At 37.2% G+C, this 50,760-nt stretch carries 40 protein-coding genes and 3 riboswitches (1 of these 43 running past the window's edge); of the genes, 32 read left to right on the forward strand and 8 right to left on the reverse strand.

The features are described 5' to 3' along the window. The 9 genes from ACIQ38_RS18120 to metH all read left to right on the forward strand — a co-directional run. A protein-coding gene (locus ACIQ38_RS18120; protein WP_402826272.1) for a substrate-binding domain-containing protein crosses the window boundary here: on the forward strand, positions 1-782 show its 3' portion. It extends 208 nt beyond the left edge of the window; the window shows 782 of its 990 coding nt (coding positions 209-990); the start codon falls outside the window, past its left edge; its stop codon occupies positions 780-782. A gap of 14 nt (positions 783-796) precedes the next feature. Further along, positions 797-1,468, forward strand: coding sequence for a deoxyribose-phosphate aldolase (deoC, locus tag ACIQ38_RS18125; protein ID WP_402826275.1), 672 nt, complete (start codon positions 797-799; stop codon positions 1,466-1,468). A gap of 124 nt (positions 1,469-1,592) precedes the next feature. After that, positions 1,593-1,736, forward strand: coding sequence for a hypothetical protein (locus tag ACIQ38_RS18130; RefSeq protein ID WP_402826278.1), 144 nt, complete (start codon positions 1,593-1,595; stop codon positions 1,734-1,736). A 258-nt stretch (positions 1,737-1,994) separates the two neighbouring features. After that, positions 1,995-3,272: a kynureninase gene (gene kynU / locus ACIQ38_RS18135; protein ID WP_402826400.1), complete on the forward strand. Its 1,278-nt coding sequence runs from the start codon at positions 1,995-1,997 to the stop codon at positions 3,270-3,272. A gap of 14 nt (positions 3,273-3,286) precedes the next feature. Continuing rightward, on the forward strand, positions 3,287-4,105 hold the full coding sequence (gene kynA, locus ACIQ38_RS18140; RefSeq protein WP_402826281.1) for a tryptophan 2,3-dioxygenase: 819 nt from the start codon (positions 3,287-3,289) through the stop codon (positions 4,103-4,105). A 12-nt stretch (positions 4,106-4,117) separates the two neighbouring features. Beyond that, a complete protein-coding gene (gene kynB, locus ACIQ38_RS18145) occupies positions 4,118-4,744 on the forward strand; it encodes an arylformamidase (protein WP_402826284.1) in 627 nt (208 codons plus the stop codon). Positions 4,745-4,930: 186 nt separating this feature from the next. Continuing rightward, complete coding sequence (locus tag ACIQ38_RS18150) at positions 4,931-6,316, forward strand: protoporphyrinogen oxidase (protein ID WP_402826287.1); 1,386 nt, start codon at positions 4,931-4,933, stop codon at positions 6,314-6,316. Positions 6,317-6,490: 174 nt separating this feature from the next. Continuing rightward, a riboswitch (SAM riboswitch) is annotated at positions 6,491-6,596 on the forward strand. Between the two features lie 92 nt (positions 6,597-6,688). After that, on the forward strand, positions 6,689-8,548 hold the full coding sequence (locus tag ACIQ38_RS18155) for a bifunctional homocysteine S-methyltransferase/methylenetetrahydrofolate reductase (RefSeq protein WP_402826290.1): 1,860 nt from the start codon (positions 6,689-6,691) through the stop codon (positions 8,546-8,548). Continuing rightward, positions 8,529-11,966 carry a methionine synthase gene (gene metH, locus ACIQ38_RS18160; RefSeq protein ID WP_402826293.1) on the forward strand — a complete coding sequence of 1,146 codons (3,438 nt, stop codon included), beginning with the start codon at positions 8,529-8,531 and terminating at the stop codon, positions 11,964-11,966. The genes ACIQ38_RS18155 and metH overlap by 20 nt, the downstream gene beginning before the upstream one ends. A gap of 23 nt (positions 11,967-11,989) precedes the next feature. Here the strand turns inward: metH and ACIQ38_RS18165 are convergent, their stop codons facing one another. Continuing rightward, positions 11,990-12,772: a DUF817 domain-containing protein gene (locus ACIQ38_RS18165; protein ID WP_402826403.1), complete on the reverse strand. Its 783-nt coding sequence runs from the start codon at positions 12,770-12,772 to the stop codon at positions 11,990-11,992. A 513-nt stretch (positions 12,773-13,285) separates the two neighbouring features. Here ACIQ38_RS18165 and ACIQ38_RS18170 point away from each other — a divergent pair. From ACIQ38_RS18170 to ACIQ38_RS18180, 3 genes are all read left to right on the forward strand, one after another. After that, the gene (locus ACIQ38_RS18170; RefSeq protein ID WP_402826296.1) at positions 13,286-15,304 is read left to right on the forward strand and encodes a PAS domain S-box protein; all 2,019 of its coding nucleotides are present in this window, start codon (positions 13,286-13,288) and stop codon (positions 15,302-15,304) included. Between the two features lie 182 nt (positions 15,305-15,486). Beyond that, entirely contained in the window at positions 15,487-17,595 is a 2,109-nt protein-coding gene (locus tag ACIQ38_RS18175; RefSeq protein ID WP_402826299.1) for a flagellar assembly protein A, read from the forward strand. Positions 17,596-17,639: 44 nt separating this feature from the next. Further along, positions 17,640-19,646 (forward strand): EAL domain-containing protein, encoded by a 2,007-nt coding sequence (locus ACIQ38_RS18180; RefSeq protein WP_402826302.1) that lies wholly within the window; start codon positions 17,640-17,642, stop codon positions 19,644-19,646. Between the two features lie 75 nt (positions 19,647-19,721). On the opposite strand, the gene ACIQ38_RS18185 is transcribed toward ACIQ38_RS18180, so the two are convergent. Further along, entirely contained in the window at positions 19,722-19,925 is a 204-nt protein-coding gene (locus ACIQ38_RS18185; protein ID WP_402826305.1) for a twin-arginine translocase TatA/TatE family subunit, read from the reverse strand. Positions 19,926-20,146: 221 nt separating this feature from the next. Here ACIQ38_RS18185 and ACIQ38_RS18190 point away from each other — a divergent pair, with 221 nt between their 5' ends. After that, the gene (locus ACIQ38_RS18190) at positions 20,147-20,743 is read left to right on the forward strand and encodes a TetR/AcrR family transcriptional regulator (RefSeq protein ID WP_402826308.1); all 597 of its coding nucleotides are present in this window, start codon (positions 20,147-20,149) and stop codon (positions 20,741-20,743) included. A gap of 43 nt (positions 20,744-20,786) precedes the next feature. Here the strand turns inward: ACIQ38_RS18190 and ACIQ38_RS18195 are convergent, their stop codons facing one another. The 3 genes from ACIQ38_RS18195 to ACIQ38_RS18205 form a co-directional block, all read right to left on the reverse strand. Then, positions 20,787-20,990, reverse strand: a complete 204-nt coding sequence (locus tag ACIQ38_RS18195) for a twin-arginine translocase TatA/TatE family subunit (RefSeq protein WP_093274514.1) — start codon at positions 20,988-20,990, stop codon at positions 20,787-20,789. Between the two features lie 61 nt (positions 20,991-21,051). Continuing rightward, positions 21,052-22,776 (reverse strand): GMC family oxidoreductase, encoded by a 1,725-nt coding sequence (locus ACIQ38_RS18200; RefSeq protein ID WP_402826312.1) that lies wholly within the window; start codon positions 22,774-22,776, stop codon positions 21,052-21,054. Positions 22,777-22,807: 31 nt separating this feature from the next. Beyond that, complete coding sequence (locus ACIQ38_RS18205; protein WP_402826315.1) at positions 22,808-23,557, reverse strand: gluconate 2-dehydrogenase subunit 3 family protein; 750 nt, start codon at positions 23,555-23,557, stop codon at positions 22,808-22,810. A 306-nt stretch (positions 23,558-23,863) separates the two neighbouring features. On the opposite strand from ACIQ38_RS18205, the gene ACIQ38_RS18210 reads away from it, so the two are divergent. The 4 genes from ACIQ38_RS18210 (at position 23,864) to ACIQ38_RS18225 (ending at position 29,527) form a co-directional block, all read left to right on the forward strand. Further along, on the forward strand, positions 23,864-24,451 hold the full coding sequence (locus ACIQ38_RS18210; RefSeq protein WP_402826318.1) for a hypothetical protein: 588 nt from the start codon (positions 23,864-23,866) through the stop codon (positions 24,449-24,451). 96 nt (positions 24,452-24,547) lie between these two features. After that, positions 24,548-25,612, forward strand: a complete 1,065-nt coding sequence (locus tag ACIQ38_RS18215; RefSeq protein WP_402826321.1) for a M24 family metallopeptidase — start codon at positions 24,548-24,550, stop codon at positions 25,610-25,612. A gap of 865 nt (positions 25,613-26,477) precedes the next feature. Continuing rightward, positions 26,478-28,073: a catalase gene (locus ACIQ38_RS18220; protein WP_402826324.1), complete on the forward strand. Its 1,596-nt coding sequence runs from the start codon at positions 26,478-26,480 to the stop codon at positions 28,071-28,073. A 92-nt stretch (positions 28,074-28,165) separates the two neighbouring features. Beyond that, entirely contained in the window at positions 28,166-29,527 is a 1,362-nt protein-coding gene (locus ACIQ38_RS18225; RefSeq protein WP_402826327.1) for an FAD-containing oxidoreductase, read from the forward strand. Positions 29,528-29,762: 235 nt separating this feature from the next. Here the strand turns inward: ACIQ38_RS18225 and ACIQ38_RS18230 are convergent, their stop codons facing one another. Both ACIQ38_RS18230 and phaQ read right to left on the reverse strand, forming a co-directional pair. After that, complete coding sequence (locus ACIQ38_RS18230; protein WP_402826330.1) at positions 29,763-30,260, reverse strand: hypothetical protein; 498 nt, start codon at positions 30,258-30,260, stop codon at positions 29,763-29,765. Between the two features lie 77 nt (positions 30,261-30,337). Continuing rightward, on the reverse strand, positions 30,338-30,748 hold the full coding sequence (gene phaQ / locus ACIQ38_RS18235) for a poly-beta-hydroxybutyrate-responsive repressor (RefSeq protein WP_402826333.1): 411 nt from the start codon (positions 30,746-30,748) through the stop codon (positions 30,338-30,340). Positions 30,749-30,973: 225 nt separating this feature from the next. On the opposite strand from phaQ, the gene ACIQ38_RS18240 reads away from it, so the two are divergent. The 5 genes from ACIQ38_RS18240 (at position 30,974) to ACIQ38_RS18260 (ending at position 34,799) form a co-directional block, all read left to right on the forward strand. Then, positions 30,974-31,435, forward strand: a complete 462-nt coding sequence (locus ACIQ38_RS18240) for a polyhydroxyalkanoate biosynthesis repressor PhaR (RefSeq protein ID WP_402826336.1) — start codon at positions 30,974-30,976, stop codon at positions 31,433-31,435. Positions 31,436-31,490: 55 nt separating this feature from the next. Then, a complete protein-coding gene (gene fabG / locus ACIQ38_RS18245; RefSeq protein WP_402826339.1) occupies positions 31,491-32,273 on the forward strand; it encodes a 3-oxoacyl-[acyl-carrier-protein] reductase in 783 nt (260 codons plus the stop codon). A gap of 36 nt (positions 32,274-32,309) precedes the next feature. Then, positions 32,310-33,392, forward strand: a complete 1,083-nt coding sequence (gene phaC / locus ACIQ38_RS18250; RefSeq protein WP_402826342.1) for a class III poly(R)-hydroxyalkanoic acid synthase subunit PhaC — start codon at positions 32,310-32,312, stop codon at positions 33,390-33,392. 560 nt (positions 33,393-33,952) lie between these two features. Further along, positions 33,953-34,477 carry a Rossmann-fold NAD(P)-binding domain-containing protein gene (locus tag ACIQ38_RS18255; protein WP_402826345.1) on the forward strand — a complete coding sequence of 175 codons (525 nt, stop codon included), beginning with the start codon at positions 33,953-33,955 and terminating at the stop codon, positions 34,475-34,477. A gap of 109 nt (positions 34,478-34,586) precedes the next feature. Next, positions 34,587-34,799: a hypothetical protein gene (locus ACIQ38_RS18260; protein ID WP_402826348.1), complete on the forward strand. Its 213-nt coding sequence runs from the start codon at positions 34,587-34,589 to the stop codon at positions 34,797-34,799. 109 nt (positions 34,800-34,908) lie between these two features. On the opposite strand, the gene ACIQ38_RS18265 is transcribed toward ACIQ38_RS18260, so the two are convergent. Then, the gene (locus ACIQ38_RS18265) at positions 34,909-35,343 is read right to left on the reverse strand and encodes a GNAT family N-acetyltransferase (RefSeq protein ID WP_402826351.1); all 435 of its coding nucleotides are present in this window, start codon (positions 35,341-35,343) and stop codon (positions 34,909-34,911) included. 149 nt (positions 35,344-35,492) lie between these two features. Here ACIQ38_RS18265 and ACIQ38_RS18270 point away from each other — a divergent pair, with 149 nt between their 5' ends. The 10 genes from ACIQ38_RS18270 to ACIQ38_RS18315 all read left to right on the forward strand — a co-directional run bounded on the left by ACIQ38_RS18270 (position 35,493) and on the right by ACIQ38_RS18315 (position 50,312). Further along, positions 35,493-36,251, forward strand: coding sequence for an exodeoxyribonuclease III (locus tag ACIQ38_RS18270; RefSeq protein WP_402826354.1), 759 nt, complete (start codon positions 35,493-35,495; stop codon positions 36,249-36,251). A gap of 88 nt (positions 36,252-36,339) precedes the next feature. Beyond that, complete coding sequence (locus ACIQ38_RS18275) at positions 36,340-37,620, forward strand: aminotransferase class I/II-fold pyridoxal phosphate-dependent enzyme (RefSeq protein ID WP_402826358.1); 1,281 nt, start codon at positions 36,340-36,342, stop codon at positions 37,618-37,620. A 137-nt stretch (positions 37,621-37,757) separates the two neighbouring features. Then, entirely contained in the window at positions 37,758-39,950 is a 2,193-nt protein-coding gene (locus ACIQ38_RS18280; protein WP_402826361.1) for an outer membrane protein assembly factor BamB family protein, read from the forward strand. 138 nt (positions 39,951-40,088) lie between these two features. Next, the gene (locus tag ACIQ38_RS18285) at positions 40,089-41,570 is read left to right on the forward strand and encodes a nicotinate phosphoribosyltransferase (protein WP_402826364.1); all 1,482 of its coding nucleotides are present in this window, start codon (positions 40,089-40,091) and stop codon (positions 41,568-41,570) included. Positions 41,571-41,572: 2 nt separating this feature from the next. Beyond that, positions 41,573-42,400, forward strand: a complete 828-nt coding sequence (gene nadE, locus ACIQ38_RS18290; RefSeq protein WP_402826367.1) for an ammonia-dependent NAD(+) synthetase — start codon at positions 41,573-41,575, stop codon at positions 42,398-42,400. 138 nt (positions 42,401-42,538) lie between these two features. After that, complete coding sequence (locus ACIQ38_RS18295) at positions 42,539-43,489, forward strand: AAA family ATPase (protein WP_402826370.1); 951 nt, start codon at positions 42,539-42,541, stop codon at positions 43,487-43,489. Continuing rightward, a complete protein-coding gene (locus tag ACIQ38_RS18300; protein ID WP_402826373.1) occupies positions 43,486-44,691 on the forward strand; it encodes a DUF58 domain-containing protein in 1,206 nt (401 codons plus the stop codon). The genes ACIQ38_RS18295 and ACIQ38_RS18300 overlap by 4 nt, the downstream gene beginning before the upstream one ends. Continuing rightward, positions 44,688-46,877 carry a DUF4129 domain-containing transglutaminase family protein gene (locus ACIQ38_RS18305; RefSeq protein WP_402826376.1) on the forward strand — a complete coding sequence of 730 codons (2,190 nt, stop codon included), beginning with the start codon at positions 44,688-44,690 and terminating at the stop codon, positions 46,875-46,877. The genes ACIQ38_RS18300 and ACIQ38_RS18305 overlap by 4 nt, the downstream gene beginning before the upstream one ends. Before the next feature lie 34 nt (positions 46,878-46,911). Continuing rightward, positions 46,912-47,013: riboswitch (purine riboswitch) on the forward strand. 132 nt (positions 47,014-47,145) lie between these two features. Continuing rightward, the gene (guaA, locus tag ACIQ38_RS18310) at positions 47,146-48,699 is read left to right on the forward strand and encodes a glutamine-hydrolyzing GMP synthase (RefSeq protein ID WP_402826379.1); all 1,554 of its coding nucleotides are present in this window, start codon (positions 47,146-47,148) and stop codon (positions 48,697-48,699) included. A gap of 83 nt (positions 48,700-48,782) precedes the next feature. Further along, positions 48,783-48,884, forward strand: a riboswitch (purine riboswitch). A 96-nt stretch (positions 48,885-48,980) separates the two neighbouring features. Next, complete coding sequence (locus ACIQ38_RS18315) at positions 48,981-50,312, forward strand: NCS2 family permease (RefSeq protein ID WP_402826382.1); 1,332 nt, start codon at positions 48,981-48,983, stop codon at positions 50,310-50,312. The last annotated feature ends 448 nt before the right edge of the window (positions 50,313-50,760 follow it).

Genomic DNA, 50,760 nt, shown 5'->3' on the forward strand with positions numbered 1-50,760 from the left:
TGGAATTGATTGTTGTGGATGCTCAAAATAATATTGAAAAACAAAATACGGATGTACAATCACTTATTACAAAAGGGATAGATGTTCTTCTTATTAATCCCGTAAATCCATCAGCAGTTGCTCCAGCTTTAAAAGCTGCAGAAGCTGCGGGTATTCCAGTCATTACTGTTGACCGAGCTACAAAAGAAGAAGTGGTTTCTTATATTGGTCGTGATAATGAAGAAATGGGTCGTATTGCAGGAGAAAAAGCTATAGAACTTTTAGGTGGAGACTCTGCTTCCGGAAAAATTATTGAGTTACAAGGTGATGCAGGTGGAACAGTAACAAAGGCACGCCATGATGGTTTCCACGAAGCGGTAGGAAAAGTAGCTGGAATTAAAATTATTGAAGGACCATACAATGACTACATTCGTGCAAAAGCAGTTTCATCAATGCAGGATTTACTACAAGCACATCCAGATGTAAACCTTGTATATGCACATAATGATGATATGGCACTAGGTGCTGTTCAAGTATTAACTCAAATGGATAAAATAGATGAGGTCCAAGTAGTCGGAGTTGATGGATTAATGGAAGCTGTTAAAAAAATTGCGGATGGTTCATTCCAAGCAACTGTGATTAATGATCCTATTTCACTCGGATCTCTAGCAATTCAAACAGCAATTAAAGCAGGAAATGGCGAAGAAGTAGATAAAATTATGAATGCTGATACAGGATTAATCGATGAATCGAATGTTAATAATTATGTTGACGATTCGAAGAAATTTGCCGAAGTAAAATAATGGAGGGAGTAATTATGACAATTGCATCTATGATCGATCATACGCTATTAAAGGCAGATGCCACAAATGAACAGATTGAAAAGCTATGTCACGAGGCGGCACAATATGAATTTGCTACAGTTTGCGTAAATCCACATTACGTATCACGCTCGGCAGAATTGTTAGCTAATACAAAAGTAAAGGTTTGCACGGTGATTGGGTTCCCATTAGGTGCCAACAAAACAGCTGTTAAACTATTGGAAATGGAACTGGCCGTGCAGGATGGAGCAGAAGAAATCGATTATGTTATTAATATTAGTGATGTTAAAAATGGCGATTTCCAAAGCGTGAAAAACGAAATGAAGCAATTTCTAAAAATAAAAGAAAAATACCCAGATCTTACTATTAAGATTATTTTAGAAGTATGTTATTTAACAAATGATGAAATATCAAAAGTATCGTGGATTGCAAGAGAGTGTGGTATTGATTATGTGAAAACTTCAACAGGATTTGGAAGTGGTGGAGCAACGGAAGAATCTGTTCAAATTATGAATGAAGTATCTGGTGACCAAGTTAAGGTAAAAGCATCCGGAGGAATTCGAACAGCTGAGGACACTCAAAAATATCTATCTATGGGCGTATCAAGAATTGGGACAAGCAACGGAGTTTCTATCGTTAATGGTACTTTATCAACAAACGACTATTAATAATGATGGTATTAAAAACATTTTAAGATAAGAAACTGGGAAAAGCACTTACTATGCTTTTCCTTTTTTGTATAATCTCTTTTTTGATGACCAGACTAACTTAAAAGAAAGGATGAGTAATTAGATGAAAGAAAATAAATTCGCAGATCTTAATAGTGATCAGCTGCAAGAACTTAATGAATTGGAAGATAAACTGGGCGTTACGCTAGTTGCTTATGATAATTCAGTGACTTTTAATAGTACTTCAAGTGAACCTGCAAATTTATAGGACAAAAAGCATGTCTCCAAGTTCTTCGAGACATGTTTTTTTTATTACTGGAAGGTACTTTTCCAACTAAAGCATAAAAAATTCCAACTAACCCAAGGTGTACGTGATAATCACCAAGAAGCGAGAATGCACATTAAATATGGTCGTAAGTTTGCTATTGTCTATGCAACGTTTCATTGACACTATCTCTCTAAAAACATATCATTAATTTTAGAAGAAAGAATATTTGGAATATAAAAAAGGAGAGGTGGTAGGATGATGCAGAGAGATTCAACATTGGAATATGCCAAAAAACTAGATGAGCAAGATGCACTGAAAATTTATCGAGATGAGTTTTATTTGCAACCAAATGTTATTTATATGGACGGAAACTCTTTGGGATTGTTATCAAAGCGGGCGGAGCAGTCGTTGCTCTCATTACTAGATTCATGGAAGAAGTACGGAATCGATGGATGGACGCAAGGAGAGCATCCATGGTTTTATTTCTCTGAAACTTTAAGCGAAATGTGTGCTCCACTTGTTGGGGCTTCGAAGGAAGAAGTGATTATTACTGGTTCTACCACTTCTAATTTACATCAGTTAATCGCTAGTTTCTATCTTCCAAGAGGTACACGTACGAAAATTTTAGCAGATGAATTGAATTTCCCATCTGACTTATATGCTATTAATAGCCAGTTATCCCTTCATGGATTTAATCCCACGGAGCATATGAAGTTAGTAAAAAGTCGTGACGGGGACACGCTGAACGAAGAGGATATAGTAGAAGCGATGACGGAGGATGTAGCACTTATTGTATTGCCAAGTGTGTTGTACAGAAGTGGACAGATCTTGCAAATGAAAGAGTTGACGAAAGAAGCGCATAAACGAAATATTTTGATTGGCTTCGACTTATGTCATTCGGTTGGTTCCATCCCACATCAGTTAGATGACTGGGATGTGGACTTTGCATTTTGGTGTAATTACAAACATTTAAACGGGGGACCTGGAGCTGTTGGAGGCTTATATGTGAATCGCAAACATTTTGGACAAAAGCCTGGGCTTGCAGGATGGTTTGGTTCTGATAAGGAAAAGCAGTTTGACCTTTCGATTCAAATGACGCCAGCAACTGATGCAAGTGCTTACCAAATAGGAACGCCAAATATTTTAAGTGCTGCCCCATTATATGGATCACTAGAAATGTTCACAGAAGCTGGGATAGATGCCATTCGTGATAAATCATTGAAACTAACCGATTATATGACATTGCTAATAGAAGAAGAGTTAAGTGCGTATCAATTTAAGATTGCCAGTCCAAAAGAGCATAGCCGACGCGGTGGTCATAATTATTTGGTACATGAAGAAGCAGCGCGCATTTGCAAGGCGCTAAAGGAATATCAAGTTATTCCAGATTTTCGTTCTCCGAATGGGATTCGTTTAGCACCTGTCGCTCTTTATAATTCATTTGAAGATGTATGGCGAACTGTGCAAATTCTAAAGAAGATAATGAAAGAAGAATCCTATAAAAAATTCGAAAATAAGCGAGAGGTTATAGCATAAGAGGGAGGGACACGATGAGCGAAAAAGGAATACACACTGATTTTCGCGATGATATGACGTACAGTGATTATTTGCAGCTAGATAGCATTTTATCTAGTCAACAACGGTTATCAGATCATCACGATGAAATGTTATTTATCATTATTCATCAAGTGAGTGAGCTTTGGATGAAGCTAATATTGCATGAATTAACTAGTGCAATTCGAGCGATTCAAGAAGATAAAATGCAAGCAGCCTTCAAGATGCTTGCACGTGTGACAAAAATCCAAACACAGATCATTCAAGCTTGGGATGTACTTTCTACATTAACTCCTGCTGAGTATTTGGAGTTTCGCGATAAACTAGGAAAAGCATCTGGATTTCAATCTTATCAGTACCGACAAATTGAATTTGCATTAGGCTATAAAACGAAGCATATTCTTAAAATTTACGAGCAAGATACTGCGTTGTATGAGCAACTAGAAAAAACATTCCAAGCACCAAGCATTTATGATGTATCAGTTCAGGCATTAGCAAAAGCAGGATTTCATATAAACCCAGCAGTTGTGAATCGCGATTATTCGGTGACCTATAGTGGGGATGAGTCGGTTGCGGATGCGTGGAAAGAAGTATATCGAAATGTAGATAAATACTGGAACTTATATCAATTGGCTGAGAAACTCGTAGATGTGGAAGATTGGCTACAGCAGTGGAGATTCCGTCATATGAAAACAGTGGAACGCATTATTGGTTTTAAAACTGGAACAGGTGGTTCATCGGGTGTGAACTATTTACGGAAAGTACTAGACCATCGTTTCTTTCCGGAATTGTGGGATTTGAGAACAAGCTTATAATGGAGGCAAACAATGAACAAAAAGTGGATCGATATTTCACAACCTTTTTCCAATAAAATCGGTACTTGGCCTGGTGATACGCCTTTTCAATTTGAGTTAGCATATACAAAAGAAGAGACTGGCTCCGTTAATATCGGTCGATTTACTACAAGTGTGCATACTGGGACGCATGCAGATGCCCCTTTTCACTTTGATAATGACGCACCTACAATTGAACAGCTAGATGTTAATATTTACGTGGGGCGTGCAAGAGTGGTAGATGTCACAGGATTAGAGGGAATTGGAAGGGAAGAGCTAGAAGTATTAGAACTGGATGGAGTGGAACGATTACTATTGAAAACTGCTAAAACGGTAAATGAGGAACAATTTCCAACACAAATTCCAGTATTAAGAGAAAACATAGGCGCGTTTTTGCAGGAAAAAGGTATTTTTTTAATAGGAGTCGACCATCCATCCGTTGATGCATTGGATAGTAAAGATTTGCCTGCTCATCATGCACTTTATCGCCATGGCGTACACATTTTAGAAAATTTATTATTACAAGATATCACACCAGGTGATTATGAACTAATAGCCTTGCCCCTTAAGATTCAAGGAGCAGATGGTAGTCCAGTGCGTGCAGTAATGCGTGAATTATGAGAAAAGCCTTCTATTAGCGGAGCTAGCTGATAGAAGGCTTTTTGCAAATTTGACGAAATCGAAAACTAATGTGAATTTCCAACTGAATAAGGGCAGAATAGTGATGTAAATCATACCGGATATTTTTAAGAACGTTTATACTAGAAGGAGTGAATGACACCGGATTTAAGACAAGGAGTGAACGTTTTGAAAAAGATAGTTGTAATAGGCGGAGGAATTACAGGACTTTCAACCATGCATTATTTGCAAAAACTTAAAAAAGAAAAAGCACTAGATATAGAGTTAGTATTAGTGGAATCAAATGATTATTTAGGCGGGAAAATTCATTCTGTACGTAATGGCGAATTTATAATGGAAACGGGAGCAGACTCCATTGTTGCACGAAATGCAGGCGTTTTGCCTTTAGTAGAAGAGCTAAATTTACAAGAGGAGCTTGTCTACAATGCGACAGGTATTTCTTATATATATACGAATAACGAATTGCACGCCATTCCAGCAGATACAGTATTTGGTATACCGACAAGTGAGGAATCGTTAGAAAGTAGCACATTAGTTTCCGATGAAGGTAAAGAAGAAGCGTTGAAAGATTTTGAGTTGCCAAATGAAAGCTTTACAAAAGACAGTTCAATTGGATCTTTTTTAGAACATTTCTTAGGTAAAGAGTTAGTCGAGAAACAAATAGCACCTGTCTTATCAGGTGTATATTCTGGAGATTTAGATAAGCTAACAATGGCTTCAACTTTACCTTATTTAGTGGATTATAAAGACGAGTATGGCAGTATTATAAAAGGGTTGGAAGCAAACAGGGAACAATTCCTAGCGGCAGCAAATAAAAAATTTATCTCCTTTAAAAATGGACTTTCGGCGTTGATAGATCGAATGGAAGAAGAACTCCAGGACGCTACTATTTTAACAGGAGTGCGCACAACAAAGATTACCAAAAATGATGATAAGTATGAAATATTCTTTTCTAACAAAGAGCCAATCAAAGCAGATTATGTTGTCTTAACAACTCCTCATGATGTTGCCCAAAGTATATTGCAAAATGAAGAGTTGGACGCTGATTTTAATAGACTGAAAAATTCCTCGCTTATTAGTATTTATCTAGGCTTTGATATTCCGGATGAACAGCTTCCTGCTGAAGGTACGGGCTTTATCGTTTCTGAAAATAGCGATGTGAAATGCAATGCGTGCACATGGACAAGCCGTAAATGGAAACATACATCTGAAAAGAGCCATTTGCTTGTTCGCATGTTCTACAAAAGCACGAATCCTACATTTGAGGAAATGAAACATATGAGTGAAGACGAGTTGGTTCAAGTCGCTTTACAAGATATAGAAAAGAGCTTGAAATTAACTGGGAAGCCCCAAGTTGTAGAAGTGACAAAATGGAATGATTTCATGCCAAATTATCACTTAGAGCATGGGCAAGCGGTGACAGCGTTAAGTGAAAAATTGTCTGCTCAATACCCCCAAGTAGTGCTTGCTGGATGTTCTTATTACGGAGTAGGTATCGGTGCTTGTATTAAGAATGGTAAGGAAACTGCTGAGCTTATTGCTGAAAGTATTTAACTATTATGATGATGGTGCCTCAAAAGTCTTTTAATAAATGACTTTTGAGGCATCTTTTTTTCATGTATTTAATTCCATCTATTCAATCTTCAATAAAAAGAAAATTCCAAACTTTACTTGACGCCTTACTCTATTAAAGGTACGATATGTCTAATGAAAAAACTGAATATTAAATTCTTATCAAGAGAAGCTGAGGGACTGGCCCTGTGAAGCTTCAGCAACCTGCCGTTTAGGTTAGGTGCTAAATCCAGCAGACACCTAATAGTCTGAAAGATGAGAAGGAACGATTTTTGTAAACTCGTAAAGCCTTCTTTTAATTAGAGAAGGCTTTTTTTATTGTAAAGTTTTTGATCAGGGAGAGGATGAGTGCAAATGGGATTGTTAGAGAAACTACAAACAAATATGTTAACAGCAGATGGAGCGATGGGAACGCTACTCTATTCATATGGAATTGAATATTGCAATGAAGAGTTAAACATCGAAAGGCCAGAAATCATCGAGAAAATACATCAGGATTATATCGAAGCCGGTGCAGATATTATACAAACAAATACATACGGCGCGAATGCGATTAAATTGGCGAGGTATGGACTAGAAAACAATGTGAAAGAAATCAACGAAGCGGCGATTCAAATTGCGAAGCGTGCTGCTGCGCCTGGAGGCCAATTTGTGCTAGGTACAATCGGGGCAATACGAGGCATACGTAAGAGCGATGCAACACTTGAGGAAATTATTCAAATGGTTGACGGGCAAGCGAATCATTTGCTTACTGGCAATCCAGATGGACTATTACTTGAAACGTATTATGATTTTGAGGAATTATCTGCAACCGTTACACATTTACGAAAGTTAACTGATACGCCAATCATAGCGCAAGTATCGATGCATGAACCTGGTATCTTGCAAAATGGATTATCACTGAATGATGCATTGCAACAGCTGGATGCATTAGGAGCAGATGTCGTTGGAGTTAATTGTCGTCTAGGTCCGTTCCATACGATACAGGCATTGGAAGAGGTTTCCCTGCCCAAAAACGCATATCTTTCTGCTTTTCCGAATGCCAGCTTACTGGATATGGAAGATGGTCGAATCGTGTACGAATCAGAAGCGGATTATTTTGGTAAGGCTGCATTACTACTTCGGGAAGAAGGAGTTCGATTGATCGGTGGATGTTGTGGAACGACTCCTAAGCATATCGAAGCGGCCAAAAAAAGAATTGGTCATTTACCTCCTTTAACAACGAAAGTCGTGGCTCCTAAAAAGCCGATTATTATCCGAGATGCCGAGCCGAATATCAACGAACCCCTCCACATAAAAGTGCAAAAAGAACGGACTATTATTGTGGAACTGGACACTCCACGTCATTTAGACACGACAACTTTTATGGAAGGTGCTACAAAGCTCTATGATGCTGGTGTTGACGCTGTGACGATGGCGGATAATTCACTTGCTTCCCCGCGCATTAGTAATATGGCGATGGGATCGATGTTAAAGCTACAAAATAATATCCGTCCTCTTGCCCATATTACGTGCCGAGATCGCAATCTTATCGGTCTTCAATCGCATCTAATGGGGCTTGATGCGCTAGGTATTCATGACATATTAGCAGTAACAGGAGATCCGACAAAAATTGGGGACTTCCCAGGTGCTACAAGCGTTTATGACGTTTCAAGTTTGGAATTGATTCAATTAATTAAGCAGCTAAATGAAGGTATTTCATTCTCCGGGAAATCGCTCCGAAAGAAAGCGAAATTCTCTGTGGCAGCGGCTTTCAATCCAAACGTTCGAGTACTAGACCGAGCAGTAAAACGACTAGAAAAGAAAATCGAGTGTGGTGCCGATTACTTCATCACACAACCTGTTTATACGAAAGAAAAAATTCAAGAAATTTATGAAGCAACGAAACATTTAGCAACTCCTATTTTCATTGGCATTATGCCGCTAACCAATATACGAAATTCCGAGTTCTTGCATAATGAAGTGCCTGGCATCAAATTATCCGATGAAGTGTTAGAAAGAATGCGTGCATGTGGCGAGGATAGAGAACGTGCCACTGCGGAAGGAATACAAATTGCTAAAGAACTAATAGACACTGCAACAGAATTATTCAATGGTATTTATATAATTACACCGTTTTTCAGATACGATATGTCGCTTGAATTAATCAAACATATCAATGAAATTGATAGTGAGAAAGTGAGAGAGAGCAGCTATGTCCAAACATCTAATTGAGCAGCAACTTCAAAATAGAATCCTCATCATTGATGGTGCGATGGGGACAATGATTCAAAATGCAAATCTTGAACCAGAAGATTTTGGGGGAGAGCAATATGACGGGTGTAATGAATATTTGAATATCGTGAATCCAGGGGTCATTGAGCAAATTCACCGTGAATATCTTGAAGCTGGTGCAGACATCATTTGCACGAACACATTTGGTGGAACGCCGGTTGTATTGAATGAATATGATCTCGGTAGCAAAGCACATGATATAAACTTTCATGCAGCTCAATTTGCAAAGAAATGTGCAGAAGAATTTTCGACTTCCAAATGGCCACGTTTTGTAGCGGGAGCGATCGGGCCGACGACGAAAACATTGTCTGTCACTGGCGGGATTACTTTTGATGAACTAAAGCAAGACTTTTATGTGCAGGCAAAAGCATTAGTGGAAGGCGGCTCTGACTTGATTTTACTTGAAACAAGTCAAGATATGCTTAACGTAAAAGCTGCAACACTCGGGATTAAACAAGCATTCACAGAAACAGGAAAAGAGCTTCCTATAATGATTTCCGGCACGATTGAACCGATGGGAACAACTTTAGCAGGGCAAAGCATTGAGGCTTTTTATATTTCTATTGAACATATAAAACCGATTTCCGTCGGTCTTAACTGTGCAACTGGTCCTGAATTTATGACGGATCATATTCGCTCACTTTCTGAGTTATCGGATGGGTACGTAAGCTGTTATCCAAATGCTGGATTGCCAGATGAAGAAGGGCATTATCATGAATCACCAGACTCATTGTCCAAAAAGTTAAAAGGTTTTGCAGAGAAAGGATGGTTGAATTTAGTCGGTGGATGTTGCGGTACGACCCCTGCACATATTCGAGCCGTGCGAGAAGCTGTAGAAGGGATTGCACCTAGAAAACCTGCTGAAGCTAGTCATGGCCACGTAGTTTCTGGAATCGAACCACTCCTTTATGATGACACGATGCGCCCACTGTTAATCGGTGAGCGAACAAATGTAATCGGATCACGAAAGTTTAAACGTCTTATTATAGATGAAAAATTTGAAGAAGCCTCTGAAATTGCACGTGCCCAAGTAAAAGGTGGTGCCCATGTAATTGATATTTGTCTAGCAAATCCAGACCGCGACGAACTGTCGGATATGACGAAATTTATGAAAGAAGTAGTGAAAAAAGTAAAAGTGCCACTTGTTATCGATTCTACGGATGAAAAAGTTATAGAGGAAGCATTGAAATATTCTCAAGGGAAAACAATCATCAACTCCATTAATTTAGAAGATGGAGAAGAACGATTCGATGCTGTAATGCCGCTTGTAAAAAAATATGGTGCAGCAGTAGTTGTTGGAACAATAGATGAAGTAGGAATGGCGGTTACACGTGAACGAAAACTAGAAATTGCTGAGCGTTCGTATAAACTACTTGTGAATAAATGGGGACTTGCACCAGAAGATATTATTTTTGACCCACTTGTTTTCCCGGTTGGGACGGGAGATCAACAATATATTGGCTCTGCAGTCGAAACAATTGAAGGAATCCGTTTGATCAAAGAAAAAATGCCGCGCGCTTTAACTATTTTAGGTGTAAGTAATGTATCATTCGGACTGCCACCTGTTGGACGCGAAGTATTGAATGCAGTATATCTATACCATTGTACACAAGCTGGTCTTGATTATGCCATTGTGAACACAGAGAAGCTAGAGCGATATGCATCTATTCCAGAACAAGAAATTGAGATGGCCAATGAATTATTATTTACGACTACCGACAAAACACTTGCGGATTTCACCGATTTTTATCGGGACAAAAAGAAAGAAAAAACAGAAGCGGATATCCCTAAAACAGTACCTGAGCGCCTTGCTTATTACATTATTGAAGGAACAAAAGAAGGACTTATTCCAGATTTAGAACAGGCACTGAATATGTATGATTCACCTCTTGAAGTGATAAACGGACCTCTTATGGATGGCATGTCAGAAGTAGGGCGTCTTTTCAATGACAATCAATTAATCGTTGCGGAAGTACTTCAAAGTGCGGGCGTGATGAAAGCATCGGTATCTTATTTGGAACAATTCATGGAAAAAAATGAAGATGACTCTGGAAAAGGGAAAATCGTGCTTGCAACCGTAAAAGGGGATGTACATGATATCGGCAAAAACCTCGTCGATATAATCTTAAGTAACAATGGTTACAAAGTGTTAGATATAGGCATAAAAGTAACTCCAGCAGAATTAATAGAAGTGATTCGAAAAGAGAAACCAGATATTGTAGGACTTTCCGGATTACTCGTTAAATCAGCCCAACAAATGGTCATCACGGCACAGGATTTTAAAGAAGCGGGAATTGATATCCCAATGCTCGTAGGGGGAGCGGCACTTTCGAGACGCTTCACGGAAACAAAGATCTCTGCAGAGTATGAAGGACCAGTACTATACGCAAAAGATGCCATGCAAGGGCTGGAGCTGGCAAATCGCCTGCAAAATGAAGGAGATAAAATAACTCTTTTAGAAGAATTAACGATTCAACAAGAAAAACGAAAAGTGGCAGAAGCAAATCGAGCATCTAAACAAGCAGTTGCGGTATTAACAAAGCCTGTGAAAACAGTAAGGGAAGATGTGCAAGTATACCAACCGAAAGACTTACGTAGACATGTTTTAAAAGACTATTCCGTGTCACATCTATATCCATACGTCAATATGCGGACACTAATAGGTCACCATTTAGGCTTAAAAGGATATAGCGATAAGCTGCTTGAACAAAAAGATACACGTGCAGTGGAATTACATGAACTTGTAACAGAGTTTTTAGGAGCAGATATATTAAAACCATCGGGCATGTATCAGTTTTTCCCGGCACAATCGGATGGGGATGACGTCATTATCTATGATCCAAGTGATGCCAAAACGGAGATTGAGCGATTTACGTTCCCCCGTCAATCGGTAGACCCTTATCTTTGTCTTGCTGACTATTTGAAATCAGTCGACAGTGGGCAGATGGATTATGTCGCATTTATGCTCGTAACGGCAGGTCATGGAGTACGTGCTGCAGCAAATAAGTTAAAAGAACAAGGAAAGTTTCTAGAAAGCCATGCCTTGCAAGCAACTGCTCTTGAGCTAGCAGAAGGATTTGCAGAACGAATTCACCAAGAAATCCGAGATCAGTGGGGCTTCCCCGATGCAACGGACTTTACTATGCGTGAACGATTCGCAGCAAAGTACCAAGGACAACGTTTTTCGTTCGGCTACCCAGCTTGCCCTAATTTAGAAGACCAATCCAAATTATTCGGTCTTATCAAGCCGGGAGATATTGGTGTCGAGTTAACGGAAGAATTCATGATGGAGCCTGAAGCATCTGTATCGGCGATTGTATTTGCTCATCCAGATGCGAGATATTTTGTAGTGGATTAAACAATGCACAGCCAGCAGATTCGTTATCTGTTGGCTGTGTTTTTTGTAGTACCACTCTTCACCCTCTTCAACTGAGCCACAATAATCACACTGATGATAACAAGTAAAAACCACGAACTAATTTTCCCGATATGCACAATCGACCATGTCGCTTCCTGATTAGGATATTGCCAAGCACCTAAAAACGTAGTTATATTTTCTGCGATCCATATAAAGAAACCAATCAATAGAAAGGAGAGAATCATAGGCATTTTATAAATCTTCTCATTGACCCGAAAAGTTACAAATGTTCGGAAGAAAATAATGACCAATAAGGCTTTTAAAAACCATCTTACATCATAACTAAAATGATGCGTAAAAAAGTTCAGATAAATAAGAGCACTAATACTAACAGCGAAAAATGGCTTTGGCCAGTTATACATATGTAAGTCCATCCGTCTCCAACTTTGACAAATATAGCTCGCGACACTGGCATACATGAAACCGCTGTATAAAGGGACGCCGAAAAATTTACTATAGGCTTCTTCTGGATAAGCCCATGAACCCATATGCACTTTGAATATTTCAAGTGCCAAGCCGATTATATGAAATAAACAAATAACCTTTAACTCATCTAATGTTTCTAATTTGGATGCAAGCATAAAAATTTGTGCAGCTATACAAATGATTAATATAAAATCATAGCGTGGTAAATACGGAATGGCTATCAACTTCGACAATGCAAGCGCTGCAAAAATGATAACTGGAAAGATACAAGAGAGTGCTTGTAAATATCCAAATTTTAGAAAGTTCTTCATCGTAAGTATAACCCCGACTTTCTTCTAAATTAATATCTCTAGAATGTGGACGAAATAGTCTATTGCAAGTTGCTTCTTTAGTAGGAATTCAAAAGTCTACTACTCTCGAAAAATATGTGTAATGATAAAAACATTAAGTTTAGAGACCTATAATTTGGGATATTAAGAGTGTAAAAAACTAAAGTTTTTTAAGAGAATTATTATTAATTCACAAGTGAGTAAATTTAAGTTGGACAATATTAGAATTTAATGATTAAATATTTCGGCAGGATTATAACATTTTTAATTTATATAGAGAAATGTAAATACTACTAAGAGTGCTATTTCCCACCCCAAATAATTTATCCTTGCTTATCGGAAGATAAATCATGCAGGAAATCCTCTTCATGTAAACTACAGCTAAAAAGATTTATATATTTACTTTAATTAAGGTAAAACCTTCCTTTATAAAAACAGAATAAATCTAAGTCGGATGACAAATAATTAAGAGTTATCGATTACCAAATTGGAAAGGGAAAAAATATGAAAAGATTGTTTAATAGTATTTCTATTGAAGTGTATCGATCTCTAATCAGTAATAACCCTGATGCTATTTTCTTATTAGATGTAGATGGCAAAGTATTGGATGTCAATAATGCTGTGGTAAATATATTTGGTTATTCGGTTGAAGAAATTTTCGGTATATATTATCCAAATTTATTACTTCCAAGTACAGACCATCATGTGGAATCATTAATTGATAAATCATGTAAAGGCGAATCTTTGTCCTATGAAGCAAGTGCATATCATAAAAACGGAAGCATTCTTTACTTACGGGTTAAAAATGTGCCTATGCTGGAAGAGGGAAAGATTATTGGCGTTATGGTTGTAGCAAAAGATGAAACCGAACTTTTTCAAACGAAATTGACATTACAAGCGACAACCGAGAAATTTACTTCAATCTTCAACTCTTCAGCGGAGGCTATAGACATTATAGATATTAATGGAAATGTCATGATGGTCAATCCTGCATTTGAAGAAATGTATGGATGGAATAAAAAAGAGCTTCTCGGAAAAGAGTTACCAACGATTCCTAAGAGTCGCTTGGATGCGGTAAAAGAAAGACGAGAAAAAGCAATACTAGGAGAATATACTCGTGGTTTGGAGGTGGATTGTCTAAAAAAAGACGGTACTTCTATCCATGTTAGCATAACCGTATCACCTCTCTTAAATGGAGAAGAAAAAGTGGTTGGATTTTTAGGTATTTCTCGGGACATCACAGAAAGAAAAAAAATGGAGTCCGATCTTAGAGATAGTAAAAATCGTTATAAAACCTTATTAAATATATCCCCAGAAGCTATTTGTGTTCATAGTCAAGGCGTGATTCGTTATATTAACGAAGCTGGGGCTAAGTTGTTTGGGTACTCTCATCCTAGTGAGTTGCTGGATCGCCACATTCTGGATTTTACCGATATTAACTCTTGGGAAACAGTCAGTGAGAGTATTCGAATGTCTAAAGAGAATAAATACTTCTCCAAAAAAACGTTAGAACAGACAATGTTGAGGTCAGATCGCTCAAAAGTAGAAGTAGAAGCGACAATTCTAGGAATAGAATATGAAGATGAACCAGCAATACAAGTAATATACAGAGATATCACGGAAAGAAAAGTATTATTAGACTCTTTGATCCGCAGTGAAGAAAAATACAGATTAATAGCAGAGAATATGACCGATTTAGTTGCAATCATCGACGAAAGCGGCATGTTAAAGTATATATCCCCTTCTTTTCAACCTGTTTTAGGATTTCCATTGGAAGAGTTGCAAGGTAAAAAAGCACGTGATCAAATACATCTGAAAGACTATGACCAAATTATTCCTTATTTTAACAAACCAAAAAATACAATAGATTCGGTAAAAGTGGAGTTTAGGATAAAGCATACAACAAAAGGGTGGCTATGGGTCGAAGCGAAAGCTACCTATTTTATAGACGAAGAACATGGCAAACCCTTCCTACTTGTTGTTTCCCGTGATATTGAAGAAAGAAGAAGATTACAAGAAGAACTAAAATTCATGGCATTCTATGATAGTTTAACAGGTTTACCAAACCGTAGATTATTCGGACAAAAAATGCAGCAAGCTATTAAAAAAGCAGAAAGAAATAATGAGCAATTTGCATTATTGTACATGGACATAGATAAATTTAAAAATGTGAATGACAATCTTGGACATTCAATTGGTGATAAATTACTAAAGTTGTTTGGGGAGAGAGTGAGTGCCTGCTTACGGAATAGAGACATAATTGCTCGACGAGGAGGAGATGAATTTACTGCCCTATTACTCGATATTAAGGAGGAGAAAGACGCTCTAATTATTGCCAAAAGAGTATTGGCAAGTCTACAACAAGAATGGACAATTGACGGGTATGCCTTTAAAACGACTTCCAGTATAGGTATCTCCCTTTATCCCCGTGACGGAACAAATATGGAAACATTGATGGCGCATGCAGATAAAGCTTTATACGATGCGAAAGAAAATGGCCGAAATAATATTAAGTTTTTTTAATTTTTAGAATTATAAATATTTTCGGGTGAAAAATCATGAAAAATGTCGATATTAAAAGAACAATGTGCTAATCTGTAATTAAATAGTCTTTAGACTCACTTGTGAATTTATTGAATAGGTATATTGTTATTGTTCGGTCATTTTAATTCTAAATAGACTTAAGGGGAAGGGGGTTTATAAATATGGTACAAAATTCTATTACTATAAAAGCAGAAACAATTGAAGAAGCTGTACAAACGGCTCTTAATATTTTGCAATGTAGTACCGATGATATTAATGTTCAAGTCGTACAACCACCTTCAAGAAGCTTATTTGGTTTAAGAAAACGTTTAGCTGAAGTTAGTATAACAAAAGTAAATTCTTCTGCTGTCTTAATAGAAACAACAAGTGGGCAAGAAAAGTCAGCTATTGCTTTCCAGAACAGGGAATTAGATAAACTAATTGAGGAAGTTATGGATGATGATATTCCGAACTTGGAGCAAGAGAAAGTTATTACACAAATCCTTCTGAAAAAAGAGTTAATAGATAGTAGTGAGAATACTTTTGGTGCCTGGATACAAAATAATAAGGTGTATATACAAGAAAATGATCAAAGATTACCGATCATCGAAGCAGATGAAAAAGTAAAAGTTTTAGTAAATGGTGAAAGATTAATAAAACCTACACTTGTTACTAGTAATGATAAAGTGCAAGTTATGTTAGAGAATGAAGTAGTTCCCTGTAATTTTTGGATTGAAATAAAAGATAATAACATGATGGCTACTCTTACTCTCAAGCTCGGAAAGAATATCGTTCGGGAGCTAGAAAATACAGCTCCACAAGAACATCTAGTTATTCAGGCAAAGGAAATAGAATCTTCCTTCATAGATATAAAACTAGATGACATATTACAGAGACTGAAATCGCTCAATATTGACAAAGGTATAATATATCCAGCTATTCAAGATATGCTAAAGGATGGTACAGGGGAAGCAATTATAGCTAAAGGTATATCTCCGATAGAAGGGTTGGACGGAGATATCGAAGTTTTAATAGAAGGCTGGAATGACAATAGCCAACAAGAAGTGAATTTACATCATTTGGAGAAAGTTGACTATAGAAAAGGACAATCTATTTTAGCTGTTGAAATGGGACAAATTATTGCGAAAAAGATACTAGCTATTCCAGGAAAACATGGGACAGACTTATTTGGCGGTATAGTTCCGCCAAAACCAGTATATGAAGTAGTTTTAAAGTTAGGTAAAAATGTCGAAGAAAAAGATAGTCATATAATTTCCCTTTCGTCAGGCAGACCTTCTATTGAATCTAGGGGAAAATTAGTGAAAATCGATGTGATTAAAGAATATGTTCACACAGGAGATGTTAGCTTAGAAAGCGGAAACATCCGCTTCCAAGGAGATGTGCGTGTAAATGGTAATGTACTAGACTCTATGTTTGTGGAAGCAGAAGGAAGAGTTTGTATAAATGGTACGGTCAATAGAGCGATTGTACAAGCAAGTAATTCTGTGAGAGTAGAACAAAATGTATTCTCTTCTGAATTATCCGCTGGGAAAGTAAATCACGTAATAGCTTCGCTTATTCAAATCTTGTCTGAACTATTGACATACTTAGACCATATTCTTGGGGCAATTAATCAAATACTAATGATTCGTCGTCAAAAAAATCCTAAAGAGGAATTTATGAAAATTTCCTATTTAATCCGTTTATTGTTAGAAAAAAAATATGGTGATTTTCGAGACTTAGTAACGAAGTTTTGCGACATAATAGAGCAAAATGAACAGCAATTAGATGTAGAGTGGAAGTCGTTATCTTTAAAACTGAAAGAATATTTTATAAACGTAGCGAGAGATCAAAATATTCAATTGCAAGCTTTGGAGTCGCTTATAGCAAATGTAAGAGAAATGTATGAGATATACTATTTGCCTCCGGAACCTAAAGTGACAATAGAAATACCGTATGGAATAAATTCTATTTTATATTCAAGTGGCAATATTTTTGTATTTGACCAAGGGGTATATCATTGTTCAGTGCATGCAGACCATAATGTGACTATTAAAGGCGTATGTAGAGGTGGAATGATTTCAGCAGGTAATAACATTGTTCTTAATGAGGTGGGGTCTGAAAATGGAGGCAAAACAACTATTTCAGTCCCGCTGAATGGAAAAATATTTATTGATTATGCCCATGCTGAAACTGTAATTGAAATAGGTAGACGTATACATGTTTTTAGGCAAGGTGCAGCAAATATTGCTGCTTTTTTGGATACAGAAGGAAATCTACAATTAAAATAGTTCGCATTCATAGAGTAGTGCAAAAAAGAAATGAGGTGAGAAGAATGTATAAGAAAATAATTGATTCTTTGCAGGACTCTATAGCAGTTATAAATGTGGACGGCGACATTATTGTTACAAACAAGTCATGGCAAGATTTTTGCAAGGAGACTAAAGGGTGTCTTAAAGACGCAGGAAATGCTGGTATAAACTACTTGGATATTTTATCTAATTCAGATTATTTAGAAGAATATAATGGGATATTGGCAGTATTAAAAGGAGAAATTCCTGTCTTTCATACCACTTATCCATGTCTTTCTCGGAATTGGTATACGAAAATGGTAAGCCCTCTTACTGAGGAGGGGAAGATTACAGGTGCAACAATTACACGTAAAGATATAAGCGATTATGAAAGAGAACGAATAGAAATGTATGATGATCTAGAAAATATGACGGATGCATTTTTAACGATTGCTAATGACTGGACAATAACTTATATAAACAAAGAGGCGGAAAATCTATTATCTGCTTCTAAGGAAGAATTATTAGGTTTAGATATATGGGAAGTTTATCCCGATGCAATAGATTCCATATTTTATGCAAACTATTCCAAAACAATGAATGATCGTATCAAAACTCGTTTTGAAGCATATTATGATCCTTTAAAAACATGGTTTGAAATACATTCCTATCCGAAAGAAAACGGTGGGATTTCCATATACTTTAATAATATCAATGAAAAAAAGTTAAAAGAAGATAAACTTTGGAATACAGCTCATCATGATCATCTAACAGAAATGCCCAATCGTTTGCTATTATATAAAAAAGTAGATAAGAGAATAGCAGAACAGAAACCGTTTGTATTGTATTTTTTAGATTTAAACAATTTTAAACTTGTTAACGATGCATATGGTCATGAAACAGGAGATATTCTTTTATTAGAAATAGCTAATCGGTTAAAAAGAGATCTTCCGGAGAGGTTCTTTATTTCTCGATATGGAGGAGATGAGTTTGTCCTTTATACAGCATATATAGATGATTTTCAAGTTCAAAGTGACGCGTATCATATTCTATCTTCTATTGAAAAGCCGTTGAATAATCCGGCATTACCTCCTTTGAATATAACAGCGAGTATAGGAATTAGTTTGTTTCCTGAAAATGGGGATTCTGTAGACTCTTTAATAACAGCTGCAGATATTGCCATGTATGAGGCAAAAAAAGCAAAGGGTGATCAGTGGAAGAGATATGAAAAAGTAATGTCCAAGTCTTTAAATAGACGTCTACTAATTGAAAAAAGCTTGAAAGAAGCAGTTTTATCAAATGCATATTACACTGTTTTCCAGCCACAAATAGATATTTTAAAAAACGAAATTATAGGAATTGAAGTATTATCAAGATGGAAACATCCTGAGCTAGGATTTATCTCGCCAGATGAATTTATCTCTATCGCAGAGGAAACTGGTCAAATCCGAATGCTTACAGAGCATATAATAGACACTTCATTGTTAACATATAATAAATGGAAAAAAATTAGTGGATTCTCTGGTGGAATTTCTGTTAATGTCTCTTCTTCTTTATTAAACGAGCCATCGTTTGTTTCATTTCTTATGTATCAATTAGAGAAGCATTCGATTCCACGTGGTATATTAGAAATCGAGATTACAGAAAATGTACAAATTTTTTCCTCTTCTATTATCAACAACCACATGCACGATATACAACAAGCAGGTATTCGTATAGCGATGGATGATTTTGGAGTAGGATATTCAAACTTATCTTATATAAACAATTTACCTATTTCAAAAATAAAAATTGATAAATTTTTTACGAATTGTATTGGAAAAAATCCAAAAGGAGAGGCTATTCTCCAAGCAATTATTGTACTAGCGAATAATTTGAAGATGGAGGTCCTTGCTGAAGGCGTAGAGACTGAGGAACAAAGGGACTTTCTTAAAGCTAATAATTGTACGTTAGTGCAAGGTTTTTTCTATGATATGCCGTTAAATGAAGACCAATTTATTTATCGTTTACAGCAATTCGGAGTTAAATATCCTGTAAAGTATAAAGGATAGGGTGAACAGAATAGCTAATTCACACTAAAGGGCTATCCAAAAGTCAAAACTGACTGTGGATAGCCCCTTAATGTGTTATTTTTTCTTTTTAGTATTAATCTCATCGTCTTCTAATTTGAACTCATCTGTCACATCATCCATTATTTCTTTCGTGGAAGTTTTAAATTCTTTCAACGTTTGTCCGACAGCTCTACCTAATTGTGGGAGTTTTGATGGTCCGAAAATAATTAAAGCTAAAGCAAGCACGATAATTAAACCTGGTACACCGATATTTGGCAAGGTATTACCTCCTTTTAGCAGTAACTTTATTATTACCTTATTCGGAGCTTTTTAAACTTTTGGCTCTTCGAACTTCGCTTCCACTAAATGATTTCAATTACTGAATCATTCATAATGATTATAGGAAAAAGGGTGTTTTTATTATGCGAACTTCTAATGCCTATTTAACTAGAGATAGAATGGCCAGTGCTGTATAATTTACAACAGAAAGGGCGATAGGTATGAATCCAGGAAAACCTCATGATACAAATAGAAGTATTCGGAGAACAAAGCGAATATTTAAGTTACATTTTATTAGTTTAATCCGGGAAAAAGGATATAAAAATGTAACTGTTACAGATATAGTGGAACGTGCAGATTATAATAGAAGTACTTTTTATCTATATTTTAAAGATAAGGAAGATTTAACAGAAGAATTGGTAAGTGAGATTTTAGAAGAGCTACATTATTCATTTCATGTACCTTTTGAAGACATAGAAGATATAAAATATAATCGTATTCTGCCGTCATCCAACACTTTTTTCCAACATCTATATAACTATAAAAATTTTTATAGCCTTTTAACGATAGAAGATACAATACCAGGCTTACAACAAAGCTTTTTGGGAAAAATGAAAGAAATATTTGATGCTATCTCATATATAGACAATGAAAATGAAGAGATTCAAATCAAACATTTTAACACGTATAAAATGTATGGATCTTATGGGGTATTATTGGAATGGATCAAGGGTGGATATAGACAATCGCCAGATGAAATAGCGGAGAATCTTCTCGAAATATTCAAGACGAATACTAGTTCTTTTCGGTTTAAATAAAAGAACCAGCTATTAACTATAATTAGCTGGTTCTGCTTAGGAATTATTTCTTTTCAAGCTCGATTTCTTTCGCTTCTGATTTAACTTCCTCTTTTTCTTCATCGTTTATAATATCTCGTGTCGAGGTTTTAAATTCTTTCAATGTCTGTCCAACTGCTCTACCTAGTTGAGGAAGCTTTGATGGGCCAAAGATAACTAAAGCTATGATTAATACGAGGATTAATCCCGGTATCCCTATATTTGGCATGGTATTTCCTCCATTTCTTTTTAGAATCACTACAAATATAACATACTTCGTTAAAAAAGTGTTATTTTGCGTTGACTAGCGGACCGCCACCATTTTTCAAAAACTCGATCATTCCTTCAGCTGCGCGGTAAGTTAGTGCGGCAACTGTTGGTGTTGGATTAGTAGGTCCGAAGTGAGGGAACGCTGAAGCCCCACATACAAATAGATTGTCTACATCCCACATTTGTAAGTAGTTATTAACTGCAGAGTTTTCAGGGCTACTTCCCATAATTACACCACCAGCATCGTGTTGGAAAGCAAATCTTCCGCCAAACTGCTCTGCCATTGGAATGATATCAATAATATCGGCACCCATTTCTTTCGCTACTTCTGCACATTTTTCGACTAAAAATTCATTACGCTTATGATCCATTTCTGTATAATCGAAAGTTACACGAATTAATGGATCACCATAATCATCTTTGTAAGTTGGATCCAAATCTAAGTAATGATCTTTATGTGGCAAGATTGCTCTTTGCGAAACAATAGTCATATTACGGTGATAATAGTGTAAAGAGTTTTCTTTAAAGTCTTTCCCCCATGTAGGTGTACCAAAAGGAACTGGATTATTTGCAATTGGTTCGTTCCCCATAAGATGCATTTCAATTTGCCCGCCATGGATAAAATCAACATTACTATGGTCAAAATTATCCGCATTGAAGTCATTATACGCAGAACCAAGAGCTCCAGTCCCGATATAACTATTAAATTTCTTTTCTTCAAAGTAAGCAATTGCTCCAGTGATCGTATGATGATCTGTATAGTTTTTACCGATCATTCCTGTGCCAGTCTTTGGATTATACTGTTCGCCGATTCCAGATAATAATAGTAAACGAACATTATTAAACGTGTAACTAGTCAAGGCAACAACATCCGCAGGTTGCTCGAATTCTTCGCCTGTCCGGGTATCTTTATAAAGTACACCCGTCGCTTTGTCTCCATCGTACAAAACACGAGTTACGATAGAATTTGTGCGAAGTTCAAAGTTACCTGTTTTTTTAGCTGTTGGGATAACAGTTACGATTGGATCCGCTTTTGCCCCATATTCACAACCATAGTTTCCACAAAATGCACAGTATTGACAAGCGTTTAATGTTTCTCCATCTGGATTTGTATAAGCCTCTGATATAGTTCCAGTTGGTACAACAAATGGATGATAGCCAAGTTTTTCTGCTGCTTCATGGAACATTTTCATTTGTGGTAACTTTTTAAGTGGTGGAGTAGGATAATCGATGGAACGCGGTCCTGCTAGTGGGTCAACCTCTCCTGAAACTCCAGCCATTTGTTCGAACTTAGAATAATAGGGTTCAAGCTCATCATATGTAATACCCCAATCTTGGATTGTTACACCATCTGGAATCTTGCTTTCACCATACTTTTCGATTGTTTTACTACGAATTTCAAAATCATAAGGGAAGTAACGGTAAGTTTGCGCACCCCAGTGAGCACCGCCGCCACCCGTACCAGTCCCTAGAACAAGAGCAGCTTCATCACGAACTGGTTTCGCATCGTCTGCTAACGTATTTCGGAAAGTAATCGTATCTTTCGTTAATTTTTGCATTAATTCTTTGTGCGTATTGTATTTTAATTCATCATGACCATGTAAATAATCTTCAATCGTTCTTTCTACTCCGCGCTCTAAACCAACTACGTGATAGCCGGCTTTTGTTAGTTCGGCAGCGACGATACCGCCTGTCCAACCCATACCAGTTGTAACAACATCTACTTTCGGTAATTTTGTAACCATACTATATGTACCCCCTCAAGTTAATTGCTTATTAATGTTTATGTCCGCCTAAACTAACAGGCTCGATTAGAACAAATTCTTCTTCATCCAAGTAAGCGGTGTAAGACATTTGTGCGCCTGGGAACTCTTTCATTTTCCAACCGGCCATATTTTTATTGCCTCCGTACAATGGATCAGCGAAGCATCCTTGTAGTGTAAGTGTTCTTAGTAAGTTAAAGAATACAGTGGAATTTACTAATTCCATTTCTACTTCTCCTGCTTGGAAAGAAGTTAATATCGTAATTTTTTGTACTTCTGTTAAGTCTTTAAAAAGCGTGCCGTCATATTCTTTTTCACTGACTTCATTCAGCTTGCGAGAACCCTGTAATACGATATCAGCTTTGTTGAGTGGAGTATCTCCTGCAGTAAAAGGACCTTTCCTATAGTCATCTGCATTGCTTCCCCAAGGACTAGCTAGTTGCTTATCGATAAAATAAGGAACTCCTAATGCAATTGCACCAGGACCATTTTTGTCTTCTGGATAAATCATTTCCGTAGCAGCTGCCATTGCATCGAAATCTTTTTGACGTGCGAAAAACTGACGCGTCTCGCTATAATCGATGGCAACATGATTTGAATCGTGAGCAACTGTTGGAGTAGTAGTCTCTGATTTCCCGCCTAGTAAACTACCAATGGCACCACCTACTACTAGACCGCCAACCGTCAATCCAGAGTTTTTGATAAATGAGCGTCTAGAAGTACGTTTATCTAAGATAGGATTGTTCTTTTCTTGTTCTGACATTATGAAAACCTCCTAATATATAATTAATAAATAATCTATATGAACTATATCGCCATTGAAATTTTAACAGTCCTAAGGTATCGGAACAATCATTAAAACCAATCCTAATGCCCACTGACACAACACTTTTGATTCGTTTGTTGAGTAATTAGTGTATTTCTCCTCTATTTTTGCAACTTATTTTTATCTACGCCTCAAGCCCTACTAATTTTCCTCCTAGAGTCCGTTTAGAGAAAAACGTTATTAAGAGATGATTAGAACAGTAGATAAGGGGGCAAAATGCTTCATATGAACGAGGTGAGAAAGATGGAAAAAACTATTTATATCGTTTTGAGTAACACAGGTACACTGTTTTCCAAAGCGATAGGTATGTATACGAGAAAAGATATGAATCATGCTTCCATTGCTTTCGATGAAGAGCTGAATGAGATGTATAGTTTCGGACGGAAAAACAAGCATAATCCTTTTAATGGGGGGTTCATTAGAGAGGAACCTACAGAAGGACTTTTTACTAATGCAACTTGCGCCATCTATAAATGCCAAGTTTCCATAGAAGAATATAATCGAATGCGGTATAAAATTCGTCGCATGGAACAACAAAAAGAGTTATATAAATACAATTTGATCGGATTGTTTGGTGTAGCTATGAACATTAAAATAGAGCGGCCGTATGCATTTTTTTGTTCCCAATTTGTAGCAATGATCATGAACGAATGTGACACCACGAGACTTCCTATTGCTCCATGTTTTGCACAACCTCATCATTTCGAACAACTTAGAGCGACAAGCCTTCAGTATAGAGGAGATTTACAGACATATTTATATGAAAAAAGAGGATTAGAAAAACAAGTGCAAGAAAATGCTTGGGAAGGTTTAGCTTTTCAAATGCAATAAAATACCGTTAATTCCTACATGAAGCTTTCTATAGTAAATTCAATAATTTCGTATTATATTTAATTATAGGAAAATTACTATTGCGGGGGTTTAGGAATGGAAAAGCTAATGAAATTAAGACAATCGTTTGAGGAATTAGGAGTCGACGGTATTTTAGTAACAGATGGTATTAACCGAAGATACTTAACGGATTTTACGGGTAGTGCGGGAACAGTGCTAATCTCAAAGACAGAAGCCTATCTATTAGTAGATTTTCGTTATACTAGTCAAGCAATTGCCCAGACAAAAGATTTTACAGTAAAAGAAATAGATAGAGCAATAATCTTTGAGGAAATTACTAATCTTGCGGAAAGTTTAGGGATTAATAAGCTAGGTTTCGAGCAACAACATGTATCCTATCAGTACTATTCCGAATTCAGCAAATATGCCAAAGCTGATTTAGTACCACTTTCTGGAGTCGTGGAAAAGTTACGCATGTTTAAAAGCGAATCAGAAATTGCTATTCTTAAAAAAGCAGCGGAAATTTCAGATGCAGCATTTTCACATATTTTAACGGTTATTCGCCCAGGGATAACAGAAATCGAAATAGCAAACGAACTAGAATTCCATATGCGAAAACTAGGAGCAACTTCTTCTTCCTTTGATATGATTGTTGCTTCGGGCGTTCGCTCTGCATTACCGCACGGAGTAGCAAGTGAAAAAGTAGTAGAGCAAGGAGACATGATTACCCTTGATTTTGGAGCGTATTATAATGGCTATTGCTCTGATATGACAAGAACAATTGCCGTCGGTGAACCGGATTTTAAATTGAAAGAAATATATACGATTGTATCCGGCGCCCTTGAACATGCACTTGCTGGTATAAAAGCAGGCATGACAGGAAAAGAGGCGGATGCATTAACTCGCGATTATATTAGTGAAAAAGGATATGGCGAATATTATGGACACGGCATGGGTCATGGAATTGGTTTGTATATCCATGAAGATATTTTTATGAATCCAAAATGTGAGCAGCTCATTGAAGAAGGAATGGTTTTAACAGTAGAGCCGGGTATTTACATTCCAAATCTTGGTGGAGTTCGAATTGAAGATGATATTATTTTGAAAAAAGATGGCATCGAAATTATCACGAAATCCAATAAAGAACTAATCATATTGTAACGAGAAAAGCTTTCCGCTCCAATGTAGTGGGAGGCTTTTTATTATCCGCTTATAGGGATACTGCTACTTAACATGCTGAATAAGGCGTCGGCTATATTTCCGCAGGACGATTGACGAGCCACTACGACGCTAACGCTCTTGCAGGATTTCAAACCTTTGAGCAAAATTCCAAAGAATGGTTAAGGGCAATCAAACAGCCATTGAAGGCAACTAATTGAGGTTCGAAAGCAACTAAAATAAGTAGGAGAGCAACTAAATTGCCCGCGAAAGCAACTAATTACTTACAATAACAAGTTAACTTGGACTGAGACGACGATAATTTAGGCAATTATAGGAACAATATGCCTAAAAGCCCATTGAACTCGCATAGCCGGCATCTGCTCGACTAGTTTGTCAGTTCGCAGTGTATATTGTTTAGTTCAACGACTTAGTGTTAATTTCGAATCCTGATAAGTCAGTGTGTTTTCATTGATTTTCGCAGCAGGGAGGCAACTCCAGTAGAGGCCAACAGGATGTTGGTCACGAAGGCGTTGCCACACGATGTGGCGTTCCTAGCCTTTGCTCCTCTGTTTGAGTAAAATGAGACTTCACAACGGACGCGCGTAGGCGTGGCGGTGAAGGCTTATCACTCACCCAACGGAAAGCGTCCGTCCTGCAGCGGAAATCCCTGCGGCCTCTTTCTACAACTCACTACGACACACTATCCCAATTACGTATGTTATTCCATTTCTCTCTTTCATTTGCTAATTGGGGCTATATATAGAAGCTTTAGCGTTTTTTTATATACACTTTTTGTTTATTTAAGATTGTAACTGGACAGTATATAGAGGAAGTAGAATCTATATGATGTTTAGGAGGACAACAAGTGACAAAAGAACAGCCAGATTTTGAAACAAATATAGAGGATGAGGATACGTTAACGAATAGACAAGGCCATCCAATTACAAACAATCAAAATATGAGAACAGTTGGAAACCGTGGTCCTGCCACACTTGAAAACTATGATTTTATCGAGAAAATTAGTCACTTTGACAGAGAACGCGTGCCAGAACGTGTTGTACACGCTCGTGGTGCAGGAGCCCATGGTTACTTTGAGGCGTATGGAGCAGTTGGCGACGAAGCTGTTTCCAAATATACACGTGCAAAGTTATTCCAGGAAAAAGGGAAAAGAACTCCTGTTTTTGTTCGTTTTTCTTCTGTTATTCATGGCGGTCATTCACCAGAAACGTTGCGTGATCCGCGTGGATTTGCAGTAAAGTTTTATACGGAGGATGGTAACTGGGATTTGGTAGGGAACAATTTAAAGATTTTCTTCATCCGAGATGCTATAAAATTCCCAGATATGATCCATGCATTTAAGCCAGATCCAATTACGAATACTCAAGATTCTGAGCGATTTTTTGACTTTTGTGCGAGCTCACCAGAGACATTTCATATGGTTACATTCGTCTATTCACCATGGGGGATTCCGGCAAATTACCGAATGATGCAAGGTTCGGGAGTAAATACGTACAAATGGGTGAATAGCGAAGGCGAAGCAGTTCTTGTGAAATACCATTGGGAGCCAAAGCAAGGTATTCGAAATTTAACGCAAAAAGAGGCAGAAGAAATACAAGCCAAAAACTTTAACCATGCAACACAAGACTTATATGATGCTATTGAAAAAGGAGATTTTCCAGAATGGGAGCTTCTCGTGCAAATAATGAGTGATGATGAACACCCCGAACTAGATTTCGATCCTTTAGATGACACGAAACTATGGCCAGAGGATAAATTCCCTTGGATGGCCGTTGGTAAAATGGTATTAGATCGCAATCCAGAAGATTATTTCATGGAAGTGGAGCAAGCGGCGTTTGGGACGGGGGTACTTGTCGATGGACTCGATTTCTCGGACGATAAAATGCTCCAAGGACGAACATTTTCTTATTCGGATACACAACGTCATCGTGTAGGCGCAAATTATTTGCAGCTACCAATTAATGCTCCTAAAAAACGAGTTGCGACCAATCAAAGTGGAGGGCAAATGCAATATAAGCTGGACCGGGCACCTTTTCAAAATCCGCATATTAACTATGAGCCATCCATATTAGATGGTCTAAAAGAAGCAAAGCAAATGGGCAAAGAATATACCCCAATGATCAAAGGTAATTTAGTCCGACAATCGATCGATAGACAAAGTAATACAAAACAAGCAGGCGAAACATACCGGAATTTCGAACAATGGGAAAGAGATGAGCTTATTACCAATCTTATCAATGACCTTTCTAGTTGCGATAAACGGATTCAAGAAAAAATGATTGTGCTAGCAGAAGAGGCAGATGAAGACTATGGGCGTCAATTAAAAGAAGGTCTAGCACAAGTCAAGTCAGGTGGTTCTAGTCAAAAACCACTAGGAAATCGCGATGGTGATCAGGCACCTGAAGATGCAATCAAAAAAAGCAATGAAGCAGAACCATATTAATAGCCGAACCCCACTTTCTAAGCTTTTTGGAAGTGGGGTTTTAAGTTTATCTTCTTATTTAAAAGGAAATAGTGGAGGAAGGAGGTTTTTAGATGAAAAAGTTTGATGCAGTAATTATTGGTTTTGGTAAAGGCGGAAAAACACTTGCTTCGGAGTTTGCTAAAAACGGTAAGACAGTTGCAGTGATTGAAAAGTCTGCCAAGATGTACGGGGGAACATGTATTAATATTGCTTGTATCCCAACGAAATCACTTGTTCACTCAGCCGAAAAAAGAAAATACTTAACTACTTCCAAAGAGGAATCTTATACAAAAGCTATTCATCAAAAAGATGAGTTAACTGATTTTTTACGTAATAAAAACTTTCATATGCTAGATGACCAAGAGAAAATTACAGTCATTACAGGAGAAGCAACTTTTATTAGTAATGACAAAGTGAAAATAAAAACTGCGGAAGACCAGTTGGAAGTAACAGCGGACCATTTCTTTATTAATACTGGATCCACACCAATCATACCCCCAATTGAAGGTCTAAAAGATGCGGAATTCGTCTATAATTCAACGACTTTACAACAACGAAAAGAGCTTCCAGAAAAACTGATTATTATTGGTGGAGGCTATATTGGACTTGAATTTGCTTCGATGTATGCAAACTTTGGCTCTGAAGTTACCATAATTGACGGCAATGAACAATTCTTGCCAAAGGAAGATCGGGATATGGCGGACGAAGTGAAAAAAGTACTAGAAGAAAAAAATATAACAATCGAAGTAAATGCCAAGGCGGAATCGGTGAAAAATCAATCAGGTGGTGTAGTAGTCACATATAAAACAAATAATAGTATGAAAGAAGTGCATGGAAATGCGATCTTACTTGCAACAGGTAGAAAGCCGAATACAGAAGGCTTAGGTTTGGAAAATACTTCTGTAGAAGTGAATGATAAAGGAGCTGTGGTAGTAGATGACTTTTTAAGAACTACTGCGAATAATATTTGGGCAATAGGTGATGTAAATGGAGGTCCCCAGTTTACATATATTTCGCTAGATGATTTTCGCATTGTGAAAAACCAATTGTTCGGAGATGGTTCCTATACGAAAAAAGAGCGTAAGAACGTCCCATACTCTGTGTTCATCGATCCTGTATTATCCCATGTCGGATTAAATGAAAAAATGGCAAAGGAAAAAGGCTTGGAGTATCAAGTAGTTTCGATGCCAGCAGCAGGAATTCCGAGAGCACGTATAGTGGAGCAAACAGAAGGATACTTAAAAGCACTGGTTAATCCAAGAACAAAAGAAATTTTGGGATGCACGTTATTTTGTGCGGAATCCAGTGAAGTGATAAATGTAGTACGGGTGGCAATAGAAGCGAAATTGCCATACACATTTTTACGAGATACTATATTCACACACCCGACAATGAGTGAATCACTCAATGATTTGTTTTCTAAAGTCGATTAACTAGTATTTGTTGACACTCTTTTTCACTCCTTTAAAATGAAGAAGAAGTAAAGGAGAGTTCTTGAAATGAGTTTAGTTGCTTTTGGAGCTATTTCGCTTGCATTAATAGTTGGTGTGTTGTTACTGGCGCTTGCCATTTTTGTATTGTTGAAGCTAGCTAAAAAGTAAAAAAGAGAGAGGTATCACCTGAAGTGATGACCCCTCTTTTTTTCATTTAGTATAAGTTCAAAAATTATTATACTCCTGCAGATGCTAGTAAGTTTTTATGCGCACCTTTAAGTAGTTCAGTCAATTCTTCGATTTTATTTAATGTTTCTTCACGTTCTAATTTTTGTTGTTCAATTGCAGCTTTAACAGTTGACTCTAAGTGATTTTGTGATTGAACAAAGAGATCTAGAACCGCATAGCTTGGTTTCCATGATAATGCTTGTGCTTTATCGTTAATCTCTTGAACATTGTTCAGCCAACTAGACACTTGTTCTAATTGTGCGTTTCCACTAATACCTCTCACGCTTGTTTGAACTTTGTCTTGCCATTCTTGCGTCGCTTTTTTTGTTTCTACTTCCATAGCAGAAAGTGTAGCTACTGTAGAATCTAGAAGTTCTTTTTGATACGTAAATGCTTGTAATGATTTTTTTTGAACATCATCTTGCAAACTTTGTAACGTTTTAAAACCGTTTAACCATCCGTCCCACAACAAATCTACACCATTACCTAATTGTTCTCTAGCCATTTGTAATTCCTCCTTTAATTTAGCAAAACATGTTTATTATTTATAATGAATGCCAATTTTTGCATTACATCCTAGGTTCAGTCCTCATCTTCCTGCTTATCGGAGGAAGAGTGGAGTGGGGTGAAAAAAGGGTTGTATATGTTGAAAAATTGATTCAACATTTTTTGATACTGACTCAATGAACCAGCCCATAAATCCAAATATTGTTTACCTGCATCTGTAATCGAATAAATTCTTTTAGCCGGACCGCCTGATGTCGTATCCCATTCGGATGTTACCAATGCATCTTTTTCGAGCTGTCTAAGGAGACGGTAAAAGTTTCCTTGGTCAACGGACTCCATACCAAACTGTGAAATTTTCTCCATTAACTCATAACCATGCGTATTCCAATCACGTAAATGCAGCAACATGATTGGGATAAGGAAATTTTTCGGAGCACCAATATTGGTGGTCTTATTTTTTTTTGTTTCTTCTTTTTTTGATTCCATTATCAATCACCTACTTATTTAGTTGTTGCATATAAGTGTAATTTACACCTATATGATTTTTAAGTCAAGGGATTACTTTTTGAAAAAGTTTGACAAGGTTTGTCGAATGAAAAAGAATACAACAAAAATATATCGAATAGTCATAATTTTTACAATTTTATTACACACCACCGTGCTAAAGTGTGTTAAAGTTATGTGGAAATTAAGAAGAGGAGATGATTTCCATTGACCCAGACAACTTCATTCGATGCTTTTACAATGTGGAAAAATGTGTATGAGAAAACGGAAAGTACATGGCGAGATGCTATCCAAGATACGCTTGGAAAAGAGTCTTTTGCAGAAAGTTTAGGACAAATTCAAAGTCAGTATTTACAGTATCAAGGAATTGTAAATAAAATGACCGAGTCCTATTTAAAACAAGTTAATTTGCCTTCTAGGGATGAAATTGCAAATGTCGCATCCCTTATCATAAACGTAGAATCGAAAGTGGATGATCTGGAAGATCAAATGGATGCGCATAAAGCAGATACTTCACGAGAAATTGATCAATTAAAAAAAGCTGTAACTAATTTAGATAAAAAATTGGATCGAGTGCTTGAGCTACTAGATAAATCACTAGAATCGCAGAATACCCCTAAAGTAACGGCTGGACCAGTAACACCAGCAGCTACAACTACTAAGAAATAATTTTCTACTACCTACATGATTTCTTAAATAAAATATATATTGGGAGTGTATTTAAATGACAGAATTGCAGACAACAATATTGGAACAAACGAATCCATTAAAACCTCTAGCAGGGAAAGTGGCTGTTGTAACAGGTGCTTCGCGAGGAATTGGTGCTGAAATAGCTAAAGCGTTAGCAAAAAACGGTGCGCAAGTTGTAGGTAATTTTCTAAGTAGCACTTTGGATATGGAAAATGTTATGGAAGAAATCGAGCGAGAAGGTGGTAGTTTGTTTGCCATCCAAGCGGATGTATCTATAGAAGAAGATTCACAAAAGCTTGTGGAGGAAGTATTAGCACGTTACGGGAAAATCGACATCCTTGTTAATAATGCTGGTGTCACAAGAGACCGTACTTTCCGTAAAATGTCCAAACAAGAATGGGATCAAGTGATCAATATCAATTTAAATAGTGTTTTCAACACAACATCCGCTGTTATCAACCATATGTTAGAACAAAAGTCTGGCCGGATTATTAATATTAGTTCAATCATCGGTCAAGCTGGTGGTTTTGGACAGACGAATTACGCTGCTTCAAAAGCTGGACTGCTAGGCTTTACGAAGTCGCTAGCTCTTGAAACTGCTAGAAATGGTATTACAGTAAATGCGATTTGCCCAGGATTCATCGAAACAGAGATGGTTGCAGCAATGCCGGAAAATGTAAAAGATGCAATCGTTGCTAAAGTACCTGTACAAAGATTAGGCCGTACTAGTGAAATTGCAGAAGCTGTCCTATTCTTAGCACAAGCAAGTTATATTACTGGTCAAGAGATCAATGTAAATGGCGGTCTTTACATGTAATAGCAATCGATAAAAAAACAATTTAGGAGGGATAGTATGGTTACGCTAGATACGAAACAATTCGACAATTGGATCGACCGTCTTTCGGAAGATAAAAATATCCAACAGATTAAACGTTTAACAGAAGTTATTTCTTCGGATGCCGAGCCAGAAGTTGGTCAGACACCAAAAGAGGTTATTTGGACGAAAAATAAAGCGAAATTATATCGCTACCAACCTGCAGTAAAGAAAACAAATAAAGTACCTATTCTAATGATTTATGCTTTAATCAATAAGCCTTATATATTAGATCTTTATCCAGGTAATAGCTTGATAGAGCATCTTACTGATAAAGGGCATGATGTCTACTTGTTAGACTGGGGTACTGCTGGTCACGAAGATCGTCATATGAAACTAGATGATTATATCGTAGATTATATTCCGCGAGCAGTTAATAAGGTGTTAAAGACTTCTAAAGCAAAAGATGTGACACTTTTAGGATACTGCATGGGTGGAACAATGACAGCAGTTTTCACTGCATTATACCCACAATTGCCGATTCGCAATCTTATTTTGATGACGAGTCCAATTGATTTTGGTAATGCAGGGCATTATTCTAACTGGCTGGATAAACGTTATTTCCAACTAGATAAATTGGTCGATACGCTTGGGAATGTTCCTTTCGAATTAATCGACTTCGGTAATAAGTTACTTAATCCAATTTCCAATGTTGTCGGGCCATATGTTAGCTTAGCTGACCGTGTGGAGAACGAAGACTTTGTGTTAAATTGGAAACTAATGCAAAAGTGGCTAAATGACGGTGTGCCTTTCCCTGGCGAATCTTATAGACAGTGGATTAGAGATTTCTATCAGGAAAACAAATTGATCAATGATCAATTAGTAATAAGAGGACGCAAAGTAGCATTGTCGAATATTAAAGCGAATTTATTGAATATCTCTGCAACAAAAGACAATATTGTTTTACCACATCAGATTGCACCGCTAAATGATAAAGTGTCTAGTAAAAACAAGACACTTCATATAGTAGAAACTGGTCATGTATCTGTTGTAACAGGTCGCAAAGCAGTCAATGAAATTCATCCATATATTGAAAAGTGGATTACTGAAAATTCGAAGTGATATAAAGGAAACAAGTCTTTAAATAGGCTTGTTTCTTTTTATTGTGGATTTATTAGGAGTCCACAGTATCGACTGGCTAAAAACAAAATTTTATCCAGTTTTTTCAATGTGTGCATCTAGTAAATGGCTTAGGGCAACCAACTAGTCATTGAAAGCAACTAATTCTATTCCGAAAGCAACCAAATCAGCGCAAGAGCAACTAAATTGCCCTTGAAAGCAACCAAATCTTAAAATAGCTCTTTACTTGGAGTGAGATGACGAGACTGTGACTCAATTTCTAGAAATGTTGCGCCAAAGACCCATAACGTTGCGCGTTTGAAGGAGATTGTTGCGCATATGCACTTCAACGTTGCGAGTAACAGCCGTTACGTTGCGCATTTATAAATTGGCGTATACTACATAAAAAAATAGAGCTGATACTTTGCTGTACAACACATTTTCTCAACTATGCACAGCATTTGTTTATTGCATTTTATACTATATTTTAATTTGAAAAAATATATTTGCTATAATATTTTGAAGTAAGTGTTGATCTATTTTCTTGAGAGGGCTGATATCAAATGAAACATATTTGTTTAATTGGTGGAACCGGAATGTTAGCGGAGGTGACAAGGTGGTATGTCGACAATAACCACATTGTTTCAGTTATTGCACGGAATGAAGAAAAAATGAATAGAATGAAAGATTCTTGTTCTAATCCAGAAAATATCAAAGCAATCTTTCTTGATTACCGAGATACTGCCGAATTGTACAATGCGCTACGAAAAAATATAGAAGTATATGGTCCTTTAAAAGAGGCAGTTGTTTGGCTACATTCTGATGGTTTACATGCACTTTCCATTTTATTTGAATTAGTAGGAGAGAAAAGTAAGGTCTGGCAAGTAGTAGGTAGTCAAGGAAACGTTGAAAACTTACGAAAACAGTACCAACCTCAAAAAGACATACAATATAATTTTATACAACTAGGGTTTGTTAGAGAAAATGATAGACAAAGATGGTTAACAAATGTTGAGATAGCGGATGGAGTTATTCACTCGATAAAAACAGGTTTGCCCTATAGTTTGGTTGGGGAAATTTCTAGTTAAAAGATAAGGAATTTACTACTGAATTTTCGTGAGGTGATTAATCATATTAAAAATATTTATCATTGGTTTAATTGTTGGGGTAGGTCGTATTTTTTTACAACGTAAAGACTTGGCGAAATTGACAACGGTTGAAAAAGTACGTACTACTTTGGTTTATTGCACGGGGATGATGTTGCTAATTGGTGGCGGCGCATTTGTTATGGAATGGACAACTTCACTAGCTATACACGAATTTTTAAAAATACTTGTATTTTTTGGTGTTCTATCAGTACTTTACGTGATGATTCATGTTATCGTGGCTATGTTATTGCCGAAATTTTAACTTGGAGGAGCGACTGCTTTTACTTTGCTCAGAGAGCGGAGTAATTTTAACTCCGCATGAGCGTTAAGTTTAAGAAAACTATCTAGACTTTTTCAGTGGTCTCTTTTTATTAAGCTAATGTTTTAATCATTAAAACATGTGGAATGCCATCTTCGTCAAATACATCCGATGAAGTTTGATAGCCCAGTTTTTCATAAAAACCTTCTGCGTGGGTTTGTCCATGTAATTTTACTTTAGACAATCCTTTTATATTTGCGATTTCTTCTAATGCCTTCACAATTACTTTTCCAAGTCCAAATTTACGATAAGACTCTAAAATACAAATACGCTCTAATTTACCTATTCCATCGACTACTCTTAATCGGCCTGTCCCAACAGGTTGTCCTTCATAATTAACTAAAATATGCTCGCATTGTCCATCAAGCGTATCGAATTGATCAAATTCTTCTTCTAATGGTACACCCTGTTCTTTCACAAATACTTCTTTTCTAATATGAAACGCTTTTTCTAAGTCGCTTTCTACTGTTATTCTTATAGAATCCATTTACTTTCAGTCCTTTTCTTTTGATTAGACAAGTAGGTAGACTCAAGTCATAATCTATTTGTATGTACATATTAGTGTAAATGAATTTAATTTTGTTGTAAATACAACATTTTTGGAACGGACAGCTTTATTTGTAAGGAGGAATACATATGAAATTAGTATCTTGGAATGTGAATGGGTTGCGCGCTTGTGTGCAAAAAGGTTTTTTAGATTATTTTCATGAAGTGGATGCAGATATTTTTTGTTTGCAGGAGACGAAATTGCAACAAGGACAAATAGATTTACAGCTAGAGGGATACGAGCAATATTGGAATTACGCAGTGAAAAAAGGTTATTCTGGTACTGCTGTGTTTACGAAAGTGAAGCCACTGTCTGTGAAATATGGTGTTGGCGATTTAGAGACAGAAGATGAAGGAAGAATTATCACATTGGAATTCCAAGACTTTTTCTTAGTGAATGTCTATACACCAAATGCAAAACGAGATTTAACGCGACTTCCCTATCGTTTGGAATGGGAAGATGAGATGCGTACATATTTGAAAACATTAGATGAAGTAAAACCGGTTATTTTGTGTGGCGATTTAAATGTTGCGCATGCAGAAATCGATTTGAAGAATGCTAAATCTAATAGAGGAAACTCTGGTTTTACACTAGAAGAACGAGGGAAAATGAACGATTTACTAGCAGCTGGTTTTGTCGATACTTTCCGTTATTTTTACCCGGATAGAGAAGGTGCCTATAGTTGGTGGTCGTACATGAATAAGGTACGCGAACGGAATATTGGGTGGAGAATTGATTACTTTATAGCATCCGAAAGACTGTCACCTATATTTAAGGATGCTTCCATTGATGCGTATATACTTGGAAGTGATCATTGCCCGGTCATTTTAGAATTAGATAAATCGTAAAATATTCAATATATTATGAGAAAAACTACAATACTTTAACGAAATAGAGTACAATATTTCTATATCAACTTTCTGGAGGTACCAATAGATGAATGCTTTAGCCGTGCAATTAAATGAAAAAATGCAACAAGAAAATCCTGTCATTTTTGATATGTTATCCGACTTAGGAAAGAGTTTATATTATCCTAAGGGCATATTAAGCCAAAGTGCAGAAGCAGGGAAGAAAGCGCATCGCTTTAATGCAACAATTGGAATTGCAACGGAAAATGGAGAACCGATGCATTTTCGTCACATACAAGAGAAGTTAGGGTATGCTCCAAAAGATATTTATCCATATGCAGCACCACAAGGAAAAGAATTATTACGTTCCATTTGGAAAGAAAAACTATTAGCTGACAACCCTTCTATGCAAGGTAAATCAATCGGCTTGCCAATTGTTACTAGCGCATTAACGCATGGTTTAAGTATTGTAGCAGATTTGTTTATGAACCAAGGTGATGTACTTATAACACCAGAGCAGTATTGGGGTAACTATAATACAGTGTTCCAAATTAGAAGAGGCGGTCGCGTTGAAACATTCCCGTTATTCAATGAACAGAATGGTTTTCATGTAGAAGCATTCCGTGAAACATTAACGAAACAACAAGAAAAAGCAATCGTGTTATTGAACTTCCCGAATAATCCAACTGGGTATACACCTTCGATTAGTGAAGCACAAGCAATTGTTCAAGTATTAAAAGACGTTGCAGCTTCTGGTACTAAATTAGTTGTCGTATTGGATGATGCTTATTTTGGCTTATTCTATGAAGATTCGATTAAAGAATCCTTATTCGGATTATTAGCAGAAAGCCATCCGAATATCTTACCAGTGAAAATCGACGGTGCTACAAAAGAAAATTATGTATGGGGATTACGCGTTGGATTTATTACTTACGCTGCAACACCTGATGTATTAGATGCATTAGAACAAAAAACAAAAGGAATTATCCGCGGAACGATATCGAGCGGTTCTCATATTTCCCAAACGATTCTTTTGGAGTCTTTACAATCAGAAGAGTTTAAAAAAGAAAAAGAAGAGAAATTTCAAATTATGAAAGGCCGTGCGATTAAAACGAAGGAAGTACTTGCAAACGAAAAATTTGCTCCTTACTGGTCATACTATCCATTTAACTCAGGGTACTTTATGTGCTTGAAGTTACATGACTTGGATGCAGAAACGCTTCGCCTTCACTTATTGGATCAATATGGTGTAGGGGTTATTGCAAGCAATAAAACAGATATCCGTGTCGCATTCTCTTGTGTAGAAGAATCAGATATTGCAGAGCTATTTGATTTGATTTATCAAGGCTGCCAAGATTTAACTAAATAATTATAGATGAAAGCTGTTCATGAGTTAGTGCTCATGAACAGTTTTTTTATGTTTCTAAAATGTAAACGCTAACATTTATTCAAAATCCGAAACATAAACTGGTGAAACGGCATTTTAATAGTTGGAGGGGGGAAAAGATGAGAGGAGAACGTATACCGGGTTGGGCAAAAGTTATTATTGGAATCAGCATTGCCTTAGTTACAATTGTTGTCTTTTATCTATTTGCTGATAAAAAACAAGAGGAAGGATCAGAGTTTGCTACTATTACTGTGAAAGAAGAACCAACAGTTGAATCTAATGAGGAAGAAGAGGTAGCTCCTAGCCCAGTTATTAAAGAGAGTGAAGTCGAGTATGCTTCAAAAGATTGGGCGATTCATGGTGGTGATTATTACAACAGACGTTATTCTACATTGAATCAAATCACATCCGAAAATATAGGGGATTTAAAACCAACTTGGGTTAGTAGTCTGGGCTCAGGAGCAGAAGATAAATATTCGGGAGAGGCTACACCAATCGTAGTAGATGGCATTATGTATATTGCAACTGGTGCTAATGACGTATTTGCAATTGATGCTAAAACAGGTGAACAGATTTGGGCATATACGCCGGACATACCACAAGAAATGGACACGGTCTGTTGTGGTTGGACAACACGGGGAGTAGCAGTTGGTGATGGAAAGGTATATGTAGGTTTACTTGATGCACGCTTAGTGGCCCTTGACCAAAAAACTGGGGAAGAATTATGGGAAACAAAAGTGGCGGAATGGGAGGAGGGATATACTGTTACAAGCGCACCACTTTACTATAATGGTAAAGTCTACACGGGGGTAGCCGGTGGAGAATATGGTATTCGTGGACGAGTGATGGCGTATGATTCAGATTTAGGGTATGAAGTATGGCGTTTCTATACGATTCCTGGACCAGCAGATATGGATGGGGATACTTGGCCTGCAAATAACGATGCTTGGTTAACTGGAGGGGGACCTGTTTGGAATACACCAGCAGTTGATCCAGAGCTTGGGTATATTTATTTTGCAACTGGAAATACAGCACCTGACTTAGATGGTAGTAATCGCGAAGGCGACAATTTATACGCAAACTCTGTAGTTGCTGTGAATGCGGAAAACGGGGATTATGTATGGCATTTCCAAGAAGTACATCATGATATTTGGGATATGGATCCAGCGAACCCAGTTGTTTTATTTGATGTAGAAAAAGACGGAGTAATGCGCAAGGGTCTTGGGCAGGCTGGAAAAACTGGATGGGTTTATTTCTTAGATCGTACGGATGGGACACCACTTGTAGGGATTGAAGAAAAGCCGGTACCACAATTAGCAGAGCAAAAAACAGCAGCAACCCAGCCATTCCCAATAGGAGATGCATTTGTGCCGCAGGGTGTGTTTCAAGAAGATGTGGACCGTGATTTAGGGGATGCATTTGAAGGGCAAATAGGCGATATATTTACTCCATTTTGGGAAGAACCTATTACACTTAAGCCAGGTCCTGCTGGTGGTGCGAACTGGCCACCGTCTGCTTATAACCCGGATACGGAGCTATTTTATGTTTTAGGAAACGATAACTATTTTTCTTTTGCTAGACAAGAAGACGAAGCATTTGAGGAAGGTTCTATGTATATCGGTAGTATTATGCAACCAGTTTCAAATGCGCCGCAACGTGGAACAGTTACAGCTCTAGACGTGAAAACAAACAAAATTGTATGGCAACAAAATTGGGATGCTCAAGCATACAGCGGTGTTCTAACAACTGCGGGGAATCTTGTTTTTGCAGGTCATAACGATGGTCGCTTAATCGCTTTTGACGCTAAAACAGGAGACCAGTTGTGGGAATACATGATGGATGCAGGTGCCAATGCTCCATCTGTCACATATGAAATTGATGGAGAACAATATATCTCTATTTATGCTGCAGGTAATGCACTTGCTGGTACGAAGCATGGCGATAAAGTTTACACATTTAAATTGGGAGGAATTTTACCTGAAGGTCAGGTGATTGACGCTTCGGCAAAAAATAATTCGACCGAGTCTGTTACCGAAGAAGCAACAGAAGGCGAAACAGTAAGCAGTGTAGATGCTGGTCTAGCGCTTTATACAAATAGTTGTATTGCTTGTCATGGCAATCAAGGAGCGAATGGACATAATGGACCAAACCTACAAGACAGTAAATTCGCAGAAAGTAGAGAAAATGTCATCGATCGAATAACAAATGGCGGATCTACTATGCCATCATTCAAAGACTCGTTAACTCCCGAAGAAATTGAAGCGATAGCAGACTATATCGTGACAGTCGTTTCTCCTTTAGGAGGAAATTAGTTTTTTGTCCCTGTGCAGCAAACAATTCAGAATTGTTTGCTGCACAGGGACGTTTGTTTATTTATCCAAGAAAAAGGGGAAATAGTGTATACTAGATTCAATCGTTACAAGTTAGAAGTTATGGAGAAGGGGATCATTATGAAAAAGAATTATCCAGACGACGGATTAGCTTTACATACGGATTTATATCAAATTAATATGGCGGAATCTTATTGGGCAGATAATATGCATGAAAGAAAAGCGGTATTTGAATTGTTTTTCCGGAAGCTTCCATTTGGAAATGGCTACGCTATTTTTGCGGGACTAGAAAGATGTCTTGATTATTTACGGAATTTTCATTTTACAGAAAGTGACTTAGAATATTTGCAACATGAGGTTGGTTATAAAGAAGACTTTATCGATTATTTGCGAACAGTTCGTTTTACTGGTGATGTATATTCGATGGTCGAGGGAGAGCTTGTGTTTCCGAATGAGCCAATTATGCGTATTGAATCGACATTAGTAGAAGCGCAACTTGTAGAAACTGCATTATTAAATATCGTGAATTATCAAACGCTGATCGCTACAAAAGGATCACGTATTAAACAAGTAGTAAAAGATGAAGTTGCCATGGAATTTGGCTCAAGACGTGCGCAAGAAATGGATGCGGCTATTTGGGGAACTCGCGCTGCGTATATTGGTGGAATTGAATCTACTAGCAATGTGCGCGCAGGGAAAATGTTCGGTATTCCTGTTGCTGGAACGCATGCCCATTCTTTAGTACAAGCGTATAAAAGTGAATATGAAGCCTTCCATTCGTATGCGAGACGTCATAAAGACTGTGTTTTTTTAGTGGATACGTATAACACGTTAAAAACGGGTGTACCAACTGCGATAAAAGTAGCGAAAGAACTTGGGGACAAGATTAACTTTATCGGAATACGATTAGATTCAGGGGATATTTCATTTCTTTCGAAAGAAGCTAGAAAGATGCTGGATGCTGCTGGATTTACGAACACGAAAATTATTGTATCAAATGATTTAGATGAATATACAATCTTAAATTTAAAGGCCCAAGGTGCAAAAGTAGATAGTTGGGGTATTGGAACAAAGCTAATAACGGGTTATGATCAGCCTGCGCTGGGAGCGGTATATAAAATCGTCTCGATCGAGGATGAAGATGGAAAGATGCAAGATACGATTAAAATCTCTTCCACAACAGAAAAAGTAACAACCCCTGGTGAAAAGAAGCTTTACCGAATTATCGATAAAGAAAATGGGAAAGCAGAAGGCGACTATATTACAATGCATGATGAAGATCCAACGCATGAAAAACGCTTGAAAATGTTCCATCCAGTCCACACATTTGTATCCAAATTTGTGACGAACTTTGAAGCGAAAGAATTACATGTACAAGTCATTGAAAACGGAGAAGTTACCTATCAAATTCCAGACTTACATGAAGTTAGAGCGTATGCGCATAATAACTTAGATTTACTTTGGGATGAATATAAACGTTCACTAAACCCAGAGGAGTATCCAGTTGATTTAAGCCAAAAATGTTGGGACAATAAAATGCGTAATATACAAGAAGTAAAAGAAATGGAACATAATCTTATTGAGCAAAATGGAGGTCTATAATTATGACTGCAATGCAAGAAGAGATTATTAAAGCATTAAAAGTAAAACCAATTATTAATGTAGAAGAAGAAATTCGAACTAGCATTGATTTTATGAAGGCGTATTTAAAAAAACATCCTTTTATGAAAAGTATGGTACTAGGCATTTCAGGAGGCCAAGACTCTACATTAGTAGGGAAGCTTGCACAACTAGCGGTAAATGAGTTAAATAAAGAAGCCGGTGAGGACCTTTATGCATTTATCGCGGTAAGTTTGCCATACGGAGTACAATTCGATGAGCATGAGCGTCAAGATGCATTAGAGTTTATTCAACCATCTAGAACTGTCACGATCAATATTAAAGAGGCAGTCGATGCAAGTGCGCGAGCGCTTAGTGAAGCAGGTATTTCTTTATCTGATTTTGCAAAAGGAAACGAAAAAGCAAGAGAACGTATGAAAGCTCAATATTCAATTGCTGCAATGTATAATGGCGTCGTGCTTGGAACGGATCATGCAGCAGAGGCAGTCACTGGATTTTATACAAAGTACGGAGATGGCGGTGTCGATTTAACGCCAATTTTCCGTTTGAATAAAAGACAAGGTAAGCAACTGCTTAAACAACTTGGATGTCCGGAACATTTATATTTGAAAGTACCGACAGCAGATTTAGAAGAGAATCGTCCAGCACTTCCAGACGAGGTAGCACTTGGTGTAACCTATAATGAAATTGATGATTATTTAGAAGGAAAAATGGTATCTAAGGAATCCCAAGAAAAAATAGAAGGTTTCTATAATCGCTCTTTACATAAGCGACATATGCCAATCACCGTATTTGATGATTTTTGGAAATAATAATTCTAAGCCGAGCTGTCTGCTAAAAGATGGCTCGGCTTTTCTTATTTGTTTTATATTGTAATTTTCGGTATGCTAAATGAGTATTATATTAATTTTCGAACTAATCTTTCAATAGAATGTACCGGGGGAAAACAAATGACGGAACAATTACAAATTCAATCTATTATTACAAATATAGAAAAAGTGATGATTGGTAAAAAAAATATTGCAGAGCTTGCAGTGATTGCACTTCTTGCTGAAGGGCATGTACTGTTAGAAGATGTACCGGGTGTTGGGAAAACGATGATGGTACGGGCACTTGCCAAATCAATCGGTGCCGATTTCAAAAGAATTCAATTTACGCCGGATTTATTGCCGTCCGATGTATTAGGAGTTTCTATTTATAACCCAAAAGAAATGGAATTCGAATTTAGGGCTGGTCCCATTATGGGGAATATTATACTTGCCGATGAAATAAATCGTACCTCACCTAAGACACAATCCGCACTTCTCGAGGGAATGGAAGAGGCTTCCGTTACAATAGATGGAATTACCATGCCAATACCTAAACCTTTTTTTGTCATGGCCACACAAAATCCAATTGAGCATGAAGGGACATACCCATTACCAGAAGCACAGCTAGACCGATTTTTGATGAAGTTGAAAATGGGGTATCCACATCCAAGTGAAGAAATAGAAATTCTCAATAGAGTGGAAAAGTTAACGCCGATTGAACAAATCACGTCAGTTGTTACTTTGGAACAATTAATCAATTTACAACAACAAGTGAAAATGGTGAAAGTCGATCAGACGATGAAAGGGTATATTGTCGATCTTGCCAATCGTACGAGACAAGATACGTATATTTATTTGGGAGTTAGTCCAAGAGCTTCAATCGCGCTAATGAGAGCAGCGCAAAGTTATGCAATGCTTCAAGGAAGGGATTTCGTCATACCGGATGATATTCAATATTTAACTCCTTTCGTTTTCGGGCATCGGGTCATTCTTAGACCAGAAGCTAGATATGATGGCATTTCTACAGAGGAAGTGTTAGCTCGAATTATTAAGCGAACACCTGTCCCATATAAGAGGACAGTAAATCAATGAAGCAGCGATTAAAACGATTACGACAGTTAAAAGGTTTTGTTGGTGTTATTTTACTTTTAATCGTAACGTTCGTTTACGCAATGTTCCAAGGTGGATTTGTTAGTTGGTTTTTATTTTATTCGTTAATCCCGCTTTCTATCTATTCCATGCTTTTATTTTTTTATCCACTTAAGAAGTTGGAAGTAACTAGAACAATCGATACTCGGAATGTGTATAGCGGTGGAAAATTTACGGCAACCATTCATGTGAAAAGGAATAATCGCTTTCCGCTTGTGTATGTAAAGTTTGAAGAAAAAGTTAGTCCAACTTTAGCACATATCATTTCTTGGAAACGAATGATTTTTTGGGGGATGAAAAAAGAGTTTATGTGGACATATGAAATGGATCATATTCCTCGCGGGGAACATGTGCTAGAAGGACTAACAGTGCAAGGGAGTGATTTATTTGGTTGGGTGAAGTCAGAGGCTTTTATTCCTAATCCTAAAACAATCCTTGTGTTTCCAAGCGTAACGGAAATGGTATATGTCCCAATTGAAACACGGTATGACCAAGGAGCAGCTATTTCCAGAATTCAAACGATGAAAGACACTTCAATGGCTACGGGTGTAAGATCCTATCAACCGGGAGACCGGGTTTCTTGGATTCACTGGAAGTCCTTTGCTAGGACGCAAACGCTCAAAACGAAAGAGTTTGAAGACCGTCAATCTCAAGATCTATTCGTTTTAATGGACCGGACACCGACCGATAGTTTTGAAGATATGGTCGATTTAACTGCCTCTATTTTACAAGCAATCGTACGTCACCAAGCATCCAGTGCATTTTTGTCGCTAGGAGAAAATCGTTTTTTTCTGCCATCTGTTCAAAATGAAAGTCAGTTGCAACGAGCGCTTTATCATTTAACGAAAGTGCAACCGGATTTAACGAAGTCGATTGAACAAGTCATTTTACATGACGGAGCATTGGCACAAGCAACTTCTCTTCTATATGTGACAAGTAATCTTACATATGAATGGATAGATAGTGTTCAAAAAACGGCAAGCAACTTACGTGTTTGTACATGCTTTGTTGTGAAACAAAAAGATGCGAAGCTATTGAAAGAGGAACAAATCCTGCATCAGTTTGCTGCAAGCAGAGGGATACGGATTCATACTATTACAAAAGATCGTTTTGCCCAAGCGTTTTTGGAGGTGACTCGTTCATGAATAAAAAAACAGTGTTATCTTTTTTCATTTATTTTTTTGTATTTGTTTTAATGGTTGAATGGTTAAAACCGGTGATTGAGCTAACCGATACCGATCATTTGCAACTATTTAGTTTGTATTTATTCATCTCCTTTGTATTTTATTTTGTAAGGTTAAAGTGGTACTATGCAGCCCCATTAAAGCTAGTTTTTATTTGTTGGGTAATTATTTCAATTTATACTAACTATTCGTTTTTCTCATTAGAAGCTTTTTCTTATTTGACAGAAGCAATTGGTGTGAATTTCACTGCATTGATTACACGTGATTGGTTGGAAGTAACGAATCCTTTTCGAACCTTTTTGTTTTTCTTACTATTGTGGATGACTACTTATCTATTAAATTATTGGATTCGTGTTAGAAAAAATATACTCCTATTTTTCATTCTAACAATTTTATTCATCACCATTTTAGATACTTTCAGTCCATATAATGGAGAGAAAAGTATCATTATTGCATTGATAACAGGTTTTATCGCGATGGGATTACTGTATGCGGAGAAAATGGGAAGTGAAAATAAAGAGCAAATAAAAGCCACTTTTTTACTTGGTGGCATAGGTAGTCTCTTTGGAATACTTATTATCAGTGGAGCATTGGCATATATATTACCGAAAGCTGGTCCTAGCTGGCCTGATCCAGTACCTTTTTTTACTGCTGCTAAACAATCTACTTCTGGTGAAGAGGGCGGTAGCGGAAGTGGGGGGCATCGTAAAGTAGGTTATGGTGAAAATGATGAAAACTTAGGCGGAGCATTTGTCGCAGATGACACGCCTGTATTTACAGCCGCTGTACCGACCAAACAATATTGGAAAATTGAAACGAAGGACACGTATACATCTAAAGGATGGATTCAATCTGATACGGAAGCACAAATTAGTAGCTATAATATAGGGGAAATAATTCAATCTGATATTGCCCCGGGCGAAGAAGAGAGAACGGCGATTGCAAGAATTTCCATGTTGCAGGAATATCCTTTTGTTATGCAACCTTATGGCATTAAGCGAGTAGATGCCTTAGAACCGTTCACACTATCTTGGAACGAGACAAACCAAAAAATCTCTACGTTTAACGGTGGTAGCACTGTGCCGATTCAGAATTATGATGTTGCTTATAGTGAACCCGTTTATAGTTTAAAAGCACTTCGAAATACGAAAATCGAAAGCTTAGATAGCCTTACAACTGAGTTTGATCGATATCTTCAACTGCCAGAAACTCTGCCAACTAGAGTGCGAGAGTTAGCTAGCTCTATTACAGAGGGGGACGAGAGTTTATATGACAAGGCAAAATCTATTGAAAGATACTTCCGGCAAAATGGCTTTCGCTATAATCAGCAATTAGCTGCGATTCCAGAAGGGAACACGGATTATGTCGATCAGTTTTTATTTGATACAAAGATAGGTTATTGCGATAACTTCTCCACTTCGATGGTTGTTTTGCTCCGTTCAGAAGGAATTCCAGCGCGTTGGGTGAAAGGTTTTGCACCAGGAGAGATTGTACAAAGAGAAGACAGCATTCCTATTTATGAAATAACGAATAATAACGCCCATTCATGGGTTGAGGCGTACTTTCCGAATATCGGGTGGATGATTTTCGAACCTACGATTGGATTTTCCAATAGTGCAAACTTAAACTATGACTTAGATCTTCAAACGGATGAGTTGGAAGCTCCGAAACCAACACCAACGCCAACTCCTAAGAAACCGAAGCCAGAAACAGAAAGGGCAGAGGTTTCTGAAAAGTTCACCGAAGCAATGAGTAATAGTGTCAATTGGGTATTGGACAGAAAAGCTCTATTTATATGGTCGATCATCGGACTAGCCATTATCGGGTTACTTGCTTATCGCTATAGACGTAAATGGTTATCAAAAGTACTGATTCCTGCATATCGCGTGAGAAAAAATGATTGGGATACGTTTGAAAAAATGTATTATCAATTACTTAAACAGCTTCATTCTTACGGCTATGGAAAGGAGCCAGGCCAAACATTAACGGATTACGCCGCACAGATCGATGGCTACTTTGACGGTGACCATATGAGGAAGCTCACAATTGCATACGAAAAAGGATTTTACGGTGGCAGTAAAAAAGACATTGACTACCCGCTGATGCGAGAAAGTTGGGAAAATTTAATCAATCAGCTAAGCAGTTGATTTTACACGCTACAAGCTGTAAACTAAAGTCAAATTAAATTGACCAAGTTGCCCTCGTATATGTCCGATAATATGGTTCGGATGTCTCTACCAAGTTACCGATAATAACTTGACTATGAAGGTGAATGCAATCATGTCTTTTTTAGACAGTTGCATTCACCTTTTTGAAGTAGAGAACATAAACGCGTGGAAAGAGGTTTACTTTCTTACGCGTTTTTTTATTCTAGTGAACGCACTTGGATCACTAATAGAGAAAAGGTGGATGCTAATGTCTTCAACTCCATTGTTGCAAGAACAAGAAAAAATTGTCGTATTAGATTTTGGTAGTCAATACAACCAACTAATCACGCGTCGTATTCGTGAATTTGGAGTGTACAGTGAGTTGCACCCACATACAGTAACAGCGGAAGATTTAAAGAAAATGAATGCTACAGGAATCATTTTCTCTGGTGGCCCGAACTCTGTATATGATGAAAATGCATTTCATATTGATCCAGCGATTTATGAAATTGGAGTTCCGATTTTAGGTATTTGCTACGGGATGCAATTAATGTCTCAACATTTCGGTGGGAAAGTAGAGAAAGCTTCTCATAGAGAATACGGTAAAGCGGAAATTGATATAAAAAATGCTACAGCTTTATTTGGACAACTTCCCGCAAACCAAGTTGTATGGATGAGCCACGGTGACCATGTAACAGTTGCACCAGAAGGATTTGAAGTAATTGCAACGAGCCCTTCTTGTGAAGTTGCTGCAATGGCTAATGTAGCGAAGAATTTATACGCTGTTCAATTCCACCCAGAAGTAAGACATTCTATTTACGGAATCGATTTACTTCGTCAATTCGTATTCGATGTTTGTCATGCAAAAGGCGACTGGACAATGGAAAGCTTCGTAGAAATGGAAATCGAAAAAATTCGAGCAGAAGTGGGCGACAAAAAGGTTCTTTGTGCACTTAGTGGTGGAGTAGATTCCTCAGTAGTTGCTGTTCTAATCCACAAAGCAATTGGCGATCAGCTAACTTGTATGTTCGTTGACCACAACCTAAACCGAAAAGGTGAAGTGGAGCAAGTAATGAAGACTTTCACAGAAGGTTTCCATATGAAAGTCATTAAAATTGATGCACGCGAACGTTTCATGAATAAGCTAGCTGGAGTATCAGATCCAGAGCAAAAACGTAAAATTATTGGTAATGAATTCATCTACGTATTTGATGAAGAAGCATCTAAATTAGATGGCATGGATTTCTTAGCTCAAGGTACTCTTTATACAGATATCATTGAATCTGGTACTGCAACAGCTCAAACGATTAAATCTCACCATAATGTAGGTGGACTACCTGAAGATATGCAGTTCAAGTTAATCGAGCCATTAAAAACATTGTTCAAAGACGAAGTGCGTGCACTTGGTTTAGAACTTGGTCTTGATGAAGCAATCGTTTGGCGTCAACCTTTCCCGGGTCCAGGATTAGGTATCCGCGTTCTTGGTGAAGTAACAGAAGAGAAATTAGAAATCGTTCGTGAATCAGATGCAATCCTTCGCGAAGAAATCGCAAAAGCAGGTCTTGATCGCGATATTTGGCAATACTTCACAGTGCTACCTGACATCCGTAGCGTAGGTGTAATGGGCGACGCTCGTACGTATGACTACGCAATCGGTATCCGTGCAGTAACTTCTATTGATGGTATGACTTCTGACTGGGCACGTATCCCATGGGATGTGCTTGAAAAAGTCTCTGTTCGTTTAGTAAACGAAGTAGCACACATCAACCGCGTACTGTATGACATTACGAGTAAACCACCAGCAACTATTGAGTGGGAATAGTCAGAAAGCGAACTTTATTATCTAAAAGATAAAAAACGTTCGGATTTAGTATTGATTTTCAAAAAGTACAATGTTATATTACTAATATAATTTAATTATGTTGTCGTATAACGTTGGGAATAAGGCCCAAAAGTCTCTACCGAATCACCGTAAATGATTCGACTACGATGAGTGGAACTATTTATCTTTCGCTTATTTAGGGATATGTAAAGCATACGACCGTGTTATAACTGGTCGTATGCTTTTCTTTTTGGTTGTACGGACAAAAAATGGAGGAACTTATGAAAAAGTATTTCAGGTTTGAGGAACTAGGTACAAACTATCGCCGCGAGATTATCGGAGGGTTAACAACGTTTTTAGCAATGGCTTATATTCTAGTAGTAAACCCCTTAACATTATCTTTAGAGACAGTACCAGGTCTACCAGATTTCATGTATATGGATAAAGGATCTATATTTACAGCGACAGCAATTGCAGCAGCGATCGGATCTATATTGATGGGGGCAGTAGCGAGGTATCCAATTGCATTAGCACCGGGAATGGGACTAAATGCTTTTTTTGCTTATACTGTAGTACTAACATACGAAATTCCTTGGCAAATCGCTTTAACAGGTGTTTTATTTTCAGGTCTTATTTTTATAGTTCTTTCATTATCGGGTATTCGCGAAACGATTATTAATGCCATTCCAGCTGAGTTAAAATATGCAGTTGGTGCAGGTATCGGATTATTTATCACTTTCCTTGGTTTACAAAACTCAAAGATTATTGTTAGTAATGATGCAGTTATTGTTGGTTTAGGAGACTTAGCGGATCCAAACGTTCTATTAACAATCTTCGGTTTAGTGTTGACTGTTATAATGATGGTAAGAGGTATTAAGGGCGGTATTTTCTATGGTATGTTAATTACCGCGATTGTAGGTATGGTTTTTAGTTTAGTTCAACTGCCAGACGCAGTTGTTGGAAGTATCCCGAGTATGGCTCCAACATTCGGAGCGGCCTTTGATGCAATTCTCAATGATCCAGCAGCTTTACTAACTACTCAATTTTTAGTTGTTGTACTTACATTCTTGTTTGTTGATTTCTTTGACACTGCAGGTACATTAATTTCCGTAGCTAACCAAGCAGGATTAATGAAAGAAGATAAATTACCTCGTGCAGGAAAAGCCTTGCTTGCAGATTCAATCGCAACAGTAAGTGGAGCAATCGCTGGAACTTCTACAACTACTTCTTACGTAGAATCTACTGCAGGTGTTGCTGCAGGTGCACGTACAGGTTTCGCAGCAATCGTAACTGGAGTTTTATTTTTACTATCATTATTCTTCTACCCGGTACTAAGTGTTATTACTTCTAGTGTTACAGCTCCAGCTCTAATTATTGTAGGGGTATTAATGGTAACGTCTTTAGGGAAAATTAATTGGAACAAATTCGAAATTGCAGTTCCAGCGTTCTTCGTAATAATTGCAATGCCGTTAACTTATTCTATTGCAACTGGTATCGCAATCGGATTTATCTTCTATCCAATTACGATGATCGTAGCGGGACGTATTAAAGAAATTCATCCTATTATGTATGGCTTATGGGTTATATTCGTTTGCTATTTTGTCTTCTTGTAATAGAACATCTTGAAAAGAGAGGCATAGTGTCTCTCTTTTTTTGATGAAAAAAATGTAGATAAAAAAGGAAAGCTAGCGAAAGGATATGGCGATGTATATTAGTTAAATAGTACATAAAACAAGGGTTCAAGTGCTATTTAAACTAATTAAAGGTATTAGTTGCATTTATCTGAATAAAGTGTTATTATCTTTTTACAACATTTTGTCGAATAAAGTGTTGACGGAGTGTTGAAAAGGGTGTTAAGATACAAAGGTCGCTAAAACAAAACGACAAAATAAACAACATGAACATTGAAAACTGAACATGCAAAACGTTAAGATATATAGCTTGTTAGCTAACTTTTGTTAGTCTAATAGCAAAACAATTTTGACATCATTTAATGATGATGCCAGCAAAACAAAATGAGCTTTTTAAGTTCTCTATTATGGAGAGTTTGATCCTGGCTCA

The organism is Psychrobacillus sp. NPDC096389 (assembly GCF_044762855.1).
GTDB lineage: Bacteria > Bacillota > Bacilli > Bacillales_A > Planococcaceae > Psychrobacillus.

Coding starts and splice junctions, on each gene's coding strand:
- deoC (WP_402826275.1), top strand. CDS start 797: ATGACAATTGCATCTATGATCGATCATACGCTATTAAAGGCAGATGCC.
- ACIQ38_RS18130 (WP_402826278.1), top strand. CDS start 1,593: ATGAAAGAAAATAAATTCGCAGATCTTAATAGTGATCAGCTGCAAGAA.
- kynU (WP_402826400.1), top strand. CDS start 1,995: ATGCAGAGAGATTCAACATTGGAATATGCCAAAAAACTAGATGAGCAA.
- kynA (WP_402826281.1), top strand. CDS start 3,287: ATGAGCGAAAAAGGAATACACACTGATTTTCGCGATGATATGACGTAC.
- kynB (WP_402826284.1), top strand. CDS start 4,118: ATGAACAAAAAGTGGATCGATATTTCACAACCTTTTTCCAATAAAATC.
- ACIQ38_RS18155 (WP_402826290.1), top strand. CDS start 6,689: ATGGGATTGTTAGAGAAACTACAAACAAATATGTTAACAGCAGATGGA.
- metH (WP_402826293.1), top strand. CDS start 8,529: ATGTCCAAACATCTAATTGAGCAGCAACTTCAAAATAGAATCCTCATC.
- ACIQ38_RS18170 (WP_402826296.1), top strand. CDS start 13,286: ATGAAAAGATTGTTTAATAGTATTTCTATTGAAGTGTATCGATCTCTA.
- ACIQ38_RS18175 (WP_402826299.1), top strand. CDS start 15,487: ATGGTACAAAATTCTATTACTATAAAAGCAGAAACAATTGAAGAAGCT.
- ACIQ38_RS18180 (WP_402826302.1), top strand. CDS start 17,640: ATGTATAAGAAAATAATTGATTCTTTGCAGGACTCTATAGCAGTTATA.
- ACIQ38_RS18190 (WP_402826308.1), top strand. CDS start 20,147: ATGAATCCAGGAAAACCTCATGATACAAATAGAAGTATTCGGAGAACA.
- ACIQ38_RS18195 (WP_093274514.1), bottom strand. CDS start 20,990: ATGCCAAATATAGGGATACCGGGATTAATCCTCGTATTAATCATAGCT.
- ACIQ38_RS18200 (WP_402826312.1), bottom strand. CDS start 22,776: ATGGTTACAAAATTACCGAAAGTAGATGTTGTTACAACTGGTATGGGT.
- ACIQ38_RS18205 (WP_402826315.1), bottom strand. CDS start 23,557: ATGTCAGAACAAGAAAAGAACAATCCTATCTTAGATAAACGTACTTCT.
- ACIQ38_RS18210 (WP_402826318.1), top strand. CDS start 23,864: ATGGAAAAAACTATTTATATCGTTTTGAGTAACACAGGTACACTGTTT.
- ACIQ38_RS18215 (WP_402826321.1), top strand. CDS start 24,548: ATGGAAAAGCTAATGAAATTAAGACAATCGTTTGAGGAATTAGGAGTC.
- ACIQ38_RS18225 (WP_402826327.1), top strand. CDS start 28,166: ATGAAAAAGTTTGATGCAGTAATTATTGGTTTTGGTAAAGGCGGAAAA.
- ACIQ38_RS18230 (WP_402826330.1), bottom strand. CDS start 30,260: ATGGCTAGAGAACAATTAGGTAATGGTGTAGATTTGTTGTGGGACGGA.
- phaQ (WP_402826333.1), bottom strand. CDS start 30,748: ATGGAATCAAAAAAAGAAGAAACAAAAAAAAATAAGACCACCAATATT.
- fabG (WP_402826339.1), top strand. CDS start 31,491: ATGACAGAATTGCAGACAACAATATTGGAACAAACGAATCCATTAAAA.
- phaC (WP_402826342.1), top strand. CDS start 32,310: ATGGTTACGCTAGATACGAAACAATTCGACAATTGGATCGACCGTCTT.
- ACIQ38_RS18255 (WP_402826345.1), top strand. CDS start 33,953: ATGAAACATATTTGTTTAATTGGTGGAACCGGAATGTTAGCGGAGGTG.
- ACIQ38_RS18265 (WP_402826351.1), bottom strand. CDS start 35,343: ATGGATTCTATAAGAATAACAGTAGAAAGCGACTTAGAAAAAGCGTTT.
- ACIQ38_RS18270 (WP_402826354.1), top strand. CDS start 35,493: ATGAAATTAGTATCTTGGAATGTGAATGGGTTGCGCGCTTGTGTGCAA.
- ACIQ38_RS18275 (WP_402826358.1), top strand. CDS start 36,340: ATGAATGCTTTAGCCGTGCAATTAAATGAAAAAATGCAACAAGAAAAT.
- ACIQ38_RS18280 (WP_402826361.1), top strand. CDS start 37,758: ATGAGAGGAGAACGTATACCGGGTTGGGCAAAAGTTATTATTGGAATC.
- ACIQ38_RS18285 (WP_402826364.1), top strand. CDS start 40,089: ATGAAAAAGAATTATCCAGACGACGGATTAGCTTTACATACGGATTTA.
- nadE (WP_402826367.1), top strand. CDS start 41,573: ATGACTGCAATGCAAGAAGAGATTATTAAAGCATTAAAAGTAAAACCA.
- ACIQ38_RS18295 (WP_402826370.1), top strand. CDS start 42,539: ATGACGGAACAATTACAAATTCAATCTATTATTACAAATATAGAAAAA.
- ACIQ38_RS18300 (WP_402826373.1), top strand. CDS start 43,486: ATGAAGCAGCGATTAAAACGATTACGACAGTTAAAAGGTTTTGTTGGT.
- ACIQ38_RS18305 (WP_402826376.1), top strand. CDS start 44,688: ATGAATAAAAAAACAGTGTTATCTTTTTTCATTTATTTTTTTGTATTT.
- guaA (WP_402826379.1), top strand. CDS start 47,146: ATGTCTTCAACTCCATTGTTGCAAGAACAAGAAAAAATTGTCGTATTA.
- ACIQ38_RS18315 (WP_402826382.1), top strand. CDS start 48,981: ATGAAAAAGTATTTCAGGTTTGAGGAACTAGGTACAAACTATCGCCGC.